This window comes from Orrella sp. JC864 (assembly GCF_037026685.1).
GTDB lineage: Bacteria > Pseudomonadota > Gammaproteobacteria > Burkholderiales > Burkholderiaceae_B > Orrella.
Map to the genome: position 1 here is coordinate 1 of NZ_JBANET010000013.1, position 56808 is coordinate 56808.

Sequence of the window (56808 nt, forward strand, 5' to 3'; positions counted from 1 at the left end):
GTTGCGAATTGCGAGTTGCGAATTGCGAGCTGTCTGGCGGGTCGCGGCGTTTCCGTGAAACCGCAGGCTAGAAGGTCGCCAAAGACAGTCTTGTGCTAGCGGTTTTTCCCTATGACTGGGATGAACAGTGTTGCTGCTCGGCGTGTGGCGAGCCTTCCAGAATAAGGATCTCGTCCAGAGCGGGGCAGATGGCACAGGCCTGGAGGCTCCGCTATGTGGAGGCCAAGTTGGTCCTGCCATGCTGGGTTTTATGTTGGCCGGGCGGTGTGCCTATCGATTCCTGGCATGGTGGGCACGTTTCACGTGAAACGAACCCTGAATCGTCTGCCTTGTACTGTTGAACTTCATAGCGTGGGGACACAGGCCTTATTGGCATGAAGTGCGTGACGCCATCGCAGCGATATCCAGTGTCTCCGGCTGCATAGATGTTTGGCAATAAATAGCCAGGAATCTCTTGGTATTAAGCGGTGCCCTGCGCTTCGCTGGCATCCGTCTACCCAGCTGTCGTGGTCGGTGGACGGCAATGGGATCACTTCGGTATCGACTTTCCCGCTTGACTCTCGGTAGCAATACCCATGCGGGCTGTCCTGGTCTAGATGGTTTTGCGCCATGAGGCGCGGCGATATCGATCTGGGACTGCGGTATCCCCGGGGATGAAAGCTCTCGAAGGATCGTGGTACGGCTTCCGGTCTACGCCTTTTCCGCGGCGGACCGTGATAGAGACGTACCCCACATATCAAGCTCCTAAGGTGTGCACGGGCGTTACGTCAAAGAAACGATCCAGGCAACGAGTAGGAACAACGACGATTGGAGGAAACGACAGTAGAGGCGACCGTATGGGCAAGGAGCAGGGGCAACGAGTAGAGGCAACGAATAGAGGCAACGAATGGAGGCAACGAATGGAGGCAACGAATGGAGGCAACGAATGGAGGCAACGAATGGAGGCAACGAATGGAGACAACGAGCGTAGACAACGAGCGTAGACAACGAAGCAGGAGCAAAAAAGCCTCTAGCCGTTGGGCCTATATGGCAGCCCCAAGGCCGGCTCTTCGCCATCTGCGACGGGTTTCCTCTCTGCAATGTTCCACGTGAAACGTCCCGGCATGACCGTCACTGCCCGCTGCGATGAATGTAATTCGACCTTGGCTACAGAGCATCTGCGGGCATACAACCCGGCCCGCCTCTTGAGTCTTTTCCGGATATTGGCGTTTGCGTATGGACGGCGGTAAGAGGTTGAGAGCGTTCCACGTGAAACCACGAACCCGGTTTTACCGAGGCCGCCGCTCTTTCCTATGACGTACTGACTCCGCACGGAATATAGATGGAACGGTTCATCGCATTGCCCAAGCGCGTTTGTTCTAAGCAACGCTATAAGCGGCAAGGGTCAGCTTTGCCACTGCGCCGAGTAACGCGATTCCGCGAACGAATATCCATGTAGCTGCCTTGAGGCTGTCCCAATAGGACGCAAGAACAGAATCAGGGTGCGGCGATTTGAATTGACGAAAAGCGGAACGGGAAGCGGGAAGAGGCCGACAGGTGCCCCAGCCTGATCATGTTCCACGTGAAACGTCGGGGTTCCGGCCTGGTGTTGAAGAGACATGAGGCACAGTATCCGCATCTCTCAGTGCAATGTCATGACCAGCAGTACGCGCCAGAACTCATTCGCGTCGCGCTCGAGCTGCCATGATGCTGGGGCCCACGCTTTATCCGAGTCTGGTTCATGGCGCGGCGTTGGCGACCAATAAACCAAATGGGTGATCCCCCCGATGCGCCGCTTGCTGCGTCGCGGATCGAGGGCTTGCGGCGGCCACTTCAATGCAGCCCCAAGAGAGGAGATGAAGCCCAGCAGGGTAGAAAAGTCGAAGGGGTGGTCATCTCAACAGCGAATTCTCGGGAGGATTCCGATAAATCAGCACCAAAAAAATACGCCCAAACCGGAACGTACCGGGAGATGTATACAGGCGTGAAGATCACAGGCCCGCCGCCAAACGTCTTGCTTACCCAATAGTTCCGCGCCCTCGCCCTTGGTCAATGTTTCACGTGGAACGGGGATACCCCAAGGCTTATAATCCCTCTTTGATCTTTATTCTTTTCTCAGTTCCATGGATTTCCCTCGCGAATTCGACGTCATCGTTGTGGGTGGTGGCCATGCCGGTACGGAGGCAGCACTGGCTGCGGCCCGGGCAGGCAGCCAGACCTTGCTGTTGACCCACAACTTGGAAACCTTGGGCCAGATGTCCTGCAATCCCTCCATCGGCGGGATTGGCAAGGGACATCTGGTCAAGGAAATCGATGCGCTGGGCGGAGCCATGGCGTTGGCTACGGACGAAGCGGGCATCCAGTTCCGGATTCTCAACGGATCCAAAGGGCCGGCCGTGCGGGCCACGCGCGCGCAGGCCGACAGGGTGCTGTACCGCAAGGCGATCCGGACCCGCCTGGAGAATCAGCCCAATCTGTGGCTGTTCCAGCAGGCGGTGGACGACCTGATGCTGGAAGGCGAGCGGGTCGTAGGGGCGGTGACGCAGGTGGGCTTGCGCTTTCGGGCCCGCACCGTGGTGTTGACGGCCGGCACCTTCCTGAATGGCCGCATTCATGTCGGGCTGCAGAATTACTCCGGCGGTCGCGCCGGCGACCCCCCGGCCATTTCCCTGGGCCAGCGGCTCAAGGAAATGCAGCTGCCCCAGGGCCGGCTCAAGACAGGCACGCCCCCACGCATAGACGGTCGCACCATCGACTACTCACGCCTGGAAGCGCAGCCCGGCGACCTGGACCCGGTGCCGGTCTTTTCCTTCCTGGGCGACCCGTCCATGCACCCCCGGCAGCTGCCGTGCTGGATTACGCACACCAACAGTCGCACGCACGACATCATCCGCGGTGGCCTGGACCGCTCGCCGATGTACAGCGGCGTGATAGAAGGCATCGGGCCGCGCTACTGTCCGTCCATCGAGGACAAGGTGCATCGTTTTGCCGGCAAGGACTCGCACCAGGTCTTCCTGGAACCCGAAGGCCTGGATACCCACGAGATCTATCCCAACGGCGTTTCCACCAGCTTGCCCTTCGACGTGCAGCTGGCGCTCATCCAGTCGCTGCCCGGCCTGGAGCAGGCCCACATCCTGCGGCCCGGCTACGCGATCGAATACGACTATTTCGATCCTCGCGCCCTGAAAAGCACCTTGGAGACCAAGGCCATCCGCGGCCTGTTCTTTGCCGGCCAGATCAATGGCACCACGGGCTACGAAGAGGCGGCCGCCCAGGGCCTGCTGGCAGGCGTCAACGCGGCCCTGCTGGCCCAGGACAAGGAACCCTGGACGCCTCGTCGCGATGAGGCCTACCTGGGCGTGCTGGTCGATGACCTGGTCACGCGTGGCGTCACCGAACCGTACCGGATGTTCACTTCGCGCGCCGAATACCGGCTCAGCCTGCGCGAGGACAACGCCGACCTGCGCTTGACCGAAACCGGACGCAAGCTCGGGCTGGTGGATGATGTGCGCTGGGACGCATTCAATCGCAAGCGCGACCGCATCGAAGCGGAGGTCCAGCGCCTGCGTGCGACCTGGGTGCATCCTCGGCACTACACCCAGGAAGCCGCCACCGCCTTGCTCGGCAAACCCATAGAGCGTGAGTACTCACTATCAGATTTGCTGGCACGCCCTGGAGTTTCCTATGCCGAGCTGATGCGCGCCCCGGACGGCCACGGCAATCTGCTGGCCGGCCCCGGCCTGCCCGAGGGTCCCGAGGCCGAGCAGGTCGAGGTGCAGATCAAGTACGCCGGCTACATCGCCCGGCAGCAGGACGAAGTGCAAAAGCACGTGCGCCAGGAATCCCAGCCTATCCCCGCCGATATCGACTACGACGCGGTAACCAGCCTGTCTTTCGAGGTCCGGCAAAAGCTCAAGGCCGCCAGGCCCGAGACCATCGGGCAGGCCGCGCGCATTTCGGGCGTCACGCCGGCGGCGGTGTCGCTGCTGCTCATTCACCTGAAGCGGCTGCAATATGGTGCGCGCAAGCGGGCAGCCTGAAATGAAGCGCCTCCCACGTCCGCTGCGTACACTGGCCTCCAAGGGGGCGCATCGCCCCCTGGCGGCCTGGCGAGGCTGAGATGGCCGCTGTCGAACCAGGCGGCCAGCTGCGGCGGCTGCAGGCAGCGGCGCAGGCCTTGGACGTGCCGCTGGCGCCGGCCCAGGCGCAGCAGCTGCTGGACTACCTGGCGCAAATGCAGCGCTGGAACCGCACCTACAACCTGACGGCGCTGCGCGATCCCGAGCAGATGCTGGTGCAGCATGTCTTCGACAGCCTCTCGGTGGTGGCGCCGCTGGAGCGCGAACTGGCGCGCCAGGGCAGGGCGGCGCAGGCCTGCGTCATGGACGTGGGCTCGGGCGGCGGCTTGCCCGGCGTGGTCATCGCCGTCTGCAAGCCCGGCTGGTCGGTCTGCTGCGTGGACGCGGTGGAAAAAAAGACCGCCTTCGTGCGCCAGATGGGTGGCGCGCTCAAGCTGCCCAACCTGTCGGCCCGGCACTCGCGCATCGAGCAGCTCGACCCGGCCGCCTGCGACGTGGTGGTGTCGCGGGCGTTTGCATCCCTGCAGGATTTCTCTAGACTGGCGGGCCGGCACGTGCGGCCCGGCGGCTGGCTGCTGGCCATGAAGGGCCGCGATCCAGTCGATGAAACCGCGGCGCTCGAACAGGACGGCCAGTGGGCCGTCGCCCGGTCCGAGCCGCTGCATGTACCGGAGCTGCAGGCACAACGCTGCCTGATTTGGATGTGCCGCAAAGGAAACCCATGAACCAAGCCAAGCCCGCCTCCGCCCGCGTTTTCTGCATCGCCAACCAGAAAGGCGGCGTGGGCAAGACCACGACGGCCATCAATCTTGCCGCGGGCCTGGCCGCGCACAAGCAAAGGGTGCTGCTGGTCGACCTGGATCCCCAGGGCAATGCCACCATGGGTAGCGGCATAGACAAAAGCGCGCTGGCCTGCAACCTGTACCAGGTGCTGATCGGCGAGGCCACGGTCAAGCAGGCGGCCGTGCCTGCCGAGGCCGGCGGCTACGACGTGCTGCCGGCCAACCGCGAGCTGGCCGGCGCCGAGATCGACCTGGTGCAGATGGAAGACCGCGAGCAGCAGCTGCGCCACGCGCTGCAGGCGGTGGCGGGCGACTACGACTTCGTGCTGATCGACTGCCCGCCCACGCTGTCGCTGCTTACGCTCAACGGCCTGGCCGCCGCGCATGGGGTCATCATCCCGATGCAGTGCGAGTACTTCGCCCTGGAAGGCCTGTCCGACCTGGTCAACACCATCAAGCGGGTGCATCGCAACCTGAACGCGGACCTGCGCATCATCGGCTTGCTGCGCGTCATGTTCGACCCGCGCGTCACCTTGCAGCAGCAGGTTTCCGCACAGCTCGAATCGCATTTCGGCGACAAGGTGTTCTCCACCATCGTGCCGCGCAACGTGCGGCTGGCCGAGGCGCCCAGCCACGGGGTGCCGGGCGTGGTCTACGACCGCAGCTCGCGGGGCGCGAAGGCCTATCTCGATTTCGGCGCCGAAATGATCAAGCGGGTCAGGCAGCTCGACTGAGCCGCCGCATGCCCGCGCCACCCACCAAGAAAAGCAAGGACCCCACCATGGCAAGCAGAAAACCCAAAGGCCTGGGACGAGGACTGGATGCGCTGCTGGGCTCGGAAGGCCCGCCCCTGTCCGGCCTGGACAAGGAAGCCGGCGTCGAGCTGCCGCCCGCCGTATTGCCGGTGACCCGCATGCGGGCGGGCAAGTACCAGCCGCGCACCCACATGGACGAAGGCGCGCTCAACGAACTGGCCGAATCCATCCGTGCGCAGGGCGTCATGCAGCCCATCCTGGTCCGCCCGTTGGATGGCGAGGACAAGGGCAAGTACGAAATCATCGCCGGCGAACGGCGCTTTCGCGCCGCCAAGCTGGCGGGCCTGAAAGAAGTGCCCGTGCTGGTGCGCGAGGTGGCCGACGAGAACGCCGCGGTCATGGCGCTGATCGAGAACATCCAGCGCGAAGATCTGAACCCGCTGGAGGAAGCGCACGGCGTGCGCCGCCTGCTGGACGAATTCGGCCTGACGCACGAGCAGGCCGCACAGGCCATCGGGCGTTCGCGCTCGGCCACCAGCAACCTGCTGCGCCTGCTCAACCTGGCTCCGGCGGTGCAGACCATGCTGCTGGCCGGCGACATCGACATGGGCCACGCGCGCGCCCTGCTGGCGGTCGATGCCGCCACGCAGATCCTGCTGGCCAACCAGATCACCGCCCGGCGCCTGTCGGTGCGGGAGGCCGAAAAGCTCGTGGCTCGCGCGCTGCGCGAGGCCGAGGGCGGCGGCGCGGGCGGGCGCAAGAGCGCCGCGCCCAGCCGCGATGTCACGCGGCTCGAAGAGGCGCTGTCCGACCAGCTGGGCACGCGGGTCAGCCTGAAGGTGGGCACCAAGGAGCGCGGCCAGATCATCATTGATTTCCACGGCTGGGAGCACCTGTCCTCGCTGCTGGAAAAACAGGGCCTGTCGGGTGCCGTCGATGCCTGAGCAAGGCTGCCTCGCTGGCAAGGCGGACCAGCACCGGGAGCTGCCCCGCATCGCGCTGCTGGCCACCGGCGGGACCATCGCCGGCGCGCCGGCCGGGAACCTCGCCTACAAGGCCGGCGCCCTGCCGGCGCAGGCCTTGCTGCAGGCCGTGCCCGGCCTGGCGCGGCTGGCGCGCATCGAATGCGAGCAGGTCGCGGCCGTCGGCAGCCAGAACATGACCCTGGACGTATGGCGCGCCCTGGCCGCGCGCGCGCAGGCGCTGTGCGATGACGATGGGATCGCGGCCCTGGTGGTCACGCATGGCACCGACACCATGGAAGAGACGGCCTACCTGCTCAGCCTGGTGCTGCGCACCGACAAGCCCGTGGTGATGACCGGCGCCATGCGTCCGGCCGGGGCGCTGGGCGCGGACGGGCCGGCCAATCTGCATGCGGCCGTGGCGGTGGCCGCGCATCCCGGCGCGCGCGGGCGCGGCGTGCTGGTGGCCGTCAACGACCAGGTCTTTGCCGCTCGCGATATCCAGAAATCGGCGGCCAACGGCCTGTGCGCCTGGTCCTCGCCCGGACGCGGGCCGTGCGCCCACGTGCATGGCGAGCAAGTGGCCTGGCAGGCGCCCGCGGGCCGCCGCCACACGAGCGCCAGCCAGTTCGCTCCCTGGTCCGGCCAGATGGCGCGCGTGGGCGTGCTGTACGCGCATGCGGACATGGATCCGGCGTGGGTGCGCGCCATGCTCGATACGGGCGTGCAAGGCATGGTGCTGGCCGGCGTGGGCGATGGCAATGCCACCGACGCCGTGCTGCACGAACTGGCCCGGGCGGTGCGCCAGGGCGTGGCCGTGGTGCGCGCCACGCGCACCGGCAGCGGCGCGGTGCGGCGCAATGTCGAGGTGGACGACCAGGCCCTGGGCTTCGTGGCCGCCGGCGATCTCAACCCGCAAAAGGCGCGCATCCTGCTTGCGCTGGCCCTGACGCGCGATGCATCGCCCGGCTTCCTGCAGGATTGCTACGCGCAATACTGAAATCCGGGCTTGCCGCCCGCCCTGCGGGAAATCCCTGAAATTTGATTTGACACGCCGATAAAAACCACCCATAATCCTTAGTTCTCTTTCGGTGGGATGCCCGAGTGGTTAAAGGGGGCAGACTGTAAATCTGTTGGCCTTGCGCCTACGTTGGTTCGAATCCAACTCCCACCACCAGAGACCGGCGGCAAGCCGGGCTGGCTGGATCTTGGAGAGTACGCAGGCCGCGCAAGCAGGCCGCCTTCCGATGATCGCCGGGCCCGGGGCCAGGCAGGACCTTGCGGCGCTGCTTCACGCAGCGCCGTGTTTTGTCCGGCCCAGGCGCGCGGCTGGCGGCAGTGGTTGTGCGGGAACGAATCGCGGGTGTAGCTCAATGGTAGAGCAGAAGCCTTCCAAGCTTACGACGAGGGTTCGATTCCCTTCACCCGCTCCAGGTTTGCAGTAAGGCAGTAAAGGTTTTTTCCGGCGGCTGTGCGCGCAAGGCGCAAGGCCGACGGCAATGCCCATGTGGCTCAGTGGTAGAGCACTCCCTTGGTAAGGGAGAGGTCACGCGTTCGATCCGCGTCATGGGCACCATTAATTCCCAGTCTTCGGCGCTGCCGGGCAGCCCGAGGCTTCATCCAGTCAGGAGTCAGCCATGGCAAAAGGCAAGTTTGAGCGTACCAAGCCGCACGTGAACGTGGGTACGATTGGTCACGTTGACCACGGCAAAACGACGTTGACGGCTGCGATCACGACGGTGCTGTCGACCAAGTTCGGCGGAGAGGCCAAGGGTTACGACCAGATCGACGCGGCGCCCGAAGAGAAGGCGCGCGGCATCACGATCAACACGGCGCACGTGGAGTACGAGACCGAGTCGCGGCACTACGCGCACGTGGACTGCCCGGGCCACGCGGACTATGTGAAGAACATGATCACGGGTGCGGCGCAGATGGACGGGGCGATCCTGGTGGTTTCGGCCGCCGACGGCCCGATGCCGCAGACGCGCGAGCACATTCTGCTCTCGCGCCAGGTTGGCGTGCCGTACATCATCGTGTTCCTGAACAAGGCCGACATGGTCGATGACGCCGAGCTGCTCGAGCTGGTGGAAATGGAAGTTCGCGAGCTGCTGTCCAAGTACGATTTTCCGGGCGATGACACGCCGATCGTCAAGGGTTCGGCCAAGCTGGCGCTCGAGGGCGACAAGGGCGAGCTGGGCGAGCAGGCGATCCTGAAGCTGGCCGAGGCGCTGGACACGTACATTCCCACGCCCGAGCGTGCGGTCGACGGCACGTTCCTGATGCCTGTGGAAGACGTGTTCTCGATCTCGGGTCGCGGCACGGTGGTCACGGGGCGTGTGGAGCGCGGCGTGATCAAGGTGGGCGAGGAAATCGAGATCGTGGGCATCCGTCCGACGGTCAAGACGACCTGCACGGGCGTGGAAATGTTCCGCAAGCTGCTGGACCAGGGCCAGGCCGGGGACAACGTGGGCATTTTGCTGCGCGGCACCAAGCGCGAGGACGTCGAGCGCGGCCAGGTGCTGGCCAAGCCCGGCTCGATCAACCCGCACACGGACTTCACGGCCGAGGTGTACATCCTGTCCAAGGAAGAAGGCGGCCGCCACACGCCGTTTTTCAACGGCTATCGTCCGCAATTCTACTTCCGCACGACGGACGTGACGGGCACGATCGAGCTGCCGGCCGACAAGGAGATGGTGCTGCCGGGCGATAACGTGTCGATGACGGTCAAGCTGCTGGCGCCGATCGCCATGGAAGAAGGCCTGCGTTTCGCCATCCGCGAAGGCGGCCGTACCGTGGGCGCCGGCGTGGTCGCCAAGATCCTCAAGTAAGACCCGGCACAGGGCCGCCGGGCAGGCAAAAACGCCTTGCCAGCGGCTCTTGCCGGAAAGTAGTACGATAGGGGGTTGCCGCAAGGCAGCTTTCCAGTTTCGGCAGTCCGGCCGCCAGCCGCGGCAAGTCGCCGAAGCAGCAAAGGGACAGGCCATTCCTGCAGGGGCGGCCATCCCGTGCGCCAGGGCAACCCGGCGCCGAACAGGTCTAGGGGCATAGCTCAATTGGCAGAGCGTCGGTCTCCAAAACCGAAGGTTGGGGGTTCGATTCCCTCTGCCCCTGCCACCGCAATATTCCGCGGTCCGCGCCCTTAACGCGCTGCCGCGTTCAAAGATGACGAACACCAACGTAGAAACAGTAACCAGCACCATGGACCGGCTCAAGCTGGGCTTGGCGGTGCTCGTCATTATCGCGGGCATCGTCGGGTTCTCGGTTCTTGACGACCAGCCCATGGTGCTGCGCATCGGCGTGTTCATCGGCGGCCTGCTGCTGGCGGCGCTGATCGCCTGGTTCAGCGAGCCGGGCCGCCGGACCCTGAGCTTCGCCCAGGAATCCTATGGCGAGGTCAAGCGCGTGATTTGGCCGACCCGCAAGGAAACCGTGCAGATGACAGGCATCGTGTTCGCCTTCGTGGCGGTCATGGGCCTGTTCCTGTGGGTGGTCGACAAGATCATCGAGTGGCTGCTGTACGGTGTGTTGCTGGGTTGGAGCTGAGGACGACGCATGAGCAAACGTTGGTATGTCGTGCAGGTGTACTCCGGCATGGAGAAAAGCGTCCACAAGGCGCTGACCGAGCGTATCGAGCGCGCCGGCCTGCAGAACGAATTCGGCCGCATCCTGGTCCCGTCCGAAGAGGTCGTGGAAGTCAAGGGTGGCCAGAAATCCATCACCGAGCGCCGGATCTTCCCGGGCTACATCCTGGTCGAGCTCGAGCTCACGGATGAAACCTGGCATCTGGTCAAGAACACCAATCGGGTCACCGGCTTTCTGGGTGGCTCGAGCAACCGCCCCACCCCCATTTCCGAGAAGGAAGTGGAAAAGATCCTCTCCCAGATGGAAGAGGGGGTCGAAAAACCCCGCCCCAAGGTGCTGTTCGAAGTGGGCGAGATGGTGCGGGTCAAGGAAGGCCCTTTCGCAGACTTCAACGGCAACGTCGAGGATGTGAACTACGAAAAGAGCAAGGTGCGCGTGTCGGTCACCATCTTTGGCCGCGCCACGCCTGTCGAGCTCGATTTCAGCCAGGTCGAGAAGACCTGATTTTTCAACCCCGGGGAGTCCGTCGCGCCTGGCGCGAGGACGCTTGAACCCGCAAGGAGCAAAGCATGGCGAAGAAGATCGTCGGCTTTATCAAGCTGCAAGTGCCGGCTGGTAAGGCCAATCCCTCTCCCCCCATCGGTCCGGCGCTCGGTCAGCGCGGCCTGAACATCATGGAATTCTGCAAGGCGTTCAACGCCAAGACCCAGGGCATGGAGCCCGGTCTGCCGATTCCGGTGGTGATCACGGCCTTCGCCGACAAGAGCTTCACCTTCATCATGAAGACCCCGCCCGCGACGGTCCTCATCAAGAAGGCCGCCGGCGTGCAAAAGGGCTCGGCCAAGCCCCACACCGACAAGGTCGGCAACCTGACTCGCGCGCAAGCCGAGGAAATCGCCAAGACCAAGGAACCGGACCTGACCGCCGCCGACCTGGAAGCGGCCGTCCGCACGATCGCTGGCAGCGCCCGCAGCATGGGCATCACGGTTGAGGGAGTCTGATCATGGCAAAGCTGTCCAAACGTACCGCCGCCTTGCGCGCCAAGATCGACCGCACCAAGCTGTACCCGGTCTCCGAAGCCCTGGCCCTGGTCAAGGAAACCGCCACCGCCAAGTTCGATGAGTCCATCGACGTGGCCGTGCAGCTGGGCATCGACCCCAAGAAATCCGACCAGCTGGTGCGCGGCTCGGTCGTGCTGCCTGCCGGTACCGGCAAGAGCGTGCGCGTGGCCGTGTTCGCCCAGGGCGAAAAGGCCGAAGCCGCCCGTGCGGCCGGCGCCGACATCGTCGGCCTGGAAGACCTGGCCGAGCGCATCAAGGGCGGCCAGATCGACTTCGACGTGGTCATCGCCTCGCCCGACACCATGCGTGTGGTGGGCGCCCTGGGCCAGGTGCTCGGTCCCCGCGGCCTGATGCCCAACCCCAAGGTCGGCACCGTGACCCCCGACGTGGTCACCGCCGTGAAGAACGCCAAGGCCGGCCAGGTCCAGTACCGTACCGACAAGGCGGGCATCATCCACGCCACCATCGGCCGCGCCTCGTTCGGCGTCGAGCAGCTGCAGACCAACCTGGCCGCCCTGGTCGATGCGTTGAACAAAGCGCGTCCCGCGGCGTCCAAGGGTGTGTACCTGCGCAAGCTCGCCGTGTCCTCCACCATGGGTGGCGGCGCACGTGTCGAACTGGCTTCGCTGACCGCTGGTCCCTCGGCCTGACGCGTAGCGCCAGACCGGCATCAGTACCTACGCTGCATAGTTTTAAAAGACTTTGGGCTGCATCCGGATCTATCCGGATGTTGCTGTCAAAGACCGCTGGAGCGCCAAGCGCCCGCGATGGAGTCCCCGCCCGCCGGCCCGGCCGGCGCGCGGCCATCGCGGGGCGGCAAGGGGCTTAATCCCGGTCCGGGCAACCGGCCGGATCCAGCGCAGACGGCGTCCCACGGAAGATTTCTTTACCCGAAGAACTCGACCAGGTTCGCCGCATTCGGTTGACGCATAAGAGGCACCCTGCCTCGGAAGCGTCGTTTGATGGAGTGTTCAAACCGTGAGTCTCAATCGTCAAGAGAAAGCGGTAGTCATCGAGGAAGTCTCGGCGGAAGTCGCCAAGGCCCAATCGATCGTTATCGCCGAGTATCGTGGTCTGGACGTTGCCTCTGTCACCGTACTGCGCAAGACTGCGCGTGAATCGGGCGTGTACCTGCGTGTTCTGAAGAACACGCTGGCCCGTCGTGCGGTTGCCGGCACGGCTTTCGAGCCGCTGGCCGAGCAACTGACCGGTCCGCTGATCTATGGCATCAGCGCCGACCCGGTCGCGGCGGCCAAGGTGCTCGCGGATTTCGCCAAGAGCAACGACAAGCTGGTCATCAAGGGCGGTTCGCTGCCCAACAGCCTGCTGTCGCAAGAAGGCGTGAAGGCCCTGGCCACCATGCCCTCGCGCGAAGAGCTGCTCTCGAAACTGCTGGGCACCATGCAAGCCCCGATCGCGCAATTCGTACGTACGCTCAACGAAGTTCCGACCAAGTTCGTGCGCGGCCTTGCCGCCGTGCGCGACCAGAAGGCCGAAGCGTAAGCGCGGCCCGCAACCCGGAATTTCGCCGACGGGCGACCCCCATACCTGGCATTTATCCAATACCTGGAGTTCTTAGAAAATGGCACTGAACAAAGCTGAAATCCTTGACGCCATCGCTGGCATGACCGTGCTCGAACTGTCCGAGCTGATCAAGGAAATGGAAGAGAAGTTTGGCGTGTCGGCCGCTGCCGCCGCCGTGGCCGTTGCCGCCCCCGCCGCTGGCGGCGCCGGCGCTGCCGCTGCCGAAGAGCAGACCGAGTTCAACGTCGTGCTGGTCGAAGCCGGCGCCAACAAGGTCAGCGTCATCAAGGCCGTGCGCGAACTGACGGGCCTGGGCCTGAAGGAAGCCAAGGACCTGGTCGACGGCGCGCCCAAGCCTGTCAAGGAAGGCATCGCCAAGGCCGACGCCGAAGCTGCCAAGAAGAAGCTGGAAGAAGCCGGCGCCAAGGTCGAACTCAAGTAAGACCTGGTTCGGTTTGCCCGGGGAAGGTGCTGTTTTGCCCTCCCCGGGCTTTTGCGTTTCCAGGAAACCCCTCTTTGCCAGAGGGGTCAAGCCCGAGTGGGGTTTCCTGGAGTCGTACCCCAGGGCCGTGGTTGACGGCCCATGTAACCTCGAGTCGGAGTGCTCATGCCTTACTCGTTTACCGAAAAAAAGCGCATCCGCAAAAGCTTTGCCAAGCGTGAGGACGTGCAGAACGTGCCGTTCCTGTTGGCAACACAGCTGCAATCCTACCTAACTTTCCTGCAAGCCGATACCCCGCCGTCGGCTCGCAAGGACGAAGGCTTGCAAGCCGCGTTTACGTCCATCTTCCCCATCGTCAGCCACAACCAGATGGCGCGCCTGGAATTCGTCAGCTATGTGCTGGGCGAGCCGGTGTTCGACGTCAAGGAATGCCAGCAACGCGGATTGACCTACGCGTCGCCCCTGCGCGCGAAGGTGCGCCTGGTGCTGCTCGACCGCGAGGTCAGCAAGCCCACGGTCAAGGAAGTCAAGGAGCAGGAAGTGTACATGGGCGAGATCCCGCTCATGACCGGCACCGGCTCTTTCGTCATCAACGGCACCGAGCGCGTCATCGTCTCGCAGCTGCACCGCTCGCCGGGCGTGTTCTTCGAACACGACCGCGGCAAGACCCACAGCTCCGGCAAGCTGCTGTTCTCGGCCCGCGTGATTCCCTACCGCGGCTCGTGGCTGGACTTCGAGTTCGACCCCAAGGACATCCTGTTCTTCCGCGTCGACCGCCGCCGCAAGATGCCCGTGACCATCCTGCTCAAGGCCATCGGCATGACCAACGAGGCCATCCTGGCGCACTTCTTCGACTTCGACAGCTTCGAGTTGAAGAGCGAAGGCGGCCAGATGGAGTTCGTGCCCGAGCGCTGGAAGGGCGAGGTGGCCCGCTTTGACGTGACCGGCCGCGATGGCAAGGTCATCGTCGAGAAGGACAAGCGCATCAACGCCAAGCACCTGCGCGAGATGTCGGCCGCCGGCATCGAGCGCATTTCCGTGCCCGAGGACTTCCTGGTCGGCCGCGTGCTGGCCAAGAACGTGGTCGATCCCGAGACCGGCGAAGTGCTGGCCAACGCCAACGACGAGATCACCGAATCGCTGCTGGCCACGCTGCGCGAGGCCGGCGTGCGCGAGCTGCAGACGCTCTACACCAACGACCTGGACCGCGGCCCCTACATCTCGCAGACGCTGCGCACCGACGAGACCGCCGACCAGACGGCCGCCCGCGTGGCCATCTACCGCATGATGCGTCCCGGCGAGCCGCCCACCGAGGAAGCCGTCGAGGCCCTGTTCCAGCGCCTGTTCTACAGCGAGGACGCCTACGACCTGTCGCGCGTGGGCCGCATGAAGGTCAACAGCCGCCTGGGTCGCGGCGACGACATCACCGGTCCGCTGACCCTGACCAACGAGGACATCGTCGACACCATCAAGGTGCTGGTCGAGCTGCGCAACGGCCGCGGCCAGATCGACGATATCGACCACCTGGGCAACCGCCGCGTGCGCTGCGTGGGCGAGCTGGCCGAGAACCAGTTCCGCGCCGGCCTGGTGCGTGTCGAGCGCGCCGTCAAGGAGCGCCTGGGCCAGGCCGAGACCGAAAACCTGATGCCGCACGACCTGATCAACTCCAAGCCGATCTCGGCCGCGATCAAGGAGTTCTTCGGTTCGAGCCAGCTCTCGCAGTTCATGGACCAGACCAACCCGCTGTCCGAGATCACGCACAAGCGGCGCGTCTCGGCCCTGGGTCCGGGCGGCCTGACGCGCGAGCGCGCCGGCTTCGAGGTGCGCGACGTGCACCCGACCCACTACGGCCGCGTCTGCCCCATCGAGACGCCCGAAGGCCCGAACATCGGCCTGATCAACTCGATGGCGCTGTATGCCCGCCTGAACGAATACGGCTTCCTGGAGACGCCGTACCGCAAGGTGGTGGACGGCAAGGTCACCGACCAGATCGAATACCTGTCGGCCATCGAGGAAAGCCGCTACGTCATCGCCCAGGCCAACGCGCGCCTGGACGACGAAGGCGGCTTTGCCGACGACCTGGTGGCCTGCCGCCAGGCCGGCGAGACCATGCTGACCTCGGGCGCGAACGTGCACTACATGGACGTGGCGCCGTCGCAGATCGTGTCGGTGGCCGCCTCGCTGATCCCCTTCCTGGAGCATGACGACGCCAACCGCGCGCTGATGGGCTCGAACATGCAGCGCCAGGCCGTGCCTTGCCTGCGTCCGGAAAAACCCGTGGTGGGCACCGGCATCGAGCGCACCGTGGCGGTCGACTCGGGCACCACCGTGCAGGCCCTGCGCGGCGGCGTGGTCGATCACGTCGACGCCGAGCGCGTGGTGATCCGCGTCAACGACGACGAGAACGTCGCCGGCGAAGTGGGCGTGGACATCTACAACCTGATCAAGTACACCCGTTCGAACCAGAACACGAACATCAACCAGCGTCCCGTGGTGCGCCGCGGCGACCGCGTCGCCAAGGGCGACGTGCTGGCCGACGGCGCCTCGACCGACCTGGGCGAACTGGCGCTGGGCCAGAACATGCTGATCGCGTTCATGCCCTGGAACGGCTACAACTTCGAGGACTCGATCCTGATCTCCGAGAACGTGGTGGCCGACGACCGCTACACCTCGATCCACATCGAGGAGCTGACCGTGGTCGCGCGCGACACCAAGCTCGGGCCGGAAGAGATCACCCGCGACATCAGCAACCTGCCGGAAGTGCAGCTGAACCGCCTGGACGAGTCGGGCATCGTGCACATCGGCGCCGAAGTGCGCGCCGACGACGTGCTGGTGGGCAAGGTCACGCCCAAGGGCGAGACCCAGCTCACCCCGGAAGAAAAACTGCTGCGCGCCATCTTCGGCGAGAAGGCCTCGGACGTGAAGGACACCTCGCTGCGCGTGCCCTCGGGCATGGTGGGCACGGTGATCGACGTGCAGGTGTTCACCCGCGAAGGCATCGTGCGCGACAAGCGCGCCCAGTCGATCATCGACGACGAGCTGCGCCGCTACCGCCAGGACCTGAACGACCAGCTGCGCATCGTCGAGAACGACACCTTCGACCGTATCGAGAAGATCCTGGTCGGCAAGATCGTCAACGGCGGCCCGCGCAAGCTGGCCAAGGGCGCCACGATCACCCGCGAATACCTCGCCGACCTGGACCGCTGGCAGTGGTTCGACCTCCGCCTGGCCGACGAGGCCCATGCGGTGGTGCTCGAACAGGCCAAGGAGTCGCTCGAGCAGAAGCGCCACCAGTTCGACCTGGCCTTCGAGGAAAAGCGCAAGAAGCTCACGCAGGGCGACGAGCTGCCGCCGGGCGTGCTCAAGATGATCAAGGTCTACCTGGCCGTCAAGCGCCGCCTGCAGCCGGGCGACAAGATGGCCGGCCGCCACGGCAACAAGGGCGTGGTCTCGCGCATCGTGCCGGTCGAGGACATGCCGCACATGGCCGACGGCACCCCCGCCGACATCGTGCTCAACCCGCTGGGCGTGCCCTCGCGGATGAACGTGGGCCAGGTGCTGGAAGTGCACCTGGGCTGGGCCGCCAAGGGCGTGGGCTACCGCATCGCCGACATGCTGCGCGACGAGCAGAAGATCGAGATCAGGAAGCTGCGCGCCTACCTGGAAAAGGTCTACAACTCGACCGGCACCGGCGCGCGCATCGACGAGCTCAATGACGACGAGCTGCTCGAGATGGCTCACAACCTCAAGCGCGGCGTGCCGTTCGCCACGCCGGTGTTCGACGGCGCGACCGAAGAGGAAATCGGCAAGATGCTGGAGCTGGCCTACCCCGACGAGGTGGCCGAGCGCCTGCAGCTGACCGAGACCCGGGCCCAGGCCTGGCTGTTCGACGGGCGCACCGGCGAGAAATTCGAGCGTCCGGTGACCGTGGGCTACATGCACATGCTCAAGCTGCACCACTTGGTCGACGACAAGATGCACGCCCGCTCGACCGGCCCGTACTCGCTCGTCACCCAGCAGCCGCTGGGCGGCAAGGCGCAGTTCGGCGGCCAGCGTTTCGGCGAAATGGAAGTGTGGGCGCTGGAAGCCTATGGCGCCGCGTACACGCTGCAGGAAATGCTGACGGTCAAGTCCGACGACATCAACGGCCGTACCAAGGTTTACGAAAACATCGTCAAGGGCGACCACACCATCGATGCGGGCATGCCCGAATCGTTCAACGTGCTGGTCAAGGAAATCCGTTCCCTCGCCCTCGACATGGATCTGGAGCGTAACTAATGAAAGCGCTACTCGACCTTTTCAAGCAAGTCTCGCAAGACGACCAGTTCGACGCCATCAAGGTCGGGCTGGCCTCGCCCGAGAAAATCCGTTCGTGGTCGTATGGCGAGGTGCGCAAGCCCGAAACCATCAACTACCGTACCTTCAAGCCCGAGCGCGACGGCCTGTTCTGCGCCAAGATCTTCGGCCCGATCAAGGACTACGAGTGCCTGTGCGGCAAGTACAAGCGCCTGAAGCACCGCGGCGTGATCTGCGAGAAGTGCGGCGTGGAGGTCACGGTGGCCAAGGTGCGCCGCGAGCGCATGGGCCACATCGAGCTGGCCAGCCCCGTCGCGCACATCTGGTTCCTCAAGAGCCTGCCCTCGCGCCTGGGCATGGTGCTGGACATGACGCTGCGCGACATCGAGCGCGTGCTGTACTTCGAGGCCTGGTGCGTGATCGAGCCGGGCATGACGCCGCTCAAGCGCGGCCAGATCATGTCCGATGACGACTACCTGTCCAAGACCGAAGAGTACGGCGACGACTTCCGCGCCCTGATGGGCGCCGAGGCCGTGCGCGAGCTGCTGCGCACCATCGACATCGACCGCGAGGTCGAGACCCTGCGCGGCGAGCTCAAGGCCACGTCGTCCGACGCCAAGATCAAGAAGATCTCCAAGCGCCTGAAGGTGCTCGAAGGCTTCCAGAAGTCGGGCATCAAGCCCGACTGGATGGTCATGGACGTGCTGCCCGTGCTGCCGCCGGACCTGCGTCCGCTGGTGCCGCTGGACGGCGGGCGCTTCGCGACCTCCGACCTGAACGACCTGTACCGCCGCGTCATCAACCGCAACAACCGCTTGAAGCGCCTGCTGGAGCTCAAGGCGCCCGAGATCATCCTGCGCAACGAAAAGCGCATGCTGCAGGAATCGGTCGACTCGCTGCTGGACAACGGCCGCCGCGGCAAGGCCATGACCGGCGCCAACAAGCGCCAGCTCAAGTCGCTGGCCGACATGATCAAGGGCAAGAGCGGGCGCTTCCGCCAGAACCTGCTGGGCAAGCGCGTGGACTACTCGGGCCGTTCGGTCATCGTGGTGGGCCCGCAGCTCAAGCTGCACCAGTGCGGCCTGCCCAAGCTGATGGCGCTGGAGCTGTTCAAGCCCTTCATCTTCAATCGCCTGGAGATGATGGGGCTGGCCACGACCATCAAGGCCGCCAAGAAGCTGGTGGAAAGCCAGGAGCCGGTGGTGTGGGACATCCTCGAAGAGGTGATCCGCGAGCATCCCGTGATGCTCAACCGCGCGCCGACGCTGCACCGCCTGGGCATCCAGGCGTTCGAGCCGGTGCTGATCGAAGGCAAGGCCATCCAGCTGCACCCGCTGGTGTGCGCGGCGTTCAACGCCGACTTCGACGGCGACCAGATGGCCGTGCACGTGCCGCTGTCGCTGGAAGCGCAGATGGAAGCCCGCACGCTGATGCTGGCCTCCAACAACGTGCTGTTCCCGGCCAACGGCGATCCGTCGATCGTGCCCTCGCAGGACATCGTGCTGGGCCTGTACTACGCCACGCGCGAGCGCATCAACGGCAAGGGCGAAGGCATGTTCTTCACCGACGTGTCCGAAGTGCTGCGCGCCTACGACAACAAGGAAGTCGAGCTGCAGACCCGCATCACCGTGCGCCTGAAGGAATACACGCGCGATGAGAACGGCGAATGGCAGGCGCAGGTCAACCGCGTCGAGACCACGGTCGGGCGCGCCATCCTGTCGGAAATCCTGCCGCGCGGCCTGCCCTTCTCGGTGCTGAACAAGCCCCTGAAGAAGAAGGAGATCTCGCGCCTGATCAACCAGTCGTTCCGCCGCTGCGGCCTGCGCGACACGGTGATCTTCGCCGACAAGCTGATGCAGTCGGGTTTCCGCCTGGCCACGCGCGGCGGCATCTCGATCGCCATGAGCGACATGCTGATCCCCAAGGTCAAGGAAGACATCCTGGCCGAGGCCAGCCGCGAGGTGAAGGAAATCGACAAGCAGTACTCGTCGGGCCTGGTGACCTCGCAGGAGCGCTACAACAACGTCGTGGACATCTGGGGCAAGGCCGGCGACAAGGTCGGCAAGGCCATGATGGAGCAGCTGGCCACCGAGCCGGTGGTCAACCGCCACGGCGAGGAAGTGCGCCAGGAATCCTTCAACTCCATCTACATGATGGCCGACTCGGGCGCGCGCGGCTCGGCCGCGCAGATCCGCCAGCTGGCCGGCATGCGCGGCCTGATGGCCAAGCCCGACGGCTCGATCATCGAGACGCCCATCACGGCGAACTTCCGCGAAGGCCTGAACGTACTGCAGTACTTCATCTCGACCCACGGCGCCCGTAAGGGCCTGGCCGATACGGCGCTCAAGACCGCCAACTCGGGCTACCTGACCCGCCGCCTGGTGGACGTGACGCAGGACCTGGTCATCACCGAGGACGATTGCGGCACCTCGCTGGGCTACGTGATGAAGGCGCTGGTCGAAGGCGGCGAAGTCATCGAGCCGCTGCGCGACCGCATCCTGGGCCGCGTGGCCGCGACCGACATCGTCAACCCCGACACGCAGGAAACCGTGTTTGCCGCCGGCAGCCTGCTGGACGAGGACGCCGTGGAGGTCATCGACCGCCTGGGCGTGGACGAGGTCAAGGTTCGCACGCCGCTGACCTGCGAAACCCGCCGCGGCCTGTGCGCGCACTGCTACGGCCGCGACCTGGGCCGCGGCTCGATGGTCAACGTGGGCGAGGCCGTGGGCGTGATCGCCGCGCAGTCGATCGGCGAGCCCGGCACGCAGCTGACGATGCGGACCTTCCACATCGGCGGCGCGGCTTCGCGCGCGGCCATGGCCAGCGCCGTGGAGACCAAGTCCAACGGCACCGTGGCCTTTGCCAGCACGATGCGCTATGTCACCAACGCCAAGGGCGAGCGCGTGGCCATCTCGCGTTCGGGCGAGATCGTCATCAGCGATGACAACGGCCGCGAGCGCGAACGCCACAAGGTGCCCTACGGCGCCACGGTGCTGGTGGGCGACGGCGAGGCCGTCAAGGCCGGCGCCCGCCTGGCGACCTGGGATCCGCTGACCCGCCCGATCGTCTCCGAGTACGCCGGTTCGGTGCGCTTCGAGAACATCGAGGAAGGCGCCACGGTGGCCAAGCAGGTGGACGAGGTCACCGGCCTGTCGACCCTGGTGGTCATCACGCCCAAGAGCCGCAGCGGCAAGGCCGCCCAGCGTCCGCAGATCAAGCTGATCAACGAGACCGGCGAGGAAGTGAAGATCGCCGGCACCGATCATCCGGTGAACATCTCGTTCCCGGTCGGCGCGCTGATCACGGTGCGCGACGGCCAGCAGGTGGCGGTCGGCGAGGTGCTGGCGCGTATCCCGCAGGAATCGCAAAAGACCCGCGACATCACCGGCGGCCTGCCGCGCGTGGCCGAGCTGTTCGAGGCCCGTTCGCCCAAGGACGCCGGCATGCTGGCCGAGGTGACCGGCACGGTTTCCTTCGGCAAGGACACCAAGGGCAAGCAGCGCCTGGTCATCACCGACCTGGACGGCGTGAGCCACGAGTTCCTGATTCCCAAGGAAAAGCAGGTGCTGGTGCACGACGGCCAGGTGGTGAACAAGGGCGAGATGATCGTGGACGGCCCGGCCGATCCGCACGACATCCTGCGCCTGCAGGGCATCGAGAAGCTGGCGACCTACATCGTCGACGAAGTGCAGGACGTCTACCGCCTGCAAGGCGTGAAGATCAACGACAAGCACATCGAAGTGATCGTGCGCCAGATGCTGCGGCGCGTGAACATCGTCGATGCCGGCGACACCGGCTTCATCCCCGGCGAGCAGGTCGAGCGCTCGGAGATGCTCAACGAGAACGACCGCGTCATCGCCGAGGACAAGGTGCCGGCCACGTACGAGAACGTGCTGCTGGGCATCACCAAGGCTTCGCTGTCGACCGATTCGTTCATCTCCGCCGCGTCCTTCCAGGAAACCACCCGCGTGCTGACCGAGGCTGCCATCATGGGCAAGCGCGACGACCTGCGCGGCCTGAAGGAAAACGTCATCGTCGGCCGCCTGATCCCTGCCGGTACCGGTATGTCCTACCATACCGCCCGCAAGGACAAGGAAGCGCTGGAGGTGGCCGAACGCGAAGCGGCCCGTGCGCTGGCCAATCCTTTCGAGGATGCGCCGGTGTCGGTGGGCAGCGACGACGCGGCCGAGGGCGATGCCGGCCAGGGCGGCCAGGAGCCCGACGCGGGCTGACCTGGGTCCGGACGGGGCGGCGAGCCGCCCCGGGGCCATCCGAAACCCCGCATGCGCCTGGCGCGTGCGGGGTTTTTTTTCGGCCATGGCACCCGTCATTCATTGTTCCACCGGGTTGAATTGACCTGCCAAGTCGCGCTTCTTTATCCCAGTTCGGTAAACAAGAACAATGGCTCCATCGGACTGTGTCCTTTCTTGATACGGAGCATCCCATGCGTACGAACGAAACCGGCCGGGTCGCCCTGGTGACCGGCGGCTCGCGTGGCATCGGCGGGGCCATCAGCCGCCGCCTGGCCGCCGACGGCCTGGCCGTTGCCGTCAACTATGCCGGCAACGCCGCCAAGGCGCAGGAGACCGTCGCCGCCATCGAAGCGGCCGGCGGCAAGGCCATCGCCATCCAGGGCGACGTGGGCGACCCGGCCGAGGTGGCCGCGCTGTTCGAGCGCACCTGCCAAGCCTTCGGCCGCATCGACGTGGTGGTCAACAGCGCCGGCATCATGCCGATGGCGCCGGTCGCCCCGGACAGCCTGGCCGATTTCGACAAGGTCATCGCCACCAACCTGCGCGGGGCCTTTCTCGTGCTGGCCCATGCCGCCGCCAGCCTTGGCCAGGGCGGACGGATCATCGCCCTGTCCACCAGCGTGATCGCCAGGTCGTTTCCGTCCTACGGCCCCTACATCGCCTCGAAGGCGGGGGTCGAAGGCCTGGTCCGCGTGCTGGCCAACGAGCTGCGCGGGCGCGGCATCACCGTCAACGCGGTCGCCCCGGGCCCGGTCGGCACCGAGCTGTTCCTGGAGGGCAAGAGCCCGGAGCAGGTTGCCCGTATCGCCGAGCTTGCTCCGCTGCAGCGCCTGGGCACCCCGCAGGAGATCGCCGCCGTGGTGTCGTTCCTGAGCGGCCCGGACGGCGCGTGGGTCAACGCCCAGGTGCTGCGCGCCAACGGCGGCTTCGCCTGAGCGCCTAGGGCCCGGCGACCCGGTTGCGGCCCCGGCGCTTGGCTTCGTACAGCAGCGCGTCGGCGCGGGCATAGAGGGCGCCCCAATCGTCCCCGGGCTCGGCCAGCGCCACGCCGAAACTGGCGCTGACCGGCGGCAGCCCCGGGCGGGCCGCATGGCAGGCCAGCACGGCCAGGCGCTGGCGTTCGGCCAGGCGGCAGGCCTGCTGCGCGTGCGAGCCGGCCACGAAGGTGGCGAATTCCTCGCCGCCCAGGCGGCCCAGCAGGTCGTGGGCGCGGACGGTATGGCGCAGCGCGTGGGCGACCGCGCCCAGCACCACGTCGCCGGCGGGATGGCCATGGGTGTCGTTGATCTGCTTGAAGTGGTCGACGTCGCAAAGGATCAGCGCGCCGGATCCGGGCCGGCCTTGCAGCAGCGGGACGATGCGCTCCAGGAAAGCCCGGCGGTTGAGCAGGCCGGTCAGGCCGTCCTGGTCGCGTTCGCGCCGCAGCGCCTCCAGGATGTCGTGGACGCAGGCCGCCAGCATGGCCAGCGCCAGGGCCGTGCCCAGCACCGCCAGCGACAGCTGCAGGGTTTGCCAGAACGCCGAATCGGCAAAGGCCCGCGCGTCGGCAGGCGCCTGAAAGCCGATGGTCAGCAGCGTGCGCGGGAAGAATTGCAAGGCAAAGCCCAGCAGCACCCAGAACAGCACCCGGTCGGCGATGCGCGCGCGGGCCAGGTGGCGCACGCGCCAGGCGCAGGCGGTCAGCAGCAGCCCGTAGCCGAAATTCTGGATGTAGACGCGCGCGAGCAGGTTGCGGTCTACATAGAAGAAATAGGCCAGCAGCAGCGTGAAGGCGGCCAGGATGGCCAGGCCGGTGCGCCAGGCCGCGGGCCGCCCCGCGCGCAGCAGCAGGCCTTGCGACACCAGCAGCAGCGCCAGCGTGTACAGCGCGCCCGAGACCAGGGCGTTGGGGCCGGTGCCGGCGGGCAGGTGCAGGATCTGCGAGAGCGCGCCCAGCGTGAAGGTCCAGCAGCCGGCGGCCATGTACAGGACGTGGCCGCGGCGGCGGTCGAGCAGCCAGGTGCAGGCGAAGGCCAGCCCGAAAAGGAAAAGCACCCCGGGCCCGATCAGGGACAGGGTGACACGGACGACGCTACCGTCCATGGGCGGGCGGCGCCGGGCAAGCCGTCGTGATGGAAATGGGCATGGCAGGGATTATAGGAAGCGGGCACCGCCGCGGCCGGCGCGCCAGGCTCGATATGTCCGCCCGCACCCTGGCACACTACCGCTACGCGCCGCCTGCCGCTTTGCGCAGGCGCGCCTGCTTTCCTGGAGGATCCAAGCATGAACTACCGTCCCCGGATCGGCCTGGCGCTGGGCAGCGGCTCGGCCCGCGGCTGGTCGCACATCGGCGTGATCCGCGCGCTCGAGCGCGCGGGGCTGGCGCCCGACGTGGTGTGCGGCACCTCCATCGGCGCGCTGGTGGGCGCCATCTATGCGGCGGGCCGGCTCGACTGGCTGGCCGAATGGGTGGGCAAGCTGACCTGGCCGGGCGTGGTGGCCATGCTGGACCTGCGCATGGGCGGAGGCCTGATCGAGGGCGGGCGGCTGGTGCGTTTTTTCCAGTCCCACTTCGAGGACCGGGGCATGGAGCAGCTGTCCAAGCCCTTTGCCTGCGTGGCCACCGAACTGGCCACCGGGCGCGAAATCTGGCTGCGCGAAGGCCCGGTGATCGAGGCCGTGCGGGCCTCGATGGCGCTGCCGGGCCTGTTCACGCCGGCCCAGCAGGACGGCCGCCTGCTCGTGGACGGCGGCCTGGTCAATCCGGTGCCGGTATCGCTGTGCCGGGCCATGGGCGCGGAAGTGGTCATCGCCGTGGACCTGAACTGGGACCTGGTGGGCCGGCGCAGCCGCACGTCGGCCGCGGCGGCCGCGCCGGCCGACGAGGGGTCCGGGATGCTGGCCATGCTGCTGGGCAAGCTGCGGCCCGCCGCGCGCGGCCCCAGCCAGCCGGGCCCGACGCCGGAAATGCCCTCGCTGCTGGACGTGCTGGGCACCAGCCTGAACATCATGCAGGTGCGCATCACGCAAAGCCGCCTGGCCGGCGAGCCGGCCGATGCCGTGATACGGCCCAGGCTGTCGGACATCGCCGCCATGGACTACCACCGCGCCGCGCAGGCCATGGCCGAAGGCGAGCGCGCGGCCCAGCGGGCCCTGCCGCTGATCCGCGACCTGCTGTGGCACGGCGAGCCGGGCGTAGCGGCCGAGGGAGCCGACGACGCGGCCGCGCCCTGAAAGTTCTGCGATTTTTAGCCGGCTTGACAGTTCTTTAACTGCAAATCAATACAATTCTCATCTCTAGCAACAGGGAAGGGAATTCAGCCGTGGTCAAAGCGATAGTTTGCCCCGGCGCCGCGCTGGCGCTGGCCCTCGGGGCCGTGCCGGCGTGGGCGCAACAGGCCGTCCAGTCATTCGCACCCGTGGTGGTGACCGCCTCGGGCGTCGAGCAGGAAATCCGGGATGCGCCGGCCAGCATCACCATCGTTACGCGCGAGGAACTGGAAAAGCAGCCTTTTCGCGACCTGACCGACGCGCTGCGCAACGTCGAGGGCGTGAGCGTGACCGGCGTCGCCAACGAGCAGGACATCTATATCCGCGGCCTGCCGGGCAACTACACGCTGATCCTGGTGGACGGCAAGCGCCAGAACACGCGCGATGCGCGTCCCAACGGCAGCAGCGGCTTCGAGCAAAGCTTCATCCCGCCGCTGGAGGCGATCGAGCGCATCGAGGTGGTACGTGGCCCGATGTCCTCGCTGTACGGCTCGGACGCCATGGGCGGGGTTATCAACATCATCACCCGCAAGGTCGGCACGAAGTGGGGCGGTTCGCTAACGGGGGACTACACCTTGCAGGAGCATGGCGACTCCGGCGACTCGTACCAGGGCCAGTTCTACCTGAACGGCCCGATCATGCAGGACAAGCTCGGCCTGCAGCTGTGGGGCCGCTACCTGAACCGCGACGAGGACCGGATCCTGGGCGGCTTTCACCGCACCCGCGACAGCAGCGTGACCGCGCGCCTGGCCTTTACCCCCACCGCCAACCACGACATCATGCTGGAGGCGGGCACGGCGCGGCTGCGGCGCGACAACACGCCGGGCATGACGGCCGAGGCCGGCACCTTCGACGGTTATCGCAACCACGACCGCGACCACTACTCGATCAGCCATGCGGGGCGCTATGGCTGGGGCACCTCCGACCTGGCGCTTAGCCGCGAGGTGGCCAAGCGCACCACCTACGCCAAGGACAACAGCGGCGATTTCGTGCGCAATGCGCGCGCCCCCGAAATCCAGAATACCGTGTTCGACGCGAAGTTCAGCGTGCCGCTGGGCAACCACATGCTGGTGTTCGGCGGCCAGTACAACGAGGCCGAGCTGACCGACTTCAATCCGGGCCTGCGCGATAACGCCAACCGCAAGTTCAGCATCACGCAAAAGGCGGTATTCCTGGAGGACGAGTGGCAGATCACCGACAGCTTCTCGCTGCTGGGCGGCGTGCGCCTGGACGACCACGAGGTCTATGGCACGCAGACCAGCCCGCGCGCCTACGCGGTATGGCATACCACGGACCAGCTGACCCTCAAGGGCGGTGTCTCGCGCGGCTTCAAGGCGCCGGACATCCGCCAGATCGCGCCGGGCTACGCGACCACCACGGGCGGCGGCGGCTGCAGCTACGGGCCCAACGGCACGTGCGGGGTGATCATCGGCGATCCCGGCCTGGAAGCCGAGACCAGCACCAACTACGAGCTGAGCGCGCACTGGGACAACCAGCGCGACCTGGCCGCCAGCATCACCGGCTTCTATACGAAGTTCAAGGACAAGGTCAGCAACGCGCTGGTGCTGGACGAGAACGGCGTGCCGGTGCGCTGGTCCGAGGACCCCAACTACCGCCTCTGGTACAACTTCAACGTGGACAACGCCACGATCCGCGGCGTGGAGCTTAGCGTGCGCTGGCGGCCGACGGCGCGGTGGTCGGTGGTGCCGAACTACACCTTCACCGATTCGAAGCAGACCGGCGGCGCCTACGACGGCTATCCGCTGACCCGCACGCCGCGCCATGCCGGCAACCTGCGCATCGAGTACACGCCCAGCGCGGCGCTGACGCTGTGGACCGCCGGCAACTACCACGGCAAGGAAATCAACGCCGGGGCGCGGGTGGGCACCAACGGCGTGGAACTGGCCCAGGGGGTGCGCGAGTACGACGACTACTACACCTTCGACCTGGGAGCGTCCTACGCCCTGACCAAGAACACCACGATCAACGCGGCGGTCTACAACCTGGGCGACAAGCGGCTGGACGAGCAGACCTACAACACCATCGGCGACGGCCGCCGCTACTGGCTGAGCGTCAACACCCGGTTCTGAGCCCGGGCCCCGCAGGGGCCGCCCGTCCCGGGGCGGGCGGGCGCGGGCGCCATCCGTTTCCATTTATGTGGCGTACCACGTAAATGCGTCAATCCGGTGCACGGGATTCCCGTAACCGTGCATGCGCCGCAAGCCGGTGCGGGCGGGCGCGGCCTGCGCCCCGGGAATATAAGGGGTATGCCACTTATATAGCCGTGGCCGCGGCGTTGGCATGCTTGTTGCTTGACGAGGGGCAAGACCAACCCTCGCAGAGGACAAGCCATGACAACGACGGTGCTCAAGGGCGGGCGCATCCTTGATCCGGCCACCGCGACCGACCGCGTCGGCGACCTGCTGGTCCTGGACGGCCGGATCGCCGATCCGGCCACGCCGGTGCCGGCCGGCGCGCAGCTCATCGATTGCACCGGCAAGCTGGTGCTGCCCGGCCTCATCGATACGCATGCCCATGTGTTCCGCTACGTGACCGGGCGCTTCGGCCTGGACGCGGACCTGTGCGGCGTGCAGTCGGGCGTGACCACGCTGGTGGACCAGGGCGGTCCGAGCTGCATTACCCTGCCGGCGTTCCGGCACTACGTCGCCGAACGCAGCCGCACGCGCCTGTATGCCTTCCTGTCGGCCTACCTGGTCGGCGGGCTGGAGGGCCACTATTACCCCGAGCTCTACCGGCCCAGCTGCCTGGACGTGGACGCGACGGTCAAGGCGGCCCGCGCCAACCGGGACCTGGTCAAGGGCATCAAGGCGCATGCCGAACTGGGCGGGCTCTCGCGCTGGGGCCTGGACGTGATGAAGCTGGCCGCGCAGATCGGCCGCGAGGCGGACCTGCCGGTATACGTGCATTTCGGCCAGCTCTGGCCCACGCCCGACGGCGGCGGCTTGCCTGTCGATCCCGACGCCATCCTGCCGCAAGTGCTGGACCTGCTGCGTCCGGGCGATGTGCTGGCCCATCCGTTCAGCCGCCATCCGGGCGGCTTCGTCGAGCAGAGCGGGCGGGTGCATCCGCTGGTGCGCGAGGCCGTGGACCGGGGCCTGAAGATGGACGTGGGCCACGGCTCGCATTTCAGCTTCCGCTCGGCGCGCAAGGTGCTGGAGGCCGGTTTCGTGCCCGATACGCTGGGCGCGGACATGCACGGCTACAACACCACCGTGCCCCATCCCCCCGGCACGCCGGACTCGCATCCGGACGAGGAAGAGCACCTGTTTCGCGGCCGCACGCGCTTCTCGCTGGTCTCGGCCATGACCGCCATGCTGGCGCTGGGGCTGGCCCTGGAACAGGTGGTGCGCATGGTGACGGTCAATGCCGCGGCGCTGCTGCGCAAGGAGGACGAGCTGGGCTCGCTGCAGCCCGGGCGGGTGGCCGACGTCAGCGTGCTCAACGACGAGCGCGGCCGGTGGGTGATGCGCGATAACGAAGGCACCCAGGTAATCGCCGAGCGCATGCTCACCCCGGCCTTCTGCCTGCGTGCCGGCCAGCGCTTCGATGCGCAGGCCAGCATCCTGCCGGTGGCGCAAGCCGCCTGAACGCGAACGGGAGGCGCACCGCAATGGACAGCCCGGACATCGCCGCGCAAGGCATAGGCGCCTCGATCCCGCGCAAGGAAGACGAGCGCTTCCTGCGCGGGCGCGGCCAATATGTGGCCAATCTGCGTTTTGCGGGCATGCAGGACGTGGCCTTCGTGCGCAGCCCGGTGGCGCACGGGCGCATCCTGGGCATCGAGAAGCCGGCCGCCCATCGCGCCTGTGTGTTCGACGCGGGCGACCTGGCCGGGGTGCGGCCTATCGTGGCCGATAGCGGCCTGCCCGGGTTCAAGTCCTCGGCGCAGCCGGTGCTGGCGCAGGACAAGGTGCGCCAGGTCGGCGAGGCCATCGCCATGTGCGTGGCGCCGACCCGGGCGCAGGCCGAGGATATCGCCGCCCAGGTCTACGTCGACGTGCAGGAGCTGCCCGCGGTGGTCGACATGATCGAGGCGCGCCAGCCCGGCAGCGCGCTGGTGCACGAACACTGGGGCGACAACGTCTTTCTGGAGACGCACGTGGGTGCGGAACTGGACGACGCGTTCGCGCAGCTGCGCCGCGATGCGCCGATCCAGGTCAGGCGCCGCCTGCGCACCGCGCGCCAGAGCATGGCGCCGATGGAGGGGCGCGGCTGCGTCGCCTACTGGGACGAGCGCGCCGGGCAGCTGGTGCTCTACACCGCCGCGCAGATGCCGCATATCAACCGCACCGGGCTTGCCGGCTGCCTGGGCCTGGACGAGGGGCAGGTGCGGGTGGTCTCGCCGGACGTGGGCGGGGGCTTCGGCTACAAGGGCATCCTGCTGCCCGAGGAGGTCTGCGTGGCGTGGCTGGCCCTGGCGCGCGGGCATCCGGTGCGCTGGATCGAGGACCGCCGCGAGCAGCTGACCGCCAACGCCAACTGCCGCGAGCACGACTACGACATCACGGCCTACGCCGACCGCGAGGGGCGGCTGCTGGGCATCGACTGCCAGGCCACGGTGGATTCGGGCGCCTACTCCTCCTATCCCTTTTCGGCCTGCCTGGAGGCCGCGCAGGTCGGCAGCATCCTGCCCGGCCCGTACAAGATGCCGCTGTACCGCTGCCGCACCTGGTCGGTGGCGACCAACAAGCCGCCCATCCTGCCCTATCGCGGCGTGGCGCGCACCGGCGTGTGCTATGCCATGGAAAGCGTCATGGACGACGTGGCCGCGCAGGCCGGCATCGAGCCCTTCGAGGCGCGCCTGCGCAACCTGGTGCAGCCGCACGAAATGCCCTATGACAACGTCACCGGCAAGCATTTCGACAGCGGCGACTATCCCGAATGCGTGCGGCGCGCCGTGGCCGCGCTGGACCTGCCGGCCTGGCGCCGCCGCCAGGCCGTCGGCGAGCCCGACGGCCGGCTGGTCGGCGTGGGGCTGGCCGTGTTCTGCGAGCAGGGTGCGCATGGCACCTCGGTGTATCACGGCTGGGGCATTCCCATGGTGCCGGGCCGCGAGCCGGCCGCCTTGCGCCTGACGCCCGATGGCGTGCTCGAGATCAAGGCGGGCGTGCATTCGCACGGCCAGGGCATGGAAACCACGCTGGCCCAGATCGCCCACCAGGTGCTGGGCGTGCCGGTGGCCCGCGTGCGCGTGACGCTGGGCGATACCGGCACCACCCCGTATTCGACCGGCACCTGGGGCTCGCGCGCGGCCGTGATGGCCGGCGGCGCGGTGGGCCAGGCCTGCAAGATCCTGCGCGAACGCCTGGTGGCCATCGGCGCCCACCTGATGGGCCTGCCCGCCGGACAGGTGCGCTGGGAGGGCGGCCAGGCCCTGGGCGCGGGGCGATCGGTGACGCTGGCCGAGATCGCCCGCACCTGGCACCTGCGGCCGCAGCTGCTGCCGCCGGACGTCGATCCGCAAGGGCTGGAGGTCTTTGCCACCTATCAGGCCCGGCGCGATACCGGCACTTTCAGCTATGCCTGCCATGCGGTGGCGGTGGCGGTCGATCCGGAGCTGGGCCGGGTCGAGCTGCTGGACTACGTGATCGTCGAGGACGGCGGCGTGCTGATCAATCCCATGGTGGTCGACGGCCAGGTCTACGGCGGCGCGGCGCAGGGCATAGGCACTGCGCTGTACGAGGAGATGCGCTACAGCGAGCATGGCCAGCCGCTGGCCTCGACGCTGGCCGATTACGTGCTGCCGGGGGCCACCGAGGTGCCGGCCATTCGCATCGAGCACATGCAGACGCCCGCGCCCTATACCGAGTTCGGCCAGAAGGGCATCGGCGAGAGCGGGGCGATCGGGCCGCCCGCGGCCATCGCCAACGCGGTCAACGACGCCATGCGATGCGTGGGTGCGCGCGTGGACGAGCTGCCCCTCAGTCCGCGCGCCGTGCTGCGGGCGCTGGCGCAGGCGCAGGCGCATCGAGACAGGAGGGTCGCGCAATGAAATCCGCCCCATTCGATTACACCCGCGCGGCGCAGGGCAGCGAGGCCATCGCGCGGCTGTCCGGCAGCCAGGGCCTGGGCAAGCCGGTGGCCGGGGGCCAGTCGCTCGGACCGATGATGAACATGCGCCTGGCCCAGCCGGCGCTGCTGGTGGACGTGCGCGGCGTGCCCGAGCTGCTGCATTGCGAGGATACCGGCGAAGCGGTGGTGCTGGGGGCGGCCGTGACGCACGCGGCCATCGAGGACGGACGCGTGCCCGACGCCACGCGCGGCCTGATGGCCCACGTGGCGCAGGGCATCGCCTATCGCGCGGTGCGCACGCGCGGCACGCTGGGCGGCAGCCTGGCGCATGCCGATCCGGCCGCCGACTGGATCAACGTCATGCCGCTGCTCGATGCCCGATGCATCGTGGCCGGGCCCGCCGGAAGGCGCGAGATCGCCTGCGCGGCGTGGATGCTGGGCACCTTTACCACCGGCCTGGGCGAGGACGAGATACTCGTGTCGGTGCGCATTCCCAAGCTGTCGGCCCGGGCCCGCTGGAGCTATTACAAGTTCAACCGCAAGCCGGGCGAATTTGCCGAGGCCATCTCGGCCTTCCTGGACGATCCCGCGCGCGGCGTGTGCCGCGCGGTGATCGGCGCGCTGGACGGCCCGCCGCATCTGGTGGCCAACGCCCGCGCCCTGCTCGAGGAGCTGCGCACCAGCGGGCTCGGCGCGCTGGGCCGCGCCGAGCTGAAGGCCGCCGGCCTGCAGGCCGGCAGCTACGAATACCGCGTGCACGCGGTGGCGCTGTCGCGCGCCGCGCATGCCTTGTTGGTTTCCGAAGGAGGAACGGCATGAACGTCATGGCCGAACTGCCCCACGCCGCCCATGCCCACGGGCAGGACGAAGGCCCGTCCATGATCGCGCTGAGCCTGGTGGTCAATGGCCGGGCGGTCCGCGCGCAGGTCGAGCCGCGCACCTCGCTGGCCGACTTCCTGCGCGAGCAGCAAGGCCTGACGGGTACCAACCTGGGCTGCGAGCAAGGGGTGTGCGGCGCCTGTACCTTGAGCGTGGACGAGGCGCCCACGCGCTCGTGCCTGGTGCGGGCAGCCGCCTGCCAGGGCCAATCGGTACGCACCATAGAGTCCTACGACCAGGACGAGATCATGGCGCAGCTGCGCCAGGCCTTCTCGGCCGAGCATGCGCTGCAGTGCGGCTATTGCACGCCCGGCATGCTGGCCACCGCGCGCGACATCGTCATCCGCCTGCCCCAGGCCGACGATGCGCGCATCCGCCTGGAACTGGCCGGCAACCTGTGCCGCTGCACCGGCTACGTCGGCATCGTGCGCGCCATCCGGCGCGTGCTCGATGCGCGCCGCGCGGACCCGGCATGAGGCGGCGCGACCCGGTCCGCGCAAGGGCCCTCCCGACACGGAAGACAACGCTGTGAACCTCGAACAATCCTTCACCGTGCCCTATCCGGCCGAACAGGTCTGGCGGGCTTTCCAGGACGTGCCCGGCATCGTGGCCTGCCTGCCTGGCGCGGCGCTGGCCGAACCGCCCGCCGGCCAGGCCCTGAAGCTGTCCATGACGGTCAAGCTCGGCCCCATCGTGGCGGCCTTCGCCGGCGAGGGCGCCATGACGCTGGACCAGGCCGCGCGCGCCGGCCGCATCAGCGGCGGCGGCGCGGACCGCAAGAGCGGCTCGCGGGTCAAGGGCGAGGCGGCCTTCTCGCTGCACGAGCAAGCCGGCCAGGAGGGCGCGGCCGTCACGCGGGTGGACGTGAAGGTGGACTACGCCATCACCGGCGCGCTGGCGCAGTTCTCGCGCGGGGGCATCGTACGCGAGCTGGCGCAGCGCCTGACGCAGGCCTTCGCCGAGAACCTGCGCCAGAAGCTGGCCGCCGACGTGCCGGCCGGCGCGCCGGCTGCCCTGGCCGCCGATGCGCCGGGCGCGGATGCACCGGCCGTGGATGCGTCCAGGCCTGCCGTGGCGGCTCGCGCGGCCGATGCCGGTACGGGCGCCGGGCCGCGGGCCGGCGCGCCGCTGGAGCTGGGACATTTTTTCTGGCCGGCGCTGTGGGCGCGCATCAGGCGCTGGTTCGGGGCGGGCCGCAAGCCGGACCGGACGGGACGCTGATACCGAAGGATGTGCGCAGGTGCGCATGCAGTCCGAACTGCGGCACAGCCGCACACGTGGTGTCTACAAGCAAGGGGAAAACCATGAAACTGAAGTCTCTTCTGCCGGCGCTGCTGGCGCTTGCCCTGGCCACCGGCGCCCAGGCGCAATCGGTCATCCGGATCGGCGCGCCGCTGGCGCTGACCGGCGGCCTGGCCGACGAAGGCAAGAAGCAGCAGGTCGCCTACGACATGTGGCTCAAGCGCGTGAACGAGGCCGGCGGCATCCAGGTCGGCGACCAGAAGGTCAAGGTCGAGCTCGTTACCTACGACTACCAGTCCGACGAGAAGCGCGCGCAGCAGATGGCCGAGCGCCTGATCACCCAGGACCGCGTGGACTTCATGACCTCGCCCTTCGGCTCGGGCCACACCAAGGTGGTGGCCGGCGTGGCCGAACGCTACGGCGTGCCGGTGATGGCCTCGGTGGCCTCGTCCGAATCGGTGTTCGACCAGGGCTACAAGTACCTGTTCGGCACCCTGGCGCCCAACGGCGGGCTGGTCGACGCCATGATCAAGACCTTCGGCCAGCAGATGCCCGAGGCCAGGAAGATCGCCATCCTGGGCCGCGAGGACGTGTTTCCGCGCTCGATGGCCACGGCCATGCGCAGCGCGGCCGAGAAGGCGGGCCTGCAGGTGGTGCACAACGAGTTCTATCCCGTGGGCGCGCTGGATCATTCGGCCTCGCTATCGAAGATCAAGGCCGCCGCGCCCGACTGGATCTACGTCACCGGCTACACCAAGGACCTGATCCTGGCGCGCAAGCAGATGGCCGACCTGGGCGTGAGCGCGCCCATCGTCACCATGATCACCGGCCCGGCCTACCAGGAGTTCATCGACGGCCTGGATACCCTGGCCAACGGCGTGTCCAGCACCACGTGGTGGCATCACTCCACGCAGTACAAGGCCGACGACGTGTTCGGCTCGACGCAGGCCTTCTACGACGAATTCGTGGCGCGCGAGAAGCACGATCCGGACTACGTGCACGCCTCCGCCGCGGCGGCGCTGGTCGCCCTGCAAAAGGCCATCGAGCAGGCCGGCACGACCGACAAGGCCAAGGTGCGCGACGCGCTGGCCTCGCTGGACATCGACACCTTCTACGGCCCGATCAAGTTCGGTGCGAACGGCATGAACGCCGGACGCGACCTGCCCATCATCCAGGTGCAGGACAAGAAGGTGGTGGTGCTCTTTCCCGAGGCGGTCAAGCAGGCCGACGCCATCCGCATGCCCTGACGGGCGCATCGCCATACACCCGGTTGAATCGCCATGACCCTGTTCGCGCAAATCATCGCCAACGGACTGATGCTGGGGGCGCTGTATGCCTGCATCGCCGTCGGCTTCTCGCTGGTCTGGGGGGTGCTGAACGTCATCAACATGCTGCACGGCTCGTTCATCGTGCTGGGCGGCTACCTGACCTTCTTCGCCTGGTTCCATTACCAGATCAATCCCTTCGTCATGCTGCCGGCGGTCTGCGCGCTGCTGTTCCTGATGGGCTACCTGCTGCAGTACGGCGCGATCAACCGGGTGGTGACCCGCCCGGTGCTGACTACGCTGACGCTGACCTTCGGCCTGGACATGATCCTGTACAACTTCATGAACCTGGGCTTCGAGGCCACGCCGCGGCGCGTGTCGCTGGACCTGGGCCGGCTGGAGCTGGCGGGCGTGATCCTGCCGGTGGACCGCCTGCTGGCCATGGCCCTGGCCCTGGCGCTGACCGGGCTGCTGTACTACGTGATGCGCAGCTCGCGCATCGGCCGGGCCATCGTGGCGGTGCGCATGGACCGCGACGCCGCCTCGCTGATGGGCATCCGCGTGCCGCACGTCTATGCGGTCACCTTCGGGCTGGCCGCCCTGATGGCCGGCGCCTGCGGCGTGCTCATGTCGGTCGTCTTTCCCATCACCACCAACATTACCGGGCTGCTGCTGGGCAAGGCCTTCGTGATCTGCGTAATCGGCGGCCTGGGCACGGTGCCCGGTGCGCTGGTCGGCGGCCTGGCCCTGGGCCTGATCGAGAGCGTGGTGGGCAATTTCCTCGGCGCGCAATACGCCGTGCTGTTCGGTTTCCTGATCATGCTGGCGCTGCTCATCACGCGGCCCACCGGCCTGGTCGGCAAGAAGGGGTACGAATGAACGAGAAACCCGATTCCGCCGCCCGCCCGCGCCTGGGCAGGCACCTGCTCTTTGCCGCGTGGGTGCTGCTGCTGGCGGCCATGCCCTTCCTGGCGGACAACTACTACGTGCGGCTGGCCACCTTCGTGTGCATGTATGCGGCGCTGGCGCTGTCCTGGAACTTCATCGGCGGCTATGCCGGCTACCCTTCGTTCTCGACCGCGGCCTTCGTGGGCCTGGGCAGCTATGCCGGCGCGCTGATGCAGAACGCCGGTGTGCCCATGGTGCTGGCCTGGCTGGGCGCCACCGTGTTCGTCAGCGCCTTCGCCGCGCTGGTGGGCGCGGCCATCCTGCGCATGAAGGGTCATTACTTCGCCATCGGTTCGATCGCCATGGTCGAGGTGCTGCGCCTGGGCACCTCGCTGTGGTCGGAGCTGACCGGCGGCGGCGACGGCCTGAACGTGGCCATCATGCCCGGCGGGCCGGATTTCGCCGCGCGGGTGTTCCTGTACGCCATGCTGGCGGTGATGCTGTGCGCCTGGATCGTCACGCTGCTGGTGGACCGCTCGCGGCTGGGCTTCGGGCTGCGCTGCATCAACCAGAACGAGGATGCCGCCGACATGGTGGGCATCGCCGTCAACCGGTACAAGACCGCCGCCTACACGCTTTCGGCCGTCTTTTGCGGCACGGTGGGCGCCATCTATGCGTCGTGGGTGTCGTACATCGCGCCTACCGACGCCTTCGCCATCCTGCTGACGGTCAAGGTGCCGGTGATGGCGATGCTGGGCGGGGTGGGCACCGTCTACGGCCCGGTGGTGGGCTCGGCGGCCTTCGTGCTGCTGGAGGAAACCATCTGGGCCCGCTTCCTGGACTACCACCAGGCCATCCTGGGCGTGATCATCGTGCTGCTGATCTTCTTCCTGCCCGGCGGCCTGCTCAAGATCGATTACCGCCGCTGGCTGCGCCGCCCTGGCGCGGCGCCGGCCGGCACCGCGCCAGGGCCGGGCCCGGACGGCCCGGCAGCGCCCGCCGTACGGCCGCATGCAGCCAAGGAAGGAGTCATCCAATGACCACCCCCCTGCTCGAGGTGCGCAGCCTGTCCAAGCGTTTCGGCGGCCTGCAGGCCACCCGCGAGGTCTCCTTCTCGCTGCGCGAAGGCGAGATCGTCGGACTGATCGGCCCGAATGGCGCGGGCAAGACCACCCTGGTCAACCTGATCACCGGCGTGCTGACCGCCAGCGGCGGCTCGGTGTTTTTCAAGGGCCGCGACGTCACGCGCCAGCGGCCCTACGAGGCCGCCCGCAGCGGCCTGGCGCGCACTTTCCAGATCGTGCAGCCCTTCCCGCACATGACGGTGCTGGAGAACGTGGCGGCCGGCGCGCTGTTCGCCGCCGGCGCGCCCAGCCGCAGGCAGGCCGAGCGCCAGGCCATGGAACACCTGGAGTTCGTGGGCCTGGCCCCGCTGGCGCACCAGCCGGCCGCCTCGCTCACGCTGCCTTCGCGCAAGCGCCTGGAACTGGCCAAGAGCCTGGCCATGCAGCCCAAGGTGCTGCTGCTGGACGAGGTCAATGCGGGCCTGAACACCGCCGAGATCGAAAAGGCGCTGGCGCTGATGCGCGCCATCGCCGCGCGCGGCATCACCATCCTGCTGATCGAGCACCTGATGAAGGTGGTGCTGTCGCTGAGCCAGCGCGTGCTGGTGCTGCACCATGGCGAGCTCATCAGCCAGGGCGATCCGCAGTCGGTCATCAGCGACCCGAAGGTCATCGAAGCCTACCTGGGCAGCAAGTTCGCCGCGCGCCAGCAGCAGCTTGCGCCCGCAACCGGAGCCCTGCATGGCTAATACGCCCCTGCTCAAGATCGAAGGCCTGCAGGCCGGTTATGGCGACGTCCAGGTGCTGTGGGGCGTGGACCTGGTGGTGCCCGCCGGCGAGATCACCTGCATCGTGGGCTCGAACGGCGCTGGCAAGTCCACCTTGCTGCGCACCATCTCCGGCCTGGTGCGCGCCAAGGCCGGCCGCGTGGAGTTCTGCGGCCGCGACATGACCGGCGCCAGCCCCGACGCCATGCTGGGCGCGGGCCTGGCCCATGTGCCCGAGGGCCGGCGGCTGTTTCGCGGCATGTCGATCCGCGACAACCTGCTGGTGGGCGCCTACCTGCGGCGCGACGCGCGGGCCGACATCGAGCGCGACCTGCAGGCCGTCTACGAGATGTTCCCCATCCTGAAGGAGCGCCAGCAGCAGGACGCCACCACGCTGTCGGGTGGCGAGCAGCAGATGTGTGCGATCGGCCGCGGCATCATGTCGCGCCCGCAGCTGCTGATGGTCGACGAGCTTTCGCTGGGGCTGGCCCCGCGCGCGGTCGAGAAGCTGGGCGATGCACTGCGCGAAATCAATCGCAGCGGCCTGACCATCCTGCTGGTCGAGCAGGATGTGCTTACCGCCTTCGAGCTGGCGCGCCACGCCTACGTGATCGAGACCGGGCGCGTAGGTATCGCCGGCGAGACCGCGCAACTGTCGGCCGACCCGCGGGTGCGGCAGGCCTACATGGGGATCTGATCATGGGTCCGAAGGATCCGGCGGCCGGCGACCCGGCCAAGGCCGCGGCCCTGGCCGCGCTGGCGGCGGTGCGGCCCCATTGGGGCGCCGTGCAGCCGGCGCGCAGCGCCGTGGGCCTGCCCGGGCGCACCTTGCTGCATGCCGGCCCGCCCTATGCCGACGCCGCCCGGCCCGCCGCGCCGGTACTTTCTTCCGCGGCGCTGGCCTGCGTGCACGAAGGCTGGGCCGATTCCATCGAGGCGGCGCTGGCCCTGATCGCCGCGCGCGAGGTAACCCTGGCCCCCGCGCAATCGTATGGCGTGGTATTGCCCCTGGCCGCGGTCGCCGGGCCCGGCACGGCGCTGGTCGGCGTGGCCGACGGCGCAGGCGCCGCGCCGCGCGCCTGGTCCCTGCTGGGCAGCGGCGCCGGCCCGCAGATCCGCTTCGGCACGCGCGACCCGGCCATCCTGCCGCGCCTGCGCTGGCGCGACCAGGAGCTGGCGCCGCGCCTGCATGAGATCGTCTCGGCCGCGCCGGTGGACTTGATCGCGCTGGCGCGCCAGGGGCTGGCCGGCGGCGACGACCTGCATGCCAGCACTGCCGCCGCGCAGGCCGCGCTCGCTGCCCTGCTGGCTCGGGCCCTGCGGCCGGCGGCGCAGCCGGCCGACGCGCGCATCGGCCAGATGCTCGAAGGCTCCCCGCTGTTCTTCCTGACCTTGTGGATGGCGGCCTGCCACCTGATGCTCGATGCCGCCGCCCGGCAGGCGCACGGTTCGGCCTGCGCGCTGGTGGTCGCCCTGGCCGGTAACGGCCGAGACCTGGGCGTGCGGCTGGCGGGCCAGCCCCGGCGCTGGTTCGTCTCGCCGGCGCCCCCGCCGGCGGGCCCGCGCCTGGATCCGGCCGGCATGGCACCGGCCGCTGCGCTGGTGGGCGACAGCGGCGTGATAGACGCGGCGGGTTTCGGCGCCCAGGCGCTGGCACTGGCGCCCGCCGTGCAGCAGGCGCTGGCGCCGTGGCTGCCGCCGGACTGGCGGGAGCGGCCGCAGCGGCTGCTGCAAGGCCCGCATCCCCTGTTCGCCGACCTGGGCCTGCGGGTGGGCGCCGATGCCGCGGCGGGCCTGGCGCCCTTGGCCGCCATCGCCATGGTGGCCGCCGACGGGGCCGGCGGGCTGCTCGGGCGCGGCATCGCGATGCTGGACGACGAGGTGTTCCGCCGCGCCGCGCGCGGCTTGGCCGAGGGGGCCTAGGCGGGCGGCGTTCCGGCCTTGGCCGCGGGGCGCGGCGTTATTCGGGCATCCAGCCGCAAGGCACGCGCCGCAGCCGCGGCGAATCGAAGGCCGCCACCACCGGCAGCGGCGCACCCTGCCGGTCGACCAGGGTCCGGCGCCAGGCCGTGCCCTGGCGCATCGCCACCGCGATGCCCGCGACGTCGGCCCCGCAGCGGGCCAGCAATGTCAGCGCCGATTGCATCGTCTGACCCGTGCTGACGGCGTCGTCCACCACCAGCACCCGTACCCCTTGCAGCCGGGGCGCCAGGTTGGGGTCGACGTAAAGCATCTTCTTGGCCAGCGGCGAGGTCAGCGACTGCACGGGCATGGCCAGTTGATCGTCATACCAATACTTGCGCGAATAGCCGAACGGCACGTAGCGCCCGAACCCCAGCAACTGCGCCACGCGCGGCGCGAACGCCAGCCCCAGCGTGGGCAGGCCCACCACGCAGTCGGCGCCCAGCGGACGGGCCGCCTGAGCCATGAAACCGCACAGCGCATCGATGACTTCGAAGGAAGCATGGTTGGCGATCAGCGAGGCCACGCAACGGTCGGGATCGGCGGGCACGGCGCGCAGCGGCAGGACCAGATAGCGTCCGTCAGGCAGGCGGGCCGGGTAGCCGCGCTGGAATGGCCCTTCCAGGGGCATATCCAGCGTATCCGGGGCCTGCAGCGACTGCCAATAGCCCGCCGTGCAATCGAAAGCCGATGCATCCGGGGCTGGACGGGAGTCGGACGTGGCGGCGTTCATGGCAGGCGAAACGGCACGTTGCCCACGTCGTTGTTGGCTTCCAACAGCCGGATCAGCAGCAGCATCAGGCGGTCGCGGTCCTCGGGTGGCAAGGGGGCGATGGTGCGGTCGTGGGCCCGCTGCACCGCCTGGGCCATGCGCTCGACCAGCTGCTGGCCGCGCCGCGCCAGCTTGACCAGCCGCACCCGCCCGTCCTTGGGGCTCTGGCGCCGGCGCACCAGGGCGCGCCCTTCCAGCCGCTGGATCACCTCGGCGACGGTGGTGCGCTCCAGGCCCACCTCCAGCGCGATGCTGATCTGGTCCATTTCGCCGTGCTCGGCCAGGGCGGTCAGCACGCTGTATTGCACCGGCGTGATGCCGAATCCGGCCGTCTCTTCCAGGAAAAGCGAGCCGTGGATCTGGTGCAGGCGGCGGATCAGGAAGCCCGGACGCCCGAGCAGGGCGGATTTTTCGGCGGCGGCGGCCAGCTCGGCCTGCAGGCTGGACGAAGAGGAAGGCAGAACGGTCATGGGGTGCGCCGCGGAGGCGATGCGTAGGCGAAGATGGCGATTCTAACCCTGGATACGGGGTATGCCCCGCTTTGCCGCGGCGGGCGCGCCGGCCCGGGCGGCCCGGCGCCGCGCCGGCATGCCTATCGGGGACGCACCGGCGGCGGCGCGGCTGGGCCTGGACGAGTCGCCGATATTGACGGACTGGCGCGGATAACGGTACACTGGCGAGCTTAGCGAAATTTTGCGGAAAGAGCCTGGGCCTATTTCCGCATGGAGTTTGCAAGACCGCTCTTTGTCGGCCGGCCGGTTTTTTCCCGGGTTGCCGTATCCAGGTGGCGGTTTTGCGTGAAACCGCCCAGGAACGGAACTGTCATTGTCATGTTCGCGACGTAGACTCTCGCGGCTTGCCGATGTCGACAACAGGGAACATTTAAGGTCATGCCTACTATCAGCCAACTCGTGCGCAAGCCGCGCGAAGTCAGCCAGGCCAAGAGCAAGAGCCCCGCGCTCGAAAATTGCCCTCAGCGCCGCGGCGTGTGCACGCGCGTGTACACCACCACCCCCAAGAAGCCGAACTCCGCCTTGCGCAAGGTCGCCAAGGTGCGCCTGACCAACGGCTTCGAAGTCATCTCCTACATCGGCGGCGAAGGCCACAACCTGCAGGAGCACTCGGTCGTGCTGGTGCGCGGCGGCCGTGTGAAGGACCTGCCCGGCGTGCGCTATCACATCGTGCGCGGCTCGCTGGACCTGCAAGGCGTGAAAGACCGCAAGCAGGCGCGTTCCAAGTACGGCGCCAAGCGCCCGAAGAAGGCCTAAGACCATCCCGTACCCGATTTACCGCTGCCGGCCGGTCCGGACAGCGTGGTGCGACCGCCCAGGGCTCCCGGGTCCAGGCGGAACTAAGGGGTCGCTTGTTTAAGCGGCCATGGCCGTGCGAATGGCACGGTTCAACTGAACAGACACTAAGGAAGCAAAAATGCCCCGTCGTCGCGAAGTTCCCAAGCGCGAGATCCTGCCCGATCCCAAGTTCGGCAGCGTCGAACTCGCCAAATTCATGAACGTTGTCATGCTGTCCGGCAAGAAAGCCGTGGCCGAGCGTATTGTCTACGGTGCGCTCGACCAGATCCAGGCCAAGACCGGCAAGGAGCCGATCGAGGTCTTCAACCTGGCCATCAACAACATCAAGCCGCTGGTCGAGGTCAAGAGCCGCCGCGTGGGCGGCGCCAACTACCAGGTGCCGGTCGAGGTGCGCCCCGTGCGCCGCCTGGCCCTGGCCATGCGCTGGCTGCGCGAAGCCGCCAAGAAGCGCGGCGAAAAATCCATGGATCTGCGGCTGGCCGGTGAAATCATCGACGCCTCCGAGAACCGTGGCGCTGCAATGAAAAAGCGTGAAGACACGCACAAGATGGCCGAAGCCAACAAGGCGTTCAGCCATTTCCGCTGGTAAGCAGGTAATTTAAGGACACCCAAATGGCCCGCAAAACTCCGATCGAGCGCTACCGCAACATCGGTATCTCTGCGCACATCGATGCAGGGAAGACCACCACGACCGAGCGCATCCTGTTCTACACCGGCGTCAATCACAAGATTGGCGAGGTGCATGATGGCGCAGCCACCATGGACTGGATGGAGCAGGAGCAGGAGCGTGGCATCACCATCACGTCTGCTGCCACGACGGCGTTCTGGCGCGGCATGGGTGGCAACTACCCCGAGCACCGCATCAACATCATCGACACCCCGGGACACGTGGACTTCACCATCGAGGTGGAGCGTTCGATGCGCGTGCTCGACGGCGCCTGCATGGTCTATTGCGCCGTGGGCGGCGTGCAGCCCCAGTCCGAGACGGTGTGGCGCCAGGCCAACAAGTACGGCGTGCCGCGCCTGGCCTTCGTCAACAAGATGGACCGTACCGGCGCCAACTTCTACAAGGTCTACGAGCAGCTGCGCACCCGCCTGAAGGCCAACCCGGTGCCCATCGTCCTGCCGATCGGCGCCGAGGAAAACTTCAAGGGCGTGATCGACCTGATCAAGATGAAGGCCATCCTGTGGGACGAGGCCAGCCAGGGTACCAAGTTCGACTACGCCGACATCCCGGCCGAGCTGCAGGCCCAGGCCGACGAGTGGCGCGAGAAGCTGGTCGAGGCCGCCGCCGAGTCGTCCGAGGAGTTGATGAACAAGTACCTGGAAGGCAACACGCTTTCCGAGGAAGAAATCAACAAGGCCCTGCGCGCGCGTACCATCGCCGGCGAGATCCAGCCCATGCTGTGCGGCACCGCCTTCAAGAACAAGGGCGTGCAGCGCATGCTGGACGCGGTCATCGACTACCTGCCCTCGCCGGTGGACATCCCGCCGGTCGAAGGCGAGACCGATGACGGCCAGCCCGCGACCCGCAAGGCCGAAGACACCGAGAAGTTCTCGGCGCTGGCGTTCAAGCTGATGACCGACCCGTTCGTCGGCCAGCTGACCTTCGTGCGCGTGTATTCGGGCGTGCTCAAGTCGGGCGACACCGTCTACAACCCCATCAAGGGCAAGAAGGAGCGCATCGGCCGCATCCTGCAGATGCACGCGAACAACCGCGAGGAAATCAAGGAAGTTCTGGCCGGCGACATCGCCGCCGTGGTGGGCCTGAAGGACGTGACGACCGGCGAGACGCTGTGCGATGTCGATTCGCACATCATGCTCGAGCGCATGGAGTTCCCCGAGCCCGTCATCTCGCAGGCCGTCGAGCCCAAGACCAAGTCCGACCAGGAGAAGATGGGCCTGGCGCTGTCGCGCCTGGCGGCCGAGGATCCCTCGTTCCGCGTGCGCACCGACGAAGAGTCGGGCCAGACCATCATTTCGGGCATGGGCGAGCTGCACCTGGAGATCATCGTCGATCGCATGAAGCGTGAATTCAACGTGGAAGCGAACGTCGGCAAGCCCCAGGTGGCCTACCGCGAGACCATCCGCAAGACCTGCGAGGAAGTCGAAGGCAAGTTCGTCAAGCAGTCGGGCGGCCGCGGCCAGTACGGCCACGTGGTGCTCAAGCTCGAACCGCTCGAGCCGGGCGGCGGCTACGAATTCGTCGACGCCATCAAGGGCGGCGTGGTGCCCCGCGAGTTCATCCCCGCGGTGGACAAGGGCATCCAGGAAACCCTGCCGGCCGGCGTGCTGGCGGGCTACCCGGTGGTCGACGTCAAGGTGACGCTGTTCTTCGGTTCGTACCACGACGTGGACTCGAACGAAAACGCGTTCAAGATGGCCGGTTCGATGGCCTTCAAGGAAGGCATGCGCCGTGCCAGCCCCGTGCTGCTCGAGCCCATGATGGCCGTGGAAGTCGAAACGCCGGAAGACTATGCCGGCACCGTGATGGGCGACCTGTCCTCGCGGCGCGGCATGGTCCAGGGCATGGACGACATGGTCGGCGGCGGCAAGGTCATCAAGGCGGAGGTGCCGCTGGCCGAGATGTTCGGCTACGCCACCAACCTGCGTTCGTTGACCCAGGGCCGCGCGACCTACACGATGGAGTTCAAGCACTACGCCGAAGCGCCGAAGAACGTCGCCGACGAAATCATCAGCGCCCGCTCCAAGTAATGCAGCATCCGCGCCGGCCGCGATGGCCGGCGCGACATCCAGACTTTCGATTCAATCGTTAAACAGTTTCCTTGCTAGATATAGGGATAGATCATGGCAAAAGGCAAGTTTGAGCGTACCAAGCCGCACGTGAACGTGGGTACGATTGGTCACGTTGACCACGGCAAAACGACGTTGACGGCTGCGATCACGACGGTGCTGTCGACCAAGTTCGGCGGAGAGGCCAAGGGTTACGACCAGATCGACGCGGCGCCCGAAGAGAAGGCGCGCGGCATCACGATCAACACGGCGCACGTGGAGTACGAGACCGAGTCGCGGCACTACGCGCACGTGGACTGCCCGGGCCACGCGGACTATGTGAAGAACATGATCACGGGTGCGGCGCAGATGGACGGGGCGATCCTGGTGGTTTCGGCCGCCGACGGCCCGATGCCGCAGACGCGCGAGCACATTCTGCTCTCGCGCCAGGTTGGCGTGCCGTACATCATCGTGTTCCTGAACAAGGCCGACATGGTCGATGACGCCGAGCTGCTCGAGCTGGTGGAAATGGAAGTTCGCGAGCTGCTGTCCAAGTACGATTTTCCGGGCGATGACACGCCGATCGTCAAGGGTTCGGCCAAGCTGGCGCTCGAGGGCGACAAGGGCGAGCTGGGCGAGCAGGCGATCCTGAAGCTGGCCGAGGCGCTGGACACGTACATTCCCACGCCCGAGCGTGCGGTCGACGGCACGTTCCTGATGCCTGTGGAAGACGTGTTCTCGATCTCGGGTCGCGGCACGGTGGTCACGGGGCGTGTGGAGCGCGGCGTGATCAAGGTGGGCGAGGAAATCGAGATCGTGGGCATCCGTCCGACGGTCAAGACGACCTGCACGGGCGTGGAAATGTTCCGCAAGCTGCTGGACCAGGGCCAGGCCGGGGACAACGTGGGCATTTTGCTGCGCGGCACCAAGCGCGAGGACGTCGAGCGCGGCCAGGTGCTGGCCAAGCCCGGCTCGATCAACCCGCACACGGACTTCACGGCCGAGGTGTACATCCTGTCCAAGGAAGAAGGCGGCCGCCACACGCCGTTTTTCAACGGCTATCGTCCGCAGTTCTACTTCCGCACGACGGACGTGACGGGCACGATCGAGCTGCCGGCCGACAAGGAGATGGTGCTGCCGGGCGATAACGTGTCGATGACGGTCAAGCTGCTGGCGCCGATCGCCATGGAAGAAGGCCTGCGTTTCGCCATCCGCGAAGGCGGCCGTACCGTGGGCGCCGGCGTGGTCGCCAAGATCCTCAAGTAAGACCGGCGCGCGCGCCGCGGCCCGCGGGCTCGGCGCGCACCGCCCGCGGCGGGCCGGAAATGTCTCCTGCCCGCGTTGCAATTTCGTTCTTTAGGAATACGTCATGAAAAACCAGAAGATCCGCATCCGCCTCAAGGCGTTCGACTACAAGCTGATCGATCAATCGGCAGCCGAGATCGTCGATACCGCCAAGCGTACCGGTGCGGTCGTCCGTGGTCCCGTTCCGCTGCCCACGCGCATCCGCCGCTACGACGTGCTGCGCTCGCCGCACGTGAACAAGACCTCGCGCGACCAGTTCGAAATCCGTACGCACCAGCGTCTGATGGACATCGTCGATCCCACCGACAAGACCGTCGACGCGCTGATGCGTCTGGATCTGCCGGCTGGCGTGGACGTCGAGATCGCGCTGCAGTAAGCGGCGCAGCATCTTGCCGGGCCTCTTGTTGGCCCCGGCCCGACGGCGGGCCCCTTGCGGGGTCCGCCGTTGTCGTTTGCGGGCCTGCTGCCGCGCCGGCCGCCCGCAAGCCCGGGTCCCGCGGCCTTGCCCATTACCGCGATACCGTTACCAGCGATAGCGCGCGCTGGCCATCACCGTGCGCTCGGCGCCCCAATAGCAGCTCACGGGGCCCAGGCAAGTGGTGACGTACTTCTTGTCGAACAGGTTGCTCGCGTTCAGGGCGAGCTCTGCGCCGCGCCAGCCGGGATTGGCGCGCGACAGGTCGAATCGCAAGGCGGCGTCGACCAGCGTCACGGCCCCGATGGCATAACGGTTGGCGTTGTCGCCGTAGGTGCTGCCGCGATAGCTGACGCCCAGCCCCGCGCCCAGGCCGGCCAGCGGTCCATCCGTCAAGGTCTTGTCCAGCCACAGGCTCGCCTGGTGGCGCGGCACGAATTGCAGGGCATTGCCGACCTGGCCCGTCGTGTCGCCCGGGTTGGTGCGCAGGATCCTGCTTTGCGTGTAGGCATAGGATGCCGTCACCGCCCAGCCCGCGTCGAGGCTGGCCTTGCCTTCCAGTTCCACGCCGCGCAGCCGCACTTTGCCCGTCTGCACGCTGAAGCTCGTGTTCACCGGATCGGGCGCGCTGACATTCTTCTGCTCCAGCTGGAACGCCGCGGCCGATGCCACGATGGCCTGGCCGGGAGAGACGTATTTGAGGCCGGCCTCCCACTGCTGGCCGGTGGTCGGCGAGAAGGTGGCGCCCTGGCGGTCGGTGCCCATGACCGGCTGGAACGACGTTGAATAACTGGCATAGGGCGTAAAGCCGCCGTCCAGCTGGTACGCCAGGCCCACGCGGCCGGTGAAGCGGCCCGGGTCGGTCTTGACGCGGCTCCAGCCATTGCCGGCGGCCCGCCAGGTGCGGGTGGATGCGTCCGTGCGGTCGTAGCGGCCGGCCAGCGTCAGCTGCCAGCGTTCATAGGAAACCAGGTTCTGCGCATAGAGGCCCATCTGCTCGCGCCGTTGCCGGATCTTCAGCGCGGCGGGCGGCGAGGCGATGGGGCCGATGTCGTAGACAGGCCGTTGCAGGTCGAACAGCGGATAGGCGGGCGGGGTAAACAGCGTCAGGGCCGATTCCTCGAAGCGTGCGTCCTCCTGGAGGTAGTCCATGCCCAGCAGCAAGGCATGCGAAACCGCACCCGTTTGCAGCCGAAGGTCCAGCTGGTTGTCCAGCTGCACCACGCGCGAACGTTCGGGAAAGCGCCAGGCATAGCGCACGGCGCCGGTCTCGGTGGGCATCAGGCCGATCTGCACGCGCCGGGTGTCGGTATCCACCTCGCTGTAGCGCGCCGTCTGCCTGAAGCTGGCCCGGTCGCTGAAGCGATGATCCAGCGTATAGCCGACCAGCAGCTGTTCATTGTGGAAGCGATCGAAGTGCGGATCGCCGACGTAGCGCTCGCGGGGGATGTCGCCGGCCGCCGCGCGCCACAAGGTTCCATTGACCGGCAAGGCGGGCGCGCCGCCGCCGCCGCGCGCGTGTGTTCGCTGGTACTGCGCCGACAGGTTCAGGCTGGTGTCGGCCGAGAAGCGCCATGTCAGGCTGGGCGCGAAAAAGTACTTGTCATCGGTGATCCTGTCGAAGGACGCATTGCTTTCCTGGACCAGGGCGGTCAAACGGTACAGCAGGCGGCCCTGGGCATCGGCCGGGCCGCCGAGGTCGATGCCGCCCCGGTAGCGATCGAAGCTGCCGCCCTGCACCATCACCTCGCGCAAGGGCTCGGCGGTGGGCCGCTTGCTTGTCATGGCCACCGTGCCGCCCGGCGAGGCCTGCCCGTACAGGCCCGAGGATGGGCCCTTGAGCACCTCGATGCGTTCCAGCGCATACGTGTCCAGCCGCGGCTGCGAATAGCCGCGGGCGCCGAAGGGCAGCAGCAAGCCGTCCAGGTAGCGTCCGGGCGTGAAGCCGCGCACGGTCAGCCAGTCGTGGCGCGCGTCGGTGTCGCCATACTGCGTCGTCACGCCGGGCGTGTAGCGCAATGCCTGCGCGACCGACGTCGAGCCTTGCCGCTCCATCTCCGTGCGCGTCACGACGTTGACGGTCTGCGGCGTGGAAGACAGCGGCTGGTCGGTCTTGGCGGCGCTGCGCGAGCGCGTGGCGGCATAGGTATCGCCCAAGGCCGGATCCTGGTCGATGCCGCCCTGCACGGTGACGGGAGCCAGGCGGGCGGGCGCGGCGGGTTGGGCGTGCGCCGCAACGGCGGCGAGCGTTGCCAGGCTGGCGGCCAGCGGGACCAGCCGGCAGCCATGGCGCGGGGAAAGGGATTTCACGTCAAGGTTCTCCATGCAAAAATAACGAGAATGATTTGCATTGGCGGGTATCATTCCAGAACGTCTGCTTGCCGTCTGGCGGTTTTCCTTCACCCTTGAGCGGTTTTTCTTCAACCCTTGCACGATTTCGCGCCAGCCTCCTCGCCCATGCAAAGCCTGCCTGCCCTGGCGAGCCGCTACGATGCGCCCCGCCTGGCGCATGAGTGGTGGCGTTCGACGCTGCCCACGGTGCCGGCCACGGCGCAGTGGGAGACCGTGCTGCAAGGCGTGGAGCGGGTGGCCGCGGACGTGAGCCTGGTCCGGATCGCGGGCGCGCCGGCGCATGACCTGTACATTCCCTCGCCCGGCACCGCCATGCTGGGCCTGCAGATCTGCCTGCGGGGCGCGTTCGACGTGCAGTTTGGCGCGCTGGCGCCCCGGCGCGTGCACGCGGGGCAGGCCTATCTATTCCACTACGCCGAACCGGCGGATGGATTGTGGCGGCTGCCCGCAGGCGGCCTCTTGCAGATGGTGGACATCCGGTTCACGCCGGCAGCCTTGGCCCACTGGGGACGGGCCGATCTCGTGGCGACGCTGCATGCCGTGCTCGGCCGCGAGAAAAGGACCGAGATGGCGGCGGCCTGCCTGCCCGCCGGCCCGTCCTTGCGCGAGGTCTCGCAGGCGCTGTTGCGTAGCCCGCCCTTGCGCGATGGGGGGCTGCGCCAGGCCTGGCAGGCGGCGCGTATCCAGGAGGCCCTGGTGTGGTGCCTGGACGCGCTGGGCGAGCACAGGCCCGTCTGTGCGCGCGATGCGGCGCTGCAAGCGGCCGTGGCCGAGGCGGCCGCACGCATCGCCGATGCGTGCGCGCTGCCTTGGACGGCCGCGCGGCTGGCCCGCGAGGTGGGCCTGTCCGAACGCGCCCTGCAGCGGGGCTTTCAGGCGTGTTTCGGAATGTCGGTGCATGGCCGCCTGCACGAAATGCGGCTGGCCCTGGCCGCTGCCCGGCTGGACGCAGGGGCGTCGGTGACGCGTGCGGCCGGGGACGCGGGGTTCTCCAGCCACAGCCACTTCACGAAGGCGTTCCAGCGGCGTTACGGCATCGCCCCGCGGCTTTGGCGCCAGCGGGGCTATTTGGAGGGCTGAAAGCCCGCGGCCCGCAGCAGTCCTTGCGTGGGATCCTGGGGCGTGCGCGGCAGCGCGGCCGCATCCAGGCGGCGGGGCCGCACCTTTTGCTCGTTTTGCCGCCAATGTAGCCGGGAAATCCGCCGATTGCCGGCTTGCGCCTGCCTTACACTAGCGGCTCGCCCACTCCGCCCTGACGACCGGTGTCCGATTCCGCCTTCGACCATCTCGTGCGCGACCTCGGCCTGGCCCTGGGCATGGCCGGCTTGCGGCCGGCCGAAGGCGGGCAGGTGTGCCAGCTGGTCTTCGACGCCCGCCATGTGCTGCAGGTGGTGCATGTGCCTGCCCGGGCGCAGGTGCTGCTGTCCTGCCAGCTGGACGCGGTCTGCCTGGGCGCGGCCCAGGCGCAGCTGATGGCCCGCGCCAATTTCATGCAGGCCGGCGCAGGCGCCGTGCTGTGCGCCGGCAGCAACGGCCGGGTCTACCTGCAATGCGCGCTGCCCATGGCACAGGCCCGCGCGGCTTCGCTGCTGGCTTGCATCGAATCGCTGCTGGACCAGGCCGAGGCCTGGCAGGCCCGGCTGGCGCGCGAGGCGCCCCCCGGCGGGCAGCCCCCCCTGCGGCCCGATCCGGCCATGTTCCTGCAATCGGTGTAAGGGTGTAGGGCGCCCGCCGGCCGCGCGGGCGGGCCGCCCGCGCGATGCGTTCAGCTCGCCTTCTGGATCACGCTCTTGAGCGAATCGGCGATCTGCTTGGTGATGGTGCCCTGGATCTCGATCAGCATGCTCCATTGCTGGATCTGCTGCTGCATGCGCAGCATGTCGGCCTGCGAGACCTGCCCGTCGGCGTTGGTGCCGATGCTCGAGAGCGTCTGGTTGAGCCGGGTTTCCTGCGTGCGCAGGCTGTTGTAGATGCTGTTGTTCAGGTTGTTGAAGTTCAGGCTCGACGAGCCGGTCAGTCCGTTCAAGGCCATGGCGGTCTCCGTGATGGCGGCGGGAAAGTGGTTTATCGGTCAGCCCGGCGCGGCCGGGCCGGCCGTGGCAACCGGGTAGCCGGACAGGAATTCGCGGGCGGCGGCGGCCGCATCGGCGGCGGCGGCCCAGTCGGGGTATTCGGCGCGCGGCAGGCCGGCTGCCATGCGCTGGCGCAGACGGGTTTCCAGGGCTTGCAGGCGCTCGAGCAGGACCGTCCGTTCGGCGGGGCCTTGCGGGCCGGCCAGGCGTTCCTGCAAGTCGGTCAGGGCGATGGATGTCATGGCTGGGGGCCTAGCGTAGGACGATGGCGGGCTGCGGGCCCTCGAAGATCAGGCGGGTGGGCTCGATGGCGCTCAGGCGGTACTGGCCGTGCACGCCGCCGACCAGCAATTTACTGCCGTCTTCGAGCACGATAAAGGGCTGCGGGCCGCCGACGACGCTGCGGATGCCGAAGGGCACGCTGTCGGCCATCGGCCGCTCGCCCGGCGCGGCGCGCTGCGCGACCTGCAAGTGCGTGGCGTTAAAGCGCGCCAGGATTTCGTCCAGCCGCGCGGACTGCCCGGCCTCCAGGTGGCCCGCGCGCACCTCCAGCCGGTCGGCCGCCCAGGCCAGCTCGATGCCGGACAGTCCGGCCTGGGCCAGGGCGCTGGACAAGGCGTCGGCCACCTCGGGCGCCAGCGCGATGTGCTGGCCGATCACGGTCATGCCGGGCAGCTGGGCGCGCACCGCGTCCAGCGCCGCGGCGCGTTCGCGCGCGCTGGCCGCGATGCCGTGCAGCATCAGCCTGCCCTGGCCCTCGTAGCGGGCTTCGTAGCGGATGCCGAAGGCGCGCAGCACCTGGCTGGCCGTCTGCACCACCTCGTCTTCGACGCTGATGCGCATGGCCGGCATGGGCCAGAGCTGGGAAAGCGCCGCAGCGACGGCATCGCGTTCGGCGGCGTTGCGCACCCAGCCGGTGACGCGCACCGTCCCTGCGGCGGTCAGCCCGGCCTGCAAGCGTGCGCCCAGGCCCAGGCGTTCCAGGGCCTCGGTGACGCGGCCCAGCGACTGCCGCGCGGCTTCGCCGGAATCGAGCGCCGTCGGCGCTGGCGGGGAGGCGGGCGGCAGCAGGGCCAGCACGATGGCGACCGCCACGGCCAGCAGCGCGGTGCCCAGGCCCAGGAACAGCGGCCAGGCCGGGCGCAAGGCTTGCGGGCGCGGGCCGGCTGGCGTGCCTGGTCCGGCGGCCGGGGCCTGCGCCGGTCCGGCGGTGCCGGGCGCCGAGGCGCCGCCGCCTGCCGCGGCGTGCCCCGCGCTGTCGGGCAAGGCGCCGGGTGCCGGATCGCCGGCCCCGGGTTCACCGGCCGCCGGATCGCCGGCTGCCGCCGTGCCGCTGCCGGGCCGGGCCGCCGGCGCCGCGATCCAGGCCGCACTGGGCGGCGCCACCGTCAGCCAGACCGGCCCCAGCGGCAGCGGCTGGTTCCAGCCGGCTGGTCCGCCGGCGGTCCCGCCTTCGGCTTGCAGCATCCAGCCTTGCGCATCCAGCCTCAGGCGCGCCGCGCGCGCAGGCATGCCGAGGTCGGCCAGCACGACGTCGCAGTCCGGGTCCGAGCCCAGCACCGCGCCGTCCTCGGCCGGACAGCTGGCCTGCGCATGCAGGCCGCTGAGCACGCGCAGTTCAGGCGTCCCGTGGCGGGCGGGCGCCCCGCCGCGCGGCGCTCCGGCGCCGTCCCGGGCGTGGCCGTCGGCGGGCCGGCCGGTCACAGATCGACCCTCGCCAGCGGCTGCACGTTGATCTCCTGCGTCAGCTCCTGGTAGGACAGCACGGGCAGCTCATAGAGATCCTGCTCGATCAGCTTGCGCAGGTAGCGGCGGATGTCCATGGAGGTCAGCAGCACCGGCTTGCGCGCGGCCGCGTGCAGGTCGCCCACCGCCAGGCGGATGTTCTCCAGCAGCTTGCGCGAGACGGCCGGCTCCAGCGCCAGGTAGCTGCCGGCCGAGGTCTGGCGGATCGCCCCGCGCACGGTCTCCTCGACGCTGGGCGCCAGCAGGTAGGCTGGCAGCAGGTTCTGGCCGCCCGAGAACTTGTGGCTGATCAGGCGCTTGAGCGAGACGCGCACGTATTCGGTCAGCAGCACCGAGTCCTTTTCCTTCTGGCCCCATTCGACCAGCGCCTCGAGCACGGCGCGCAGATTGCGGATGGAGATGCCCTCGGACACCAGGCGCTGCAGGATCTCGGCGGTCTTTTGCACCGGCATGACCCGCAGCGCCTCCTTGACCAGCTCGGGATACTCGGGCTCCATGGCCGCGCACAGCACCCGGGTCTCCTGGATGCCGATGAATTCGGCGGCGTACTTGCGCAGCACGAAGGCCAGGTGCCATCCCAGTATCCGCGGGCCGTCCAGGACCGGCACGCCCGCGCCGGCCAGCGTGTCGGCCAGCCGCGCATCGGTCCACAGCGTGGACACGCCGGGCAGCAGGCTCTTGTCGGGCTCGTAAGGCACCTGCAGGGCCCGCAAGGTCTGCTCGGTATCGCGCACCAGCACCTTGCCCTGGCGCAGCAGCCCCTGGGCCACCGGCACTTCGGAGAGCAGCAGCAGGTACTGCTCGGGCGCCAGCGCTGGGTTCTCGCGCAGGCGCACGGCCGGGAAAGGCACGCCCAGCTCCAGGTACAGGGCCTGGCGCACTTCGGCCAGATGCGTCTGCAGCGCCTCGGGCGACTCGCGGGCCAGCAGCCCCGGGGCCAGGTCCACCATGACCGGCTGGGTCGGCGCGAAAGGCGCCGCGTCCTGCGCGCGGCCGGGGGCCGGGGCGTGCGGCTGCGGCGCCAGGGGCGAGATCTCGGTGACCGCGCCGGTCTTCTCGTCCACCACCTTGCGGGTGCCGCGCAGGAGCACGAAGCCGATGGTGCCCACCACCGCGGCCAGGGCCAGGAAGGTCAGGGTGGGCATGCCGGGGATCAGGCCCATGCCCGCCGCCACGGCCGCGGCGATCAGCAGCGCGCGCGGCTGCGCCAGCACCTGCGCGCCGATGTCGCGCCCGACGTTGGACGGGCCTTCGCCGGTCTGCACGCGCGTGACGATGATGCCGGCGCAGATGGCGATGAACAGCGCCGGTATCTGCGAGATCAGCCCGTCGCCGATGGTCAGGATGGAATAGACCTGCACCGCCTCGCCGGCCGACAGGTCGCGCTGCAGCGTGCCGATCAGGATGCCGCCCAGCAGGTTCACGCCGACGATGATGAGCCCGGCGATGGCGTCGCCCTTGACGAACTTCATGGCCCCGTCCATGGCGCCGTACAGCTGGCTTTCCTTCTCGACCAGGCTGCGGCGCCGGCGCGCCTCGTCCATGTCGATGGTGCCGGCGCGCAGGTCGGCGTCGATGGACATCTGCTTGCCGGGCATGGCGTCCAGCGAGAAGCGCGCGGCCACCTCGGCCACCCGCTCGGCGCCCTTGGTGATGACCACGAACTGCACGATGGTCAGGATCAGGAAGACCACCAGGCCGACGATCAGGTTGCCGCCGACCACGAAATTGCCGAAGGTCTCGATGATGTGGCCGGCATCGCCCTGCAGCAGGATCAGGCGGGTCGTGGCGATGGAGATGCCCAGCCGGAACAGCGTGGTGATCAGCAGCACCGAGGGAAACGAGGAGAAGGCCAGCGGCGAGGGCAGGTACATGGCCACCATCAGCAGGATGGCCGACAGGGTCATGTTCGCGCCGATCAGCACGTCCACCAGCGCGGTGGGCAGCGGCAGGATCATCATGAAGATGATCGAGACGATCAGCACCGCCAGGACGATGTCGTTGCGGCTGGTGATGGCGGCGACCGCGCGGTTCAGGGCTTGCATCGGCAATCAGGCGTTCGCGTAAGGGTAGGAGGGCGCCGGCGCGCGGGTGGCGACGTAGGCGCGCATGGCTGCGGCCGCCTCGTCCTCGCGGCCCAGGGCGGCCAGCGCCTGGGCGCGCACCAGCTGGAAGGCGGCATCGGGCGCGGCCGCCATGGCGGCCTGCTCCAGCGCGGCCAGGGCGGCCTCGGCCTGCCCCGCGCGCAGCAGCGCCAGGGCGCGGGCCACCTGCTGGGCCGGCCCGGCCGCGCCCAGGGCGGCCAGTGCGTCGAACAGCACCGCCGCCTTCTGCGGGCGGTCATGGACCAGGTAGACGTGGGCCAGCCGCGCCAGCAGCGCCAGGCTTTCAGGCGTGGGCATGGCGTTCATCCCTGGTGCAGCGCATTGCGGTACAGGGCCAGCAGGTTCTGCAGGCTGGCTTCTTCCTTGAGCAGCCGCACGGCGCGGTTGAGCACGCGGCTGTCCGGGCCGCCCAGTTCGGCGGCCTGGGACAGTTCGTCCAGCGCGGCGGCCAGCCGCTGCGAGAACTGGCCCGGCGTGAGCCTGCCCAGCATATCGGGGCCCGGGGCCAGCGCCTCGAGCAGGAAGTCGCCGGTATTGGGCGCCTGTCCGGCCTGCGCCGGCGCCAGGCCGGATGGCTCGCGCGGCGGCGCCGCGGTTGGCGCGCCCGCAACTGCGCCGGCGCCCGGCTGCGCAAGGGCCGGCGGCAGCCCCTCCCGGCCTGCGGCAAGGGGAAAGGGAGAGGACGGGCTCGATGGAATGGACGTCATGCGGGGCCGCGGCAAACGGGAGGTATGGGGCACGGCGCGCGAGGCGGCCGACCGGAGGTAGTAACGTCCGGGGCCCAAAGGTTCCACCGGCCGGCCCGGCGCCCTTGGCCGCCCGGGACGGAACCTTGCGGCCCGCCGCGTTACTGAAGGCGCATCGCCCCGATTGGCGGACCTGGCACGGAACCGGGCGGCATTTGCCGTTACTGATGCAGGTCGGCCCGGTCGCCGGGACGAATTCAGCGGCCTTTCGCCCCGTTGGCCGGGGCAAACCAGCAAGGAAACGACATGCCGGCAGACACGTCCCCCGAAACCCTGATCGCCCAGGCGCAGGAGCTGATCGAGCGCGTGCGGCGCGACCTGCAGGCCGGCGAGGCCTTCTACGGCGAACACGGCCTGGACCCGGAGCAACTGGCCCGCCAGGCCACGCCGCAGGACATCGAAAAAGCCCAGGCGCTGGTGCGCCAGGACCTGGAGGAAGTCGAGCAGGCGGTGGCGCATGCCGCCCAGGCCGCGCCGGCGGCCGAACGCCCGCCGCTGGGCAGCCTGCCTCCCAACCTGGCCTGACGCCGGCCGCTTGCTTCGGAAACTGCCATGAGCCCGCAATTGCCCCCTGGCGGCCTGCCGCCCCTGCCCTCGCAGCTGTCCACTCCGCTGTCGCCCGATTCGCCGGGCTTGCCCCCGCAAACGCCCCGCACCGCCTTGCCTGCGGGGATCGCCCCGCCGCCTCCGTCCCTGCCCGGCGAGGCGGCCGGCCGCGCCGAGGCCCGCCTGCCCGTGCCGCAAGGCAGGGCGCAGGACCTGCAAGGCCTGGCCGGCGCGCTGGACCGGCTGGGGGCCGACCAGGTCGGCGCCGACGTGGCGGACATGATGGCGCTGCTCCAGCAGATGGCCCAGGACCAGCGCGCCCAGGCCAAGCTGGACATCGAGCAGCGGCGCCAGGACAGCCTGGACGCGATGCTGTCCGCGGCCGACGCCCTGCGCGCCGCCGCCGAGGAAAGATTCCGCACCGCCGTGGTCTCCGGGGTGATGCAGATTGTCGGCGGCGCCGCCAGCATCGCCCTGGGAGCGGGCGGCGCCATCAAGAGCGGCGTGGCCGGCCAGCGGATCGATGCGCCCGGGGCCGCCGGGCCCAAGGACACCCAGGCCTTGCAAGCGCAGGCCAAGGTGGTCCAGGGCGGCGCGCAGCAGGCCGAGGACATCATGCAGCAGATGATGGGCATCATCCAGGACGTGCGCGACAAGCTGGCCGCCATCGAGCAGTCCCAGCAGGAGGTCAATCGTGGCATCGCCCGCAATGTCTGAGGAACTCGCCATGAGCACCACCCTGAACGCCGTGCCGCGCACCGAGACGGCCGAGCGCCTGTATCAGGGGCTGGCCGCGTTGCCGGCTTCCTCGCGCCTGAGCGAGGCGCAGCTCGAGGCCTTGTATGGCCTGGGCCACAGCCACCTGCTGCAGGGCCAGCCACGCCAGGCGCTGCCCTATTTCTCGCTGCTGGGCATGTACGGCATGCCGCGCCGCCACTACCTGGCCGGCCTGGCGCTGTGCCTGCAGCGCTGCGAACGCTACGACGATGCGGTGCGCGTGTATGCCCTGCTGGGCACGCTGTTTCCCGAGACCGCCGATCCCTTCGTGGGCATGGCCGAATGCCTGCTGGCGGCCGGGCGCCGCCAGGAAGCGGCGCAGGAATTGGACCGCGTGCTGCGCTATCTGGAAGCGGATGCGCGGCAAGGCGGCGCTGACGCCGAGCAAGCCCGGATCCGCGCGCACGTGCAGGCGCTGCGGGCCCTGGCCGTGCAGGACGGCAGCCCATGAGGCCGCGCCATGCACATTGAAGCGGGACGGCCCGGTCCCGCGCCAGCGACGGCCGTCTCCAGCGAGACGGCTTTCGTGCTTGATGCGCACGAGGCGCGCATGCTGGCCGAAGTGGGCATGCTCGCGGCCGGCGCGGCCGATGCGGCGCGGGCCGAGCGCATCTTCGGCGCACTGCGCCGCCTGCGGCCCGGCCGCGCCTATCCGTGGCTGGGCCTGGCATTGGCGCGCGCCAACAGCGGGCAGGCCGATCAGGCCGCCCAGCTGCTCGAAGGGGCGCGGCTGGACGACGCCCAGGAGGCGGCGATCCTGCAGGCCTGGCGGGGCCTGGTCCTGCAACTGGCCGGCCGCCGGGACGAAAGCCGCAAGGTGCTGGCGGCGGCCGCCGCCATGCACGGCGAGGGCGCCGAACTGGCC

At 68.1% G+C, this 56808-nt stretch carries 49 protein-coding genes and 4 tRNA genes (1 of these 53 only partly in view); 43 read left to right on the plus strand and 10 right to left on the minus strand.

The window, feature by feature from the left end; all coding sequences use genetic code 11:
* Positions 1–2102: 2102 nt before the first annotated feature.
* From mnmG to V8Z80_RS12880, 19 genes are all read left to right on the plus strand, one after another.
* The gene (gene mnmG, locus V8Z80_RS12790) at positions 2103–4019 is read left to right on the plus strand and encodes a tRNA uridine-5-carboxymethylaminomethyl(34) synthesis enzyme MnmG (RefSeq protein WP_336062213.1); all 1917 of its coding nucleotides are present in this window, start codon (positions 2103–2105) and stop codon (positions 4017–4019) included.
* Between the two features lie 80 nt (positions 4020–4099).
* Complete coding sequence (gene rsmG / locus V8Z80_RS12795; protein ID WP_336062214.1) at positions 4100–4783, plus strand: 16S rRNA (guanine(527)-N(7))-methyltransferase RsmG; 684 nt, start codon at positions 4100–4102, stop codon at positions 4781–4783.
* Positions 4780–5574: a ParA family protein gene (locus tag V8Z80_RS12800; protein WP_336062216.1), complete on the plus strand. Its 795-nt coding sequence runs from the start codon at positions 4780–4782 to the stop codon at positions 5572–5574. Before rsmG ends, V8Z80_RS12800 begins: the two co-directional genes overlap by 4 nt.
* Positions 5575–5621: 47 nt before the next feature.
* Positions 5622–6539: a ParB/RepB/Spo0J family partition protein gene (locus tag V8Z80_RS12805; RefSeq protein WP_336062219.1), complete on the plus strand. Its 918-nt coding sequence runs from the start codon at positions 5622–5624 to the stop codon at positions 6537–6539.
* Positions 6532–7557 carry an asparaginase gene (locus V8Z80_RS12810; protein WP_336062221.1) on the plus strand — a complete coding sequence of 342 codons (1026 nt, stop codon included), beginning with the start codon at positions 6532–6534 and terminating at the stop codon, positions 7555–7557. Before V8Z80_RS12805 ends, V8Z80_RS12810 begins: the two co-directional genes overlap by 8 nt.
* 90 nt (positions 7558–7647) lie before the next feature.
* Positions 7648–7734, plus strand: a tRNA-Tyr gene (locus V8Z80_RS12815).
* A gap of 182 nt (positions 7735–7916) precedes the next feature.
* Positions 7917–7990: transfer RNA gene (locus V8Z80_RS12820), tRNA-Gly, on the plus strand.
* A gap of 68 nt (positions 7991–8058) precedes the next feature.
* Positions 8059–8133, plus strand: a tRNA-Thr gene (locus tag V8Z80_RS12825).
* Between the two features lie 61 nt (positions 8134–8194).
* Positions 8195–9385 carry an elongation factor Tu gene (tuf, locus tag V8Z80_RS12830; RefSeq protein WP_155195503.1) on the plus strand — a complete coding sequence of 397 codons (1191 nt, stop codon included), beginning with the start codon at positions 8195–8197 and terminating at the stop codon, positions 9383–9385.
* 210 nt (positions 9386–9595) lie between these two features.
* Positions 9596–9671: transfer RNA gene (locus V8Z80_RS12835), tRNA-Trp, on the plus strand.
* A gap of 48 nt (positions 9672–9719) precedes the next feature.
* Positions 9720–10100, plus strand: a complete 381-nt coding sequence (gene secE, locus V8Z80_RS12840) for a preprotein translocase subunit SecE (RefSeq protein ID WP_155197442.1) — start codon at positions 9720–9722, stop codon at positions 10098–10100.
* 9 nt (positions 10101–10109) lie between these two features.
* Positions 10110–10643, plus strand: a complete 534-nt coding sequence (gene nusG / locus V8Z80_RS12845; protein ID WP_155197444.1) for a transcription termination/antitermination protein NusG — start codon at positions 10110–10112, stop codon at positions 10641–10643.
* Positions 10644–10708: 65 nt separating this feature from the next.
* Positions 10709–11140, plus strand: a complete 432-nt coding sequence (gene rplK / locus V8Z80_RS12850; RefSeq protein ID WP_336062224.1) for a 50S ribosomal protein L11 — start codon at positions 10709–10711, stop codon at positions 11138–11140.
* Positions 11141–11142: 2 nt separating this feature from the next.
* Complete coding sequence (rplA, locus tag V8Z80_RS12855; protein WP_155195525.1) at positions 11143–11850, plus strand: 50S ribosomal protein L1; 708 nt, start codon at positions 11143–11145, stop codon at positions 11848–11850.
* 328 nt (positions 11851–12178) lie between these two features.
* Positions 12179–12703: a 50S ribosomal protein L10 gene (rplJ, locus tag V8Z80_RS12860; RefSeq protein WP_336062227.1), complete on the plus strand. Its 525-nt coding sequence runs from the start codon at positions 12179–12181 to the stop codon at positions 12701–12703.
* Positions 12704–12782: 79 nt separating this feature from the next.
* Positions 12783–13166, plus strand: a complete 384-nt coding sequence (gene rplL, locus V8Z80_RS12865; RefSeq protein ID WP_155195524.1) for a 50S ribosomal protein L7/L12 — start codon at positions 12783–12785, stop codon at positions 13164–13166.
* Between the two features lie 165 nt (positions 13167–13331).
* Positions 13332–17444, plus strand: a complete 4113-nt coding sequence (gene rpoB / locus V8Z80_RS12870) for a DNA-directed RNA polymerase subunit beta (protein ID WP_336062229.1) — start codon at positions 13332–13334, stop codon at positions 17442–17444.
* Positions 17444–21694: a DNA-directed RNA polymerase subunit beta' gene (gene rpoC / locus V8Z80_RS12875; protein WP_155195522.1), complete on the plus strand. Its 4251-nt coding sequence runs from the start codon at positions 17444–17446 to the stop codon at positions 21692–21694. The genes rpoB and rpoC overlap by 1 nt, the downstream gene beginning before the upstream one ends.
* Before the next feature lie 212 nt (positions 21695–21906).
* On the plus strand, positions 21907–22650 hold the full coding sequence (locus V8Z80_RS12880; protein WP_336062231.1) for an SDR family oxidoreductase: 744 nt from the start codon (positions 21907–21909) through the stop codon (positions 22648–22650).
* Between the two features lie 4 nt (positions 22651–22654).
* Here the strand turns inward: V8Z80_RS12880 and V8Z80_RS12885 are convergent, their stop codons facing one another.
* On the minus strand, positions 22655–23797 hold the full coding sequence (locus V8Z80_RS12885; RefSeq protein WP_336062233.1) for a GGDEF domain-containing protein: 1143 nt from the start codon (positions 23795–23797) through the stop codon (positions 22655–22657).
* A 180-nt stretch (positions 23798–23977) separates the two neighbouring features.
* Here V8Z80_RS12885 and V8Z80_RS12890 point away from each other — a divergent pair, with 180 nt between their 5' ends.
* From V8Z80_RS12890 to V8Z80_RS12950, 13 genes are all read left to right on the plus strand, one after another.
* Positions 23978–24928 (plus strand): patatin-like phospholipase family protein, encoded by a 951-nt coding sequence (locus V8Z80_RS12890; RefSeq protein ID WP_155195519.1) that lies wholly within the window; start codon positions 23978–23980, stop codon positions 24926–24928.
* An 89-nt stretch (positions 24929–25017) separates the two neighbouring features.
* A complete protein-coding gene (locus V8Z80_RS12895) occupies positions 25018–27054 on the plus strand; it encodes a TonB-dependent receptor domain-containing protein (protein WP_336062235.1) in 2037 nt (678 codons plus the stop codon).
* A gap of 261 nt (positions 27055–27315) precedes the next feature.
* Positions 27316–28572 (plus strand): amidohydrolase/deacetylase family metallohydrolase, encoded by a 1257-nt coding sequence (locus V8Z80_RS12900; RefSeq protein ID WP_336062236.1) that lies wholly within the window; start codon positions 27316–27318, stop codon positions 28570–28572.
* 23 nt (positions 28573–28595) lie between these two features.
* Positions 28596–30977: a xanthine dehydrogenase family protein molybdopterin-binding subunit gene (locus V8Z80_RS12905; protein WP_336062237.1), complete on the plus strand. Its 2382-nt coding sequence runs from the start codon at positions 28596–28598 to the stop codon at positions 30975–30977.
* Positions 30974–31816, plus strand: a complete 843-nt coding sequence (locus tag V8Z80_RS12910; RefSeq protein ID WP_155195515.1) for an FAD binding domain-containing protein — start codon at positions 30974–30976, stop codon at positions 31814–31816. Before V8Z80_RS12905 ends, V8Z80_RS12910 begins: the two co-directional genes overlap by 4 nt.
* A gap of 59 nt (positions 31817–31875) precedes the next feature.
* Entirely contained in the window at positions 31876–32352 is a 477-nt protein-coding gene (locus V8Z80_RS12915; protein WP_155195532.1) for a 2Fe-2S iron-sulfur cluster-binding protein, read from the plus strand.
* Positions 32353–32404: 52 nt separating this feature from the next.
* Positions 32405–33097 (plus strand): SRPBCC family protein, encoded by a 693-nt coding sequence (locus V8Z80_RS12920; RefSeq protein WP_336062238.1) that lies wholly within the window; start codon positions 32405–32407, stop codon positions 33095–33097.
* An 83-nt stretch (positions 33098–33180) separates the two neighbouring features.
* Positions 33181–34365: an amino acid ABC transporter substrate-binding protein gene (locus V8Z80_RS12925; protein WP_155195513.1), complete on the plus strand. Its 1185-nt coding sequence runs from the start codon at positions 33181–33183 to the stop codon at positions 34363–34365.
* 33 nt (positions 34366–34398) lie between these two features.
* The gene (locus V8Z80_RS12930; protein ID WP_155195512.1) at positions 34399–35262 is read left to right on the plus strand and encodes a branched-chain amino acid ABC transporter permease; all 864 of its coding nucleotides are present in this window, start codon (positions 34399–34401) and stop codon (positions 35260–35262) included.
* Positions 35259–36311 (plus strand): branched-chain amino acid ABC transporter permease, encoded by a 1053-nt coding sequence (locus tag V8Z80_RS12935; protein ID WP_155195511.1) that lies wholly within the window; start codon positions 35259–35261, stop codon positions 36309–36311. The genes V8Z80_RS12930 and V8Z80_RS12935 overlap by 4 nt, the downstream gene beginning before the upstream one ends.
* Entirely contained in the window at positions 36308–37084 is a 777-nt protein-coding gene (locus tag V8Z80_RS12940) for an ABC transporter ATP-binding protein (RefSeq protein WP_155195510.1), read from the plus strand. The genes V8Z80_RS12935 and V8Z80_RS12940 overlap by 4 nt, the downstream gene beginning before the upstream one ends.
* A complete protein-coding gene (locus tag V8Z80_RS12945; protein ID WP_155195509.1) occupies positions 37077–37799 on the plus strand; it encodes an ABC transporter ATP-binding protein in 723 nt (240 codons plus the stop codon). Before V8Z80_RS12940 ends, V8Z80_RS12945 begins: the two co-directional genes overlap by 8 nt.
* 2 nt (positions 37800–37801) lie before the next feature.
* Entirely contained in the window at positions 37802–39025 is a 1224-nt protein-coding gene (locus V8Z80_RS12950; RefSeq protein ID WP_155195508.1) for an oxamate carbamoyltransferase subunit AllG family protein, read from the plus strand.
* Between the two features lie 37 nt (positions 39026–39062).
* Here the strand turns inward: V8Z80_RS12950 and V8Z80_RS12955 are convergent, their stop codons facing one another.
* Positions 39063–39797 (minus strand): phosphoribosyltransferase, encoded by a 735-nt coding sequence (locus tag V8Z80_RS12955; protein WP_336062239.1) that lies wholly within the window; start codon positions 39795–39797, stop codon positions 39063–39065.
* Positions 39794–40306, minus strand: a complete 513-nt coding sequence (locus tag V8Z80_RS12960) for a MarR family winged helix-turn-helix transcriptional regulator (protein ID WP_155195506.1) — start codon at positions 40304–40306, stop codon at positions 39794–39796. The genes V8Z80_RS12955 and V8Z80_RS12960 overlap by 4 nt, the downstream gene beginning before the upstream one ends.
* Positions 40307–40726: 420 nt before the next feature.
* Between V8Z80_RS12960 and rpsL the strand changes: the two genes are divergently transcribed.
* The 5 genes from rpsL to rpsJ all read left to right on the plus strand — a co-directional run bounded on the left by rpsL (position 40727) and on the right by rpsJ (position 45560).
* Positions 40727–41104 (plus strand): 30S ribosomal protein S12, encoded by a 378-nt coding sequence (gene rpsL, locus V8Z80_RS12965; RefSeq protein ID WP_067758267.1) that lies wholly within the window; start codon positions 40727–40729, stop codon positions 41102–41104.
* 160 nt (positions 41105–41264) lie between these two features.
* Positions 41265–41735 (plus strand): 30S ribosomal protein S7, encoded by a 471-nt coding sequence (gene rpsG / locus V8Z80_RS12970; protein WP_155195505.1) that lies wholly within the window; start codon positions 41265–41267, stop codon positions 41733–41735.
* Positions 41736–41758: 23 nt separating this feature from the next.
* Positions 41759–43861, plus strand: coding sequence for an elongation factor G (gene fusA / locus V8Z80_RS12975; protein WP_336062242.1), 2103 nt, complete (start codon positions 41759–41761; stop codon positions 43859–43861).
* Between the two features lie 93 nt (positions 43862–43954).
* On the plus strand, positions 43955–45145 hold the full coding sequence (gene tuf, locus V8Z80_RS12980) for an elongation factor Tu (RefSeq protein WP_155195503.1): 1191 nt from the start codon (positions 43955–43957) through the stop codon (positions 45143–45145).
* Positions 45146–45248: 103 nt separating this feature from the next.
* Positions 45249–45560: a 30S ribosomal protein S10 gene (rpsJ, locus tag V8Z80_RS12985; RefSeq protein WP_003806903.1), complete on the plus strand. Its 312-nt coding sequence runs from the start codon at positions 45249–45251 to the stop codon at positions 45558–45560.
* Between the two features lie 147 nt (positions 45561–45707).
* On the opposite strand, the gene V8Z80_RS12990 is transcribed toward rpsJ, so the two are convergent.
* A complete protein-coding gene (locus V8Z80_RS12990; protein ID WP_336062284.1) occupies positions 45708–47909 on the minus strand; it encodes a TonB-dependent siderophore receptor in 2202 nt (733 codons plus the stop codon).
* A 147-nt stretch (positions 47910–48056) separates the two neighbouring features.
* On the opposite strand from V8Z80_RS12990, the gene V8Z80_RS12995 reads away from it, so the two are divergent.
* Positions 48057–49031: a helix-turn-helix transcriptional regulator gene (locus V8Z80_RS12995; RefSeq protein ID WP_336062285.1), complete on the plus strand. Its 975-nt coding sequence runs from the start codon at positions 48057–48059 to the stop codon at positions 49029–49031.
* Between the two features lie 182 nt (positions 49032–49213).
* A complete protein-coding gene (locus V8Z80_RS13000) occupies positions 49214–49666 on the plus strand; it encodes a type III secretion system chaperone (protein ID WP_336062286.1) in 453 nt (150 codons plus the stop codon).
* 50 nt (positions 49667–49716) lie between these two features.
* On the opposite strand, the gene V8Z80_RS13005 is transcribed toward V8Z80_RS13000, so the two are convergent.
* Genes V8Z80_RS13005 through V8Z80_RS13030 form a run of 6 tightly spaced genes read right to left on the minus strand, consistent with a single transcriptional unit; the run spans position 49717 to position 54581 of the window.
* Positions 49717–49983, minus strand: coding sequence for an EscF/YscF/HrpA family type III secretion system needle major subunit (locus V8Z80_RS13005; protein ID WP_155195500.1), 267 nt, complete (start codon positions 49981–49983; stop codon positions 49717–49719).
* A gap of 39 nt (positions 49984–50022) precedes the next feature.
* Positions 50023–50265: a hypothetical protein gene (locus V8Z80_RS13010; RefSeq protein ID WP_336062287.1), complete on the minus strand. Its 243-nt coding sequence runs from the start codon at positions 50263–50265 to the stop codon at positions 50023–50025.
* Positions 50266–50275: 10 nt separating this feature from the next.
* A complete protein-coding gene (gene sctD / locus V8Z80_RS13015; RefSeq protein ID WP_336062288.1) occupies positions 50276–51727 on the minus strand; it encodes a type III secretion system inner membrane ring subunit SctD in 1452 nt (483 codons plus the stop codon).
* On the minus strand, positions 51724–53814 hold the full coding sequence (sctV, locus tag V8Z80_RS13020) for a type III secretion system export apparatus subunit SctV (protein ID WP_336062289.1): 2091 nt from the start codon (positions 53812–53814) through the stop codon (positions 51724–51726). Before sctV ends, sctD begins: the two co-directional genes overlap by 4 nt.
* 6 nt (positions 53815–53820) lie before the next feature.
* Positions 53821–54171, minus strand: a complete 351-nt coding sequence (locus tag V8Z80_RS13025) for a hypothetical protein (RefSeq protein WP_336062290.1) — start codon at positions 54169–54171, stop codon at positions 53821–53823.
* A 5-nt stretch (positions 54172–54176) separates the two neighbouring features.
* Positions 54177–54581 carry a hypothetical protein gene (locus V8Z80_RS13030; RefSeq protein ID WP_336062291.1) on the minus strand — a complete coding sequence of 135 codons (405 nt, stop codon included), beginning with the start codon at positions 54579–54581 and terminating at the stop codon, positions 54177–54179.
* 285 nt (positions 54582–54866) lie between these two features.
* On the opposite strand from V8Z80_RS13030, the gene V8Z80_RS13035 reads away from it, so the two are divergent.
* The 4 genes in view from V8Z80_RS13035 to V8Z80_RS13050 are tightly spaced (at most 27 nt apart) and all read left to right on the plus strand, a layout consistent with a single transcriptional unit that may run on beyond the window.
* Positions 54867–55145 (plus strand): hypothetical protein, encoded by a 279-nt coding sequence (locus V8Z80_RS13035; protein ID WP_336062292.1) that lies wholly within the window; start codon positions 54867–54869, stop codon positions 55143–55145.
* Positions 55146–55172: 27 nt separating this feature from the next.
* The gene (gene sctB, locus V8Z80_RS13040; protein WP_155195494.1) at positions 55173–55883 is read left to right on the plus strand and encodes a type III secretion system translocon subunit SctB; all 711 of its coding nucleotides are present in this window, start codon (positions 55173–55175) and stop codon (positions 55881–55883) included.
* Between the two features lie 10 nt (positions 55884–55893).
* Positions 55894–56394 (plus strand): tetratricopeptide repeat protein, encoded by a 501-nt coding sequence (locus V8Z80_RS13045; RefSeq protein WP_336062293.1) that lies wholly within the window; start codon positions 55894–55896, stop codon positions 56392–56394.
* A 9-nt stretch (positions 56395–56403) separates the two neighbouring features.
* Positions 56404–56808, plus strand: the 5' portion of a protein-coding gene (locus V8Z80_RS13050) for a hypothetical protein (protein WP_336062294.1). Its footprint extends 57 nt past the window's final position; 405 of the gene's 462 nt are visible here — the first part of the coding sequence; it begins with the start codon at positions 56404–56406; the stop codon falls past the right edge of the window.

Excerpts from the sequence above, each read along its gene's own strand:
- V8Z80_RS12805 (WP_336062219.1), top strand. The coding sequence starts at position 5,622 with ATGGCAAGCAGAAAACCCAAAGGCCTGGGACGAGGACTGGATGCGCTG.
- V8Z80_RS12930 (WP_155195512.1), top strand. The coding sequence starts at position 34,399 with ATGACCCTGTTCGCGCAAATCATCGCCAACGGACTGATGCTGGGGGCG.
- V8Z80_RS12880 (WP_336062231.1), top strand. The coding sequence starts at position 21,907 with ATGCGTACGAACGAAACCGGCCGGGTCGCCCTGGTGACCGGCGGCTCG.
- V8Z80_RS12900 (WP_336062236.1), top strand. The coding sequence starts at position 27,316 with ATGACAACGACGGTGCTCAAGGGCGGGCGCATCCTTGATCCGGCCACC.
- sctV (WP_336062289.1), bottom strand. The coding sequence starts at position 53,814 with ATGCAAGCCCTGAACCGCGCGGTCGCCGCCATCACCAGCCGCAACGAC.
- rplA (WP_155195525.1), top strand. The coding sequence starts at position 11,143 with ATGGCAAAGCTGTCCAAACGTACCGCCGCCTTGCGCGCCAAGATCGAC.
- V8Z80_RS12950 (WP_155195508.1), top strand. The coding sequence starts at position 37,802 with ATGGGTCCGAAGGATCCGGCGGCCGGCGACCCGGCCAAGGCCGCGGCC.
- rpsL (WP_067758267.1), top strand. The coding sequence starts at position 40,727 with ATGCCTACTATCAGCCAACTCGTGCGCAAGCCGCGCGAAGTCAGCCAG.
- fusA (WP_336062242.1), top strand. The coding sequence starts at position 41,759 with ATGGCCCGCAAAACTCCGATCGAGCGCTACCGCAACATCGGTATCTCT.
- V8Z80_RS12995 (WP_336062285.1), top strand. The coding sequence starts at position 48,057 with ATGCAAAGCCTGCCTGCCCTGGCGAGCCGCTACGATGCGCCCCGCCTG.
- V8Z80_RS12910 (WP_155195515.1), top strand. The coding sequence starts at position 30,974 with ATGAAATCCGCCCCATTCGATTACACCCGCGCGGCGCAGGGCAGCGAG.
- sctB (WP_155195494.1), top strand. The coding sequence starts at position 55,173 with ATGAGCCCGCAATTGCCCCCTGGCGGCCTGCCGCCCCTGCCCTCGCAG.
- mnmG (WP_336062213.1), top strand. The coding sequence starts at position 2,103 with ATGGATTTCCCTCGCGAATTCGACGTCATCGTTGTGGGTGGTGGCCAT.
- V8Z80_RS12915 (WP_155195532.1), top strand. The coding sequence starts at position 31,876 with ATGATCGCGCTGAGCCTGGTGGTCAATGGCCGGGCGGTCCGCGCGCAG.
- V8Z80_RS13025 (WP_336062290.1), bottom strand. The coding sequence starts at position 54,171 with ATGCCCACGCCTGAAAGCCTGGCGCTGCTGGCGCGGCTGGCCCACGTC.
- V8Z80_RS13030 (WP_336062291.1), bottom strand. The coding sequence starts at position 54,581 with ATGACGTCCATTCCATCGAGCCCGTCCTCTCCCTTTCCCCTTGCCGCA.
- V8Z80_RS12960 (WP_155195506.1), bottom strand. The coding sequence starts at position 40,306 with ATGACCGTTCTGCCTTCCTCTTCGTCCAGCCTGCAGGCCGAGCTGGCC.
- V8Z80_RS12810 (WP_336062221.1), top strand. The coding sequence starts at position 6,532 with ATGCCTGAGCAAGGCTGCCTCGCTGGCAAGGCGGACCAGCACCGGGAG.
- V8Z80_RS13005 (WP_155195500.1), bottom strand. The coding sequence starts at position 49,983 with ATGGCCTTGAACGGACTGACCGGCTCGTCGAGCCTGAACTTCAACAAC.
- V8Z80_RS12800 (WP_336062216.1), top strand. The coding sequence starts at position 4,780 with ATGAACCAAGCCAAGCCCGCCTCCGCCCGCGTTTTCTGCATCGCCAAC.
- rpoC (WP_155195522.1), top strand. The coding sequence starts at position 17,444 with ATGAAAGCGCTACTCGACCTTTTCAAGCAAGTCTCGCAAGACGACCAG.
- rplL (WP_155195524.1), top strand. The coding sequence starts at position 12,783 with ATGGCACTGAACAAAGCTGAAATCCTTGACGCCATCGCTGGCATGACC.
- V8Z80_RS12955 (WP_336062239.1), bottom strand. The coding sequence starts at position 39,797 with ATGAACGCCGCCACGTCCGACTCCCGTCCAGCCCCGGATGCATCGGCT.
- secE (WP_155197442.1), top strand. The coding sequence starts at position 9,720 with ATGACGAACACCAACGTAGAAACAGTAACCAGCACCATGGACCGGCTC.
- tuf (WP_155195503.1), top strand. The coding sequence starts at position 43,955 with ATGGCAAAAGGCAAGTTTGAGCGTACCAAGCCGCACGTGAACGTGGGT.
- rplK (WP_336062224.1), top strand. The coding sequence starts at position 10,709 with ATGGCGAAGAAGATCGTCGGCTTTATCAAGCTGCAAGTGCCGGCTGGT.
- nusG (WP_155197444.1), top strand. The coding sequence starts at position 10,110 with ATGAGCAAACGTTGGTATGTCGTGCAGGTGTACTCCGGCATGGAGAAA.
- tuf (WP_155195503.1), top strand. The coding sequence starts at position 8,195 with ATGGCAAAAGGCAAGTTTGAGCGTACCAAGCCGCACGTGAACGTGGGT.
- V8Z80_RS12940 (WP_155195510.1), top strand. The coding sequence starts at position 36,308 with ATGACCACCCCCCTGCTCGAGGTGCGCAGCCTGTCCAAGCGTTTCGGC.
- V8Z80_RS12890 (WP_155195519.1), top strand. The coding sequence starts at position 23,978 with ATGAACTACCGTCCCCGGATCGGCCTGGCGCTGGGCAGCGGCTCGGCC.
- rsmG (WP_336062214.1), top strand. The coding sequence starts at position 4,100 with ATGGCCGCTGTCGAACCAGGCGGCCAGCTGCGGCGGCTGCAGGCAGCG.
- V8Z80_RS12925 (WP_155195513.1), top strand. The coding sequence starts at position 33,181 with ATGAAACTGAAGTCTCTTCTGCCGGCGCTGCTGGCGCTTGCCCTGGCC.
- rpsG (WP_155195505.1), top strand. The coding sequence starts at position 41,265 with ATGCCCCGTCGTCGCGAAGTTCCCAAGCGCGAGATCCTGCCCGATCCC.
- rpoB (WP_336062229.1), top strand. The coding sequence starts at position 13,332 with ATGCCTTACTCGTTTACCGAAAAAAAGCGCATCCGCAAAAGCTTTGCC.
- V8Z80_RS13035 (WP_336062292.1), top strand. The coding sequence starts at position 54,867 with ATGCCGGCAGACACGTCCCCCGAAACCCTGATCGCCCAGGCGCAGGAG.
- V8Z80_RS13010 (WP_336062287.1), bottom strand. The coding sequence starts at position 50,265 with ATGACATCCATCGCCCTGACCGACTTGCAGGAACGCCTGGCCGGCCCG.
- V8Z80_RS13045 (WP_336062293.1), top strand. The coding sequence starts at position 55,894 with ATGAGCACCACCCTGAACGCCGTGCCGCGCACCGAGACGGCCGAGCGC.
- V8Z80_RS12945 (WP_155195509.1), top strand. The coding sequence starts at position 37,077 with ATGGCTAATACGCCCCTGCTCAAGATCGAAGGCCTGCAGGCCGGTTAT.
- rpsJ (WP_003806903.1), top strand. The coding sequence starts at position 45,249 with ATGAAAAACCAGAAGATCCGCATCCGCCTCAAGGCGTTCGACTACAAG.
- V8Z80_RS12885 (WP_336062233.1), bottom strand. The coding sequence starts at position 23,797 with ATGGACGGTAGCGTCGTCCGTGTCACCCTGTCCCTGATCGGGCCCGGG.
- V8Z80_RS12905 (WP_336062237.1), top strand. The coding sequence starts at position 28,596 with ATGGACAGCCCGGACATCGCCGCGCAAGGCATAGGCGCCTCGATCCCG.
- V8Z80_RS12935 (WP_155195511.1), top strand. The coding sequence starts at position 35,259 with ATGAACGAGAAACCCGATTCCGCCGCCCGCCCGCGCCTGGGCAGGCAC.